The sequence below is a fragment of the Arthrobacter sp. ZGTC412 genome, from assembly GCF_002929215.1.
In the GTDB taxonomy this organism is placed as follows: Bacteria; Actinomycetota; Actinomycetes; order Actinomycetales; family Micrococcaceae; genus Arthrobacter.
In genome coordinates, this window is record NZ_PJII01000017.1 from 1 (window position 1) to 57,206 (window position 57,206).

Below are 57,206 nucleotides of genomic sequence, written 5' to 3' on the forward strand. Positions count from 1 at the left end.
GAACCCGGAAGCTAAGACCCACAGCGCCGATGGTACTGCACCCGGGAGGGTGTGGGAGAGTAGGTCACCGCCGGACACACATTACGAGTAGGGCCCTGACACCAGATGTCAGGGCCCTACCGCTTTAACCACCCACACCCCACCAGCCCGAGTCCTCCCAATCCGCACCCACCAGGGAACCCTCCACCACCTCCCGCGGCAGCACCACCGTCGCACGTCAACAATCGATGAAGCGTTGGCCCCAGAACCGCAGGAGCCGGTGGAGCATCGCCGGGGCGGGGGCGGAAGTTGATAGAGCGCCATGTGAATATCCCCACGATGGTGCCGGCTGGTGATCCCTCTGTCCCGCCCCGCGAGGCGACTCCACTAGAATTGATGCAGATGTACGGACTTCGAAGCGCTTGATTTCGGGTTGCGTAGAAAACGAAACACGGATACGAGCGGCTGCAGTGCGCCAGTGGTCGGCTCACAACAGGAGGAATCCACATGGCTGAGCACAACGGCGGCAACCGCGGAGGAAATGATCGCGGCGGGTTCCGCGGTAACAATAATTCCGGGGGTGACCCTCGCGGTTTCCGATCCCGCACCAACCGGGACAACGCAGGTCCCTCCGACCGGTCCGCCGGCAGCGGGGAGCGCAAGCCCTTCGGTGACCGTGACAAGAAGCCGTTTGGTGATCGTCCGCGTCGTGACGGGGACGGGGAACGCCGCGGTTTTGGCGGCGGCGAGCGTACCCCGTCTGGTGACCGCGACCGCAAGCCTTTTGGTGACCGTGACAAGAAGCCGTTTGGTGATCGTCCGCGTCGTGATGGCGAGGGTGACCGCCGTAGTTTCGGTGGCGGCGAGCGTAAACCTTTTGGCGACCGTGACAAGAAGCCGTTTGGTGATCGTCCGCGTCGTGACGGCGAGGGTGACCGCCGCAGCTTTGGTGGCGGTGAGCGCAAGCCGTTTGGTGACCGCGACCGCAAGCCCTACGGCGATCGCGAAAATAGGTCCTTCGGCGACCGTCCGCGTCGTGACGGCGAGGGCGACCGCCGTAGTTTCGGTGGGGGAGAGAACCGAAAGCCCTTTGGTGACCGGAGCGACCGCCCCAACCGCGGTGACCGCCAGGACCGCCAGGACCGCGCGCCCCGCAGCTTCGACCGTGGTTCCGACCGTGGTTCTGACCGCGACGCCGGACCCCGCACTTTTGGGCGGGACCGTCAGGAAGAGCGCCCGGCCCGTGTCCCCAACATGCGTGACCTCCGCAGCGCCAACCGCCCCGACCGCGAACGGTCCCCTCAGATCGACGAGGATGTCACCGGCAAAGAGCTGGACCGCGCCACACAGCACCAGATCAAGACGCTTGAGGCTGCCAGCGCCGAGTGGGTTGCCCGCCACCTGGTGATGGCCGGCCGCTTGATTGACGACGAGCCCGAACTGGCCTTCCAGCACGCCCTCGCCGCAAGCCGCCGGGGCGGCAGGCTCGCTGCTGTCCGCGAAGCCGTTGGGCTCACGGCCTATGCTGCCGGCCACTACGGCGAGGCGCTTCGGGAATTCCGGACGTATCGCCGGATCAGCGGCTCCAACGTGCATCTGCCGGTGATGGCTGACTGCGAACGCGGCCTCGGCCGTCCAGACCGGGCACTCGACGTGGTCCGGTCCGAGGAAGCCCAGGACCTCGACGCTCCGGGCAAGGCCGAGCTCGCCATCGTGGCTGCCGGCGCGCGGACCGACCTCGGCCAGCTGGACGCCGCCGTGGCCGAACTGGAGATCGCGCAGTTGGACATCAACCGTGCGTTCTCCTACAGCCCACGCCTCTTCCGCGCCTACGGTGACGCACTCGCCGCCGTCGGCCGTACCGCCGAGGCGGAGAAATGGCAGAAGCAGGCAGTAGTTGCGGAAAACGCGCTTGGCCTGGGCGTTGACGAAGAACCCGACATCATTGACCTGGGCTGGGACGAGCAGGAGGAAGCCCGCGAGGAAGCAGAACGCCGCCGGCTCCTGGACCGCGCGTCCTCCGCTTCGGCTTCCGCGGCTGCCGCTGAAACGCCCGCAAGAACTGGCGAAGCTGCGACGTCTGCCGCTGTCCCGGAAGAGACGCACGAAGGCGGATCAGGCCAAGCTGTCGACGCCAACATCGACGACCAGGAAACGGACTACTTCGTTTCCGACGACGCCGAGTCTGACGAGGACTCGGTTGAAACCGACGAACTGGACCACGACGGAGAGGAATTGCCCGATGGCAACGCTCCGGAGGACAACCAGGATCGCCGGGAAGACTAAAGCGGATGACTGAAGCGACCCTGATTTCCCGGTTCGATGCACTGCTCGCCGACCTTGACGGTGTGGTTTACGCCGGCGCTCACGCCATCCCGGCTGCAGTGGAATCACTCCAGCAGCTGGCAGGCCTCGGTGTGGGCCTCGGCTACGTGACGAACAATGCGTCGCGGAGCCCTGCCGACGTGGCAGCCCACCTCCGGAAACTTGGCGCACCCGCCGATGACAGCCAGGTGGTCAGCTCCTCCCAGGCCGCCGCGGAGATGCTCGCTTCTGAACTGCCGCCTGGCTCGAAGGTGCTGATCACCGGAAGCCCTGCGCTGGCACAGGAAATCGAACTGGTGGGCCTGGTGCCCGTGTACGGCCAGGACGAGGAACCCGTGGCGGTAGTGCAGGGCTTCAACCCGGCCATCGGCTGGAAGGAACTCGCCGAGGCGGCCTACGTGGTGTCGGCCGGAGCAGTGTGGGTGGCCACCAACACTGACATGTCCATCCCGCAGGCCCGCGGCATCGCGCCCGGCAACGGTACCCTTGTAGCCGCAGTCACCGCAGCCACCGGCCAAACGCCCCGCGTAGCCGGTAAACCGGAAGCGCCGCTCTTCCACTCCGCCGCCAAGCGGCTGGCAGCGGAGCGGCCCTTGGTAGTGGGGGACCGGCTGGACACAGACATCCTGGGTGGGAACAACGCAGGCTTCGCCACCGTGGCGGTACTGACCGGCGTCGACACCCGGCAAACCATCCTGGCTGCACGCTCCGCCGAGCGCCCCGACTACATCATCAGCTCCCTGGCTGACCTGCACCGCCCGTACCCGGCCGTCACGGAAAGCGACGGTACCTACACATGCGGCGAGGCGACGGCCCGCGTGGCCAACGGCGCCGTGGGCATCATTGGCCGCCAGGACAACCTCGATTCCTGGCGGGCGGCGTGTGCCTCGTGGTGGGCAGCCACCCCCGACGCGTCCTCGCCTCAGGCGCCGCAGCTCGTGTGGATGGATCACTAGGCTGGTTGGATGACTGAGCTGAGCCACCCTGACGAATCCGCAGCAGCCCAGCCCTCCCCGGACTGGCCGCGGACCAGCCAAGCCGAGGTAACGGACCACCTGGTGCAACAGTCCCTGGAACGCCTGGACGCTTTGCCCCGGAAACCCGTCTCAGAGCACGAGGCGGCCTACAGCGAACTCCATGATGAGCTGCGCGCCGCCCTGGACGCAGACCCGGCGGAGCATCACCGCGCCCGCATCAAAAATTCGGACGGCGCCTGATGCCGGTGCGCCTTGACCAGGCATTGGTTGCGCGCGGCCTGGCCCGGTCCCGCACGCACGCTGCCACGCTGATAGCCGAAGGAAAAGTAAGCTCGGCCGGCCAAGTGCTCGGCAAAGCATCAATGCAGGTTTCCGAGGACAAGCATCTGGTGGTCCAGCACGACGAGCAGGACACCTACGTGAGCCGCGCCGGGCATAAATTGGCCGGCGCGCTGGATGCTTTTCCCGAGGTTTCGCCGGCCGGAAAAAAGTGCCTTGACGCCGGCGCCTCCACCGGGGGCTTCACTGATGTCCTGCTTCGGCGCGGCGCCCCGCTCGTGGTGGCGGTCGACGTCGGGCACGGCCAGTTGGTGCCCCAGCTGCGGGAAGATCCCCGCGTGGAAGTCCACGAAGGACTCAATGTGCGGTACATGAAGCCCGAAGACATCGGCGGCCCGGCAGCGCTCACCGTGGCTGACCTGTCCTTTATTTCGCTGAGCCTGGTGGTGCAGCCGCTGGCGGAGTGCACCGAACCGGGCGGTGACCTGGTGCTGATGGTGAAGCCGCAGTTCGAAATCGGCAAGGACCGGCTGGGACGCACCGGCGTGGTGACTTCTGAGCGGGAGCGGCGCATGGCGGTGGAAAAAGTGGCACGGGCAGCGCAGGACGCAGGCCTGGAGCTCCGGGGCCTCGCGCAGAGCCCGCTGCCGGGACAGGACGGAAACGTCGAATACTTCCTGTGGATAAAGCGCAGGATCAGTCAAGAGTTGCCTAAGATCGAAGAGCGAGACGCAGCCACCGCTGCCTTGCTCGGACGTATCTGGCACAACCACTAGAAAGCGGAACCTGATGAGCAGGCGTGTACTGGTCCTCGCCCACACCGGCCGCGAGGAATCCTTGAAGGCCGCCTGGGAGGCCTGCGTCCAGCTGCAGGCCTCCGGGATTGTCCCGGTGATGCAGGAATCCGAGCTGGATGACATGGAACGCTTCTTCGGGCACCTCGCCCAGCCGGTGGAAGTCCTCCACGACCACGTCCAGCTCCCCGACGTTGAACTCGTGATGGTGCTCGGCGGCGACGGCACCATCCTGCGCGCGGCCGAGCTGGTCCGGGAAGTGGACGTGCCTTTGCTCGGTGTGAACCTGGGCCATGTGGGCTTCCTCGCCGAGAGCGAGCGGGCGGACCTGGCCCAAACCGTTGAATGGATCGCCAGCCGCGAATACACGGTGGAAGAGCGCATGACCATTGACGTACAGGTGTGGGTCCGGGGGCAGAAAATCTGGCACACCTGGGCGCTCAACGAGGCCGCGATTGAAAAAGCCAACCGGGAACGCATGCTGGAGGTGGTCACCGAGGTGGACGAACGTCCGCTGACGTCCTTCGGCTGCGACGGCATCGTGATGGCCACCCCTACCGGTTCCACGGCCTACGCGTTTTCCGCGGGCGGTCCCGTGGTCTGGCCGGAGGTGGAGGCGCTTGTCATTGTTCCCATCAGTGCCCACGCACTCTTCGCCAAGCCGCTGGTGGTCTCGCCCCGCTCACGCCTCGCCGTCGAAGTCCTGGGACGCACAGGCGCCCAGGGCGTCCTCTGGTGTGATGGCCGGCGCTCCGTTGACCTGCCGCCGGGTGCCAGGGTGGAGGTCACAAAGTCAGCCACTCCCGTGCGGCTGGCGCGGACCCATCAAACTCCTTTCTCGGGCCGGCTGGTACGAAAGTTTGAACTGCCCATCCACGGCTGGCGGGGGCCTGTCCCCAAGGCCGAAGCCATCCACACGGGCCCCCTTCCCGTCGTCCGGACGCCACGGCCCATGCCGCCGCTTCAGCTGCCCCACAGCGGGCATCCGGACATCGACCCCGATCCCTCAACCGCAAAGTGAACCATGCTTGAAGAACTGAGAATCCGCGATCTGGGCGTCATCACCGACGCGACACTGCCGCTGGGCCCCGGGCTGAGCGTGGTGACCGGCGAGACCGGCGCCGGCAAGACCATGGTGGTCACCGCCGTCGGCCTCCTCCTGGGAGCCCGTTCGGATGCGGGCGCCGTCCGCAGCGGCGCCAAGAGCGCAACTGCCGAGGCGGTGCTCAAGCTCGACGCCGGCCACCCCGCCCTCGCGCGTGCCCTTGAGGCCGGCGCGGAGGCGGAAGAGTTCGACGGCGGCGCTGAGCTCATCCTCGCCCGCCGGCTCGGTTCGGACGGCCGCAGCCGTGCTTTCCTGGGCGGCCGGGCCGCCCCCGTGGGGGTCCTCGCCGAGATCGGCGAAACGCTTGTTGTCGTCCACGGCCAGTCCGACCAGATCCGGCTCAAGGGCGCCGCAGCGCAGCGCGGTGCGCTGGACAAGTTCGCCGGTGAAACGCTGGCTGGCCCTCTGAGCGCCTACCAGAATCTTTACAGCCACTGGAAATCCAGCCAGGCCGAGCTGGACACGCTCCGCAGTGCCGCCCGGGACCGGCTCCGTGAAGCCGAATCGCTGGAGGCGGCACTGGCTGAGATCGACGAAGTGGACCCGCAGCCGGGGGAGGACGAACTCCTCAAAGCAGAGGCAGTAAAACTGGCTAACGTGGAGGAACTGCGGATCGCAGCCAGCACTGCCCATCAGGCCCTGATCGCAGAGGACTTCGGCGACGCAGGGGACGCCACCACCCTGGTGGACGCCGCGAAGCGGACCCTTGAGCACGTGGCTGAGCACGACACGGAACTCGGGTCCGCGGCGGCACGCCTGGCCGAGGTGGGGTTCCTGCTGAACGATATCGCCACCGAACTGGCCAGCTACCAAGCCGGGCTGGACACGGAAGGACCGGAACGGCTCGCCGAGATCGAGGACCGGCGCGCGGTCCTGGCCAAGCTGATCCGCAAGTACGCCCCCTCCATCGACGAAGTCCTTCAGTGGGCAGCAAATGCCCGGGTGCGCTTCGACGAGCTGCAGGACGATTCAACCCGCATCGAAACCCTGGACGCCGAGGTGGTCCGGGCCGAGGCGGACCTGCAGAAGCAGGCCGCGGCCATCACCAAAATCAGGACAAAAGCCGCCAAGGAGCTTTCGTCACGCGTCAGCGCTGAGCTGAAGGCACTGGCCATGGCCGATGCCACCCTGGTGATTAACCTCGAAGCCACCGGCCAGCTGGGACCGCACGGCGCGGACGAGATCAGCTTCCTGCTGCAGCCCCACTCAGGGGCTCCCGCCAGGCCGCTGGGCAAGGGGGCGTCCGGCGGTGAACTGTCCCGCGTGATGCTGGCCATCGAAGTGGTGCTTGCTGCAGTGGACCCTGTTCCTACGTTTGTGTTCGACGAAGTGGACGCCGGAGTGGGCGGACGCGCCGCCGTCGAGATCGGCCGCCGGCTGGCGATGCTGGCCCGCCACGTGCAGGTGCTGGTGGTCACGCACCTGCCGCAGGTGGCCGCCTTCGCGGACCAGCACATCACCGTCACCAAGACGTCTGTCAGGGGAGCCGACGGCAAAACAGCCACCGGATTCACCTCAAGTGATGTCCGCCTCCTTGACGGCCCCGAACGGGTGCGCGAACTGGCCCGGATGCTGGCAGGCCAGGAGGACTCGGAGTCGGCCCAGGCCCACGCGCAGGAACTGCTGGACGACGCCAAACTGCTGCCACAGCGGGCCTGACCCGGCCCGGGCAAGCAGGGCGAACGGGGCAACCCCTTGCCTGCCGGGCGCCCGGACCCGCAGACTGGATCATTTGGGGAAACAGTTCCCGGACCCGTGGAAGGCTCATTTGATGATAGGCTCGAATTCCGTGGTGCAGCGATCAAATTCCCGTATAAATTCCCGGTTCCCGGGCTCGTCCAAGACGACCAAACACATCTTCGTAACCGGTGGTGTGGCGTCCTCGCTCGGCAAGGGACTGACGGCATCAAGCCTCGGTCATCTGCTGCGGGCACGCGGCTTGTCTGTAACTATGCAGAAGCTCGATCCCTATCTGAACGTGGATCCGGGCACAATGAACCCCTTCCAGCACGGCGAAGTCTTCGTCACCGACGACGGCGCCGAGACGGACCTGGATATCGGACACTACGAGCGCTTCCTCGACGAAAACCTTGAGGGCTCGGCCAACGTGACCACCGGCCAGGTGTACTCCACCGTCATCGCCAAGGAACGCCGCGGTGAATACCTCGGAGACACCGTGCAGGTTATCCCGCACATCACCGATGAGATCAAGCGCCGCATGCGCCTGCCTGCCGAAGGCAAGAACGCCCCGGACGTCATCATCACCGAAATCGGCGGCACGGTCGGCGACATCGAATCCCAGCCGTTCCTCGAATCGGCCCGGCAGGTTCGCCAGGACATCGGCCGCACCAACGTCTTTTTCCTGCACGTCTCCCTGGTTCCGTACATCGGACCGTCCCAGGAACTGAAGACCAAACCCACCCAGCACTCCGTCGCAGCGCTGCGCTCCATCGGCATCCAGCCCGAAGCGATCGTTATCCGCTCGGACCGCGAAGTGCCGGACGCCATGCGGGAAAAGATCGGCCGGATGTGCGACGTCGACATCGACGCCGTGGTCAATGCTGCCGATGCGCCCAGCATCTACGACATCCCCAAGACCCTGCACACCCAGGGCCTTGACTCTTACATCGTGCGTGCCCTGGATCTTCCCTTCAAGGACGTGGACTGGACCAGCTGGGACAAGCTGCTTGAGGCTGTCCACAACCCCAAGCACCACGTCGAAATTGCCCTGGTGGGCAAGTACATCGACCTGCCGGACGCCTACCTGTCCGTCACCGAGGCCCTGCGCGCCGGCGGTTTCGCGAACGACACCAAGGTCAAGATCCGCTGGGTCCCCTCGGACGAGTGCGAAACCCGCGAAGGTGCCATCCAGGCGCTTGACGGGGTCAACGCCATCTGCGTCCCGGGCGGCTTCGGCATCCGCGGACTGGAGGGCAAGCTCGGTGCCCTGAAGTTTGCCCGCGAAACCAAGCTGCCGGTCCTGGGACTCTGCCTGGGCCTGCAATGCATGGTCATCGAGTACGCCCGCAACGTTGTGGGGCTGGAAGGTGCGTCCTCCAGCGAGTTCGAGCCGGATTCCAAGTACCCCGTCATCGCCACGATGGAAGAGCAACTGGAGTTCGTCGAGGGTCGCGGCGATCTGGGTGGCACCATGCGCCTGGGCCTGTATGAGGCCAAGCTCGACGCCGGCTCGGTGATCGCCGGGACGTACGGCAAGACCACTGTCAGCGAACGCCACCGCCACCGCTACGAGGTGAACAACAAGTACCGTGACCAGATCGCAGCCGAAGGGCTGGTCTTCTCCGGCACGTCCCCGGACGGCAAGCTGGTGGAGTTCGTCGAGCTTCCCGCCGACGTCCACCCGTACTACGTGGCCACCCAGGCGCACCCTGAGCTGAGCTCGCGCCCCACCCGGCCGCACCCGCTCTTCGCCGGGCTCGTCAAGGCAGCCCTGGACCACCAGGAGGGCGCCGACACGGCCGCCGGCCTGAGTGCTGTTGCCCCGGAGGCTGAGCAGTCCGGTACGGTAGCCGCTAAGTAGTTCCGCACGAAATAAGGACGGCGCGATGCCCGGTACACCTGAAACCACCCCTGCTGTGAAGGTTTCGGATGCGCCGAGCCCGCGCCGTCTTTTGTCCCAGGAGAAGGTCTACGAGGGCCGGATTTGGGACGTTGTCAGCGACAGCTTCCAGCTCCAGGAAACAGGCGAGGCCCTCACCCGGGACTACATCGAACACCCCGGCGCGGTGGCCGTCCTTCCTATGAATGACGACGGCGAGATCCTCCTTCTCAAGCAGTACCGGCACCCCGTGGGCATGGACCTTTGGGAGATTCCGGCCGGTCTGCTGGATGTGGAAGGCGAGGACTTTGTGGTAGGCGCGGCCCGCGAACTCGCGGAAGAAGCAGATCTCGCCGCCGGCACCTGGAACGTCCTGGCCGACTTCTTCAACTCACCCGGTTCGTCCAGCGAGGCCATCAGGATCTACCTGGCCCGGAACCTCACCGACGTCCCGCACCACGAACGCCATGAGCGGACGGACGAGGAAGCCGAGATCGAATTCCACTGGATCAGCCTTGATGACGCCGTGGAATCGGTATTGGCCGGCAGGCTCCACAACCCGTCCGCCGTCGTCGGTATCCTTGCCGCCGCAGCCGCCCGCGCTGAGGGGTATGCCAATCTCCGCCCCGCGGATGCGCCCTGGCCCGCGCACCCCAGCCAGCGCTGATGGCCCCTGGTCCTTCTGCTGAACTCGCTGCCGCTGGACGGGTTCAGGAAACCCCTGGCCCGGCTGGGGACGCACCGCCTGCCGCGTCCCCGCCAAGTGCCATAGCCCGGGGCATCACCGACTACCTCCAGCACATGGGCGTGGAACGCGGCGTTGCAGCCAACACGCTCGCGGCCTACCGCAGGGACCTGGCCCGGTACTCCCGCTACCTGGACGCCGCCGGCTGCGGCCGCCCCGAAGACATCACCCGCCACCACGTGACAGGTTACGTCCGGGCGCTGACGGACGGGTCCGACGGCGGGTCCGCCCTTGGAGTGCGGTCCGCTGCCAGGACGGTGGTCGCCGTCAGGGGACTGCACAAGTTTTGGGCCCTGGAAGGGTTCACACCCACAGATCCCGCCAGCGACGTTCATCCGCCCATGCCCGGGAAGCGGTTGCCGAAGGCCATCAGCGTGGACGAAGTGACCAGGATCCTGGAAGCGGCCGGAACCGACACCGCTACCGGGCTGCGCGACCGGGCGCTCCTGGAATTCCTGTACTCCACCGGTGCGCGCATCAGCGAGGCTGTGGGCCTGGACGTGGACGACATCTCCCTGCAGGAGCCGGAGACCGGGCCCGCCATCGTAAGGCTCTTCGGCAAGGGCTCCAAGGAACGGCTGGTACCGTTGGGCTCCTACGGCGCCCGGGCCCTCGATGCCTACCTGGTCCGTGGCCGCCCGCTCCTGGCCGCCAAAGGGAAAGGGACGCCGGCCTTGTTCCTGAATGCCCGCGGCGGACGTATCAGCCGCCAGAGTGCCTGGACCATCCTGAAGGCGGCCGCTGAAAAGGCCAACATCACCAAAGACGTCTCACCGCACACCCTCCGGCACTCCTTCGCCACGCATCTGCTCGAGGGCGGCGCCGACGTCCGTGTGGTCCAGGAGCTGCTGGGCCACGCTTCGGTAACCACCACTCAGGTCTACACGCTGGTCACCGCAGACACCCTGCGCGAGATCTACGCCGCAGCACACCCGCGGGCCTTGGGCTAGGGCCTCGCCGGCCGGGACCGTCGAGCCGTCAGGCCATCACGTTGAGCGTAAGCTCCACGGCCCCAAGGAACAGGGCGAGGATGGATGTGCCGAGCCCGGCCACCAGGAGCAGGCCCGGGTGGGCGAGACCGACTACAACGCGCCGCAGCTGAGGCGAGTGCCGCAGGAATTTCTTGGGCAGCCGCGAATCTTCAGGTGCCTGGCGCCAGCCGCGGAGGCGGCGCAGGAACCAAGCACAGCGCACAATGAGGGCCATCCACAGCACCGAGACCACCAGGGGTACTGCGGCCAGGAGGAGGTTGAGCCCCAACGACGTCACAGCACGCTCCGAGTCACCGGCCAGCGCCTGGACGGTGGTGGAAATCGAGGCGCTGGCGACCACGGAGACGCCCCACACCAAAAATGCGGCGGTCAGTGCAAGGAAACGGACAAAGAAGTGCGAAAGCACTGATTCTTTCTGGGGCCGAAGGTACCGCCGCGGGGTCGCGTGGAGCACCGCCACGGTGCACGCCAGCGTGGGCAGGGCCGCCATCCCCACCAACACGTACCAGGTCCAGCCCGCCAGGTCCACATACTCGTCAGCGATGATCAGCAGCGCCCACCAGCCGGTCCACGCCCAGCCTGCATGCAGCGGGTTCCTGACCAGCCACGCAGGCAGCCAGGCAGGCAGCCGGACTGCGCCGTCCGGCAAGACGCTGGCCTTAGCGGCGGGCGTGGCGTGCTCCTCTCCAGCCATGCTCATGGGCCTCACTGTAGCAATGCAGCTGCAATGGTCCAGTCATCGTTATCTCCACGCGGTGGCCGAACTAGGCTTGGCCAATGACTGCAGCCAATGTGACCCTCTGCTTCCTGCTCCGGGACAGGCCGGACGGCCCCGAGGTGCTGCTGGGGATGAAGCGCACCGGTTTCGGCAAGGGCAAAATCGTCGGGATCGGCGGCCACGTGGAACCGGGGGAGAGCGACAGCGAAGCGGTCATCCGGGAGGTTTTCGAGGAAACCGGCGTCTCCGTGCACGTGGAGGACCTCGCGGACGCGGGCGTGGTGCACTTTGTGTTCCCGGCCCGGCCTGAGTGGGACATGAAAACCAGGCTTTATACCGCCCGCACATGGAAGGGCGAGCCGGCCCCCAGCGACGAAATCCTGCCCGAGTGGTTCCCCGTGGACACGCTCCCCGTGGAGAGGATGTGGCAGGACGCCGACCACTGGCTGCCCGTGGTGCTGGAGGGCGGCAGGGTCAACGTCGTTGTGACCATGGACGCCGACAATGAATCTGTCGCCTCGTCGGAAAGCCTGCTGCCATAAGCCGTTAAATGCCGACGGCGGCCCGCGCACCAAGTGCCGCGTTCCGCCGTCGTGACTCCAGCGACAGCCTGCCTACGGCACGTGCCGCTCCTCCGGGCCCACGTATTCGCTCAGCGGCCGGATCAGCGAGTTGGCGTCCAGCTGCTCCATGATGTGCGCAGTCCACCCGGTGATGCGGCTGGCCACAAACAGGGGAGTGAAGGTGTGGGTGTCGAACCCCATCAGGTGGTAAGTGGGGCCGGCGGGATAGTCGAGGTTCGGTTTGATGCCCTTGGCTTCGTCCATCGCCGTCTCCAGCCCGCTGTACAACCCCAGCAACTCCGGCCGGCCGTAATGGGCAACCATTTTGTCCAGCGCGGCCTTCATGGTGGGCACCCGAGAGTCCCCGTGCTTGTACACCCGGTGCCCGAACCCCATGACCTTCTTTTTCGAGGCCAGCGCGTCCTCCATCCATGCCTTGGCCCGGGCCGCCGCTTCCTCCAGGGACTCCTGCGGCCGGATGCCGATCTCGTCGAACGTGTGCATCACGGCCTCGTTGGCGCCGCCATGCAGGGGTCCCTTCAAAGCTCCGATAGCGCCCGTGACGGCAGAGTGCAGGTCCGCCAGCGTGGACGTAATCACCCTGGCCGTGAAGGTTGAGGCGTTGAAGGAGTGCTCGGCATAAAGGATCATCGAGACATTAAAGGCCTCCACCACCTCCGGCACCTGTTCCTCTCCAAAGGTCATCCAGAGGAAGTTGGCGGAATAGCCCAGGTCGTCACGGGGCTCAATGACACCCTGCCCGTGGCGGCGGCGCTGGTCGTAGGCCACCACCGCCGGCATGGCCGAGAACAGGTCGGTGGCTTTGGCCATGTTGGCCTCGCGGGAGGAGTCCTCGGCCAGCGGGTGCCGGGCGCCCATCACCGAGGCAGCGGTCCGGCAAACATCCATCGGATGCGAGCTCTCCGGCAGTGCGTCAATGACCTGCTTGACCACTGGGTCCAGGGCACGGCCGGCCCGCTCACGCGCGGTGAACTCGGCCAATTGCTGCTGATCGGGCAGCTCACCGTTCCAGAGCAGGTAGGCCACTTCCTCGAAGCTGCACCTGGCGGCGAGCTCCTGCACCGGGTAGCCCCTGTACAACAGGGAATTGGTATCCGAATTAACCTTCGAGACGGACGTGTAATCCACCACGACGCCGGCAAGACCCTTTTTGATGTCCTCTTCAGCCATGCTGAAACTCCTTCGTTCCTGTCGCCTGTTGTGCCGGCCGGAGCCGGCGCGGTTTTCCCTACTCCCCGGGGACCCGGAAATTGAACACTCCGCTGTCAAAGCGGTTGTAGCCTTCGTAGTCAACAAGATCGTATAACCGTGCGCGGGTCAGCATGCTTCCTACCTGCGCCTCCTGCGTGCCCTCCGCCTTAATCGATTCCAGCGTACGCTCGGCAGCGCCCATGGCACTACGGAGAAGGGTCACCGGATAAATGACCATGTTCACGCCAACGCCCTGGAGCTGGTCCACGGTGAACAGGTCGCTCTTACCGAACTCTGTCATGTTGGCCAGGATGGGCACGTCCACGGCTTCCCGGATGGCCTGGAACTCGCTGAGGTCCTTCATCGCCTCCGGGAAGATGGCGTCCGCGCCGGCTTCCACGAGGGCCCGGGCGCGGTCCTGTGCAGCCTCCAGCCCGTCCACGGCGCGGATGTCGGTGCGGGCCATGATCAGGAAGTTGGGGTCCCGGCGGGCGTCGGCGGCGGCGCGGATCCGCTTGGTTGCCGTCTCCAGGTCCACCACGTTTTTGCCGTCGAGGTGCCCGCAGCGCTTGGGGTTGAACTGGTCCTCGATGTGCAGCCCGGCAAGGCCCGCGTTTTCGATTTCCTGGACGGTGCGTGCCACGTTCATCGGTTCGCCGAAGCCGGTGTCCGCGTCCACGATGGCGGGCAGGTCCGTCATCCGGGCGATCTGCCCGGCCCTGGTGGCAACTTCGGTGAGGGTGGTCAGGCCGATGTCCGGCAGGCCCAGATCGTTGGCCAAGACCGCACCTGAGATGTAGACGCCGGCGAAGCCCTTTTCCTCGATAAGGCGGGCCGAGAGTGGGTTGAACGCCCCCGGGAACTGGGCAATGGTCCCGGAAGCGAGGAGTTCCCGGAAGCGGAGGCGCTTCTGCTCGGGGGTGACCGTGGAATACAGCATCAGAACAGTCCCTTGGGTGCGGCACTGAGGTCGACGACGCCGGGGGCGGCCGTGATGTTCAGCTGATCGAGCTCGCCGGCGGCGAGTTCGGGGAGGCGTTCGACGACGGCGAGGAACCTTTCGATTTCTTCTTCCTCGACCAGGCCCGCGGCGAGGGTGCGGAACTTGTTGACGTACTGCTCCCGGCCGAAGGGACGGGCGCCCAGGGGGTGTGCGTCAGCGACGGCGATCTGGTCGGTGATGACGGTTCCGTCGGTAAGGGTGATTTCCACCGAGCCGCCGAAGGCCTTCTCGGAGATGTCCAGCGAGTGGTAGCGGCGGGTCCATTCCGGATCTTCCTCGGTGCTGACTTTCTGCCACAGCTCCACCGTGTCCGGCCTTGCTGCCCGGGCGGGGGAGTAGGAGTCCACGTGGTGCCAGGCGCCGTCCTGCAGGGCGACAGTGAAGATGTAGGGGATGGAGTGGTCAAGGGTTTCCCGCGAGGCGGTGGGGCTGTACTTCTGCGGATCGTTTGCCCCTGACCCGATCACGTTGTGCGTGTGGTGGCTGGTCCTGATCAGCACGGACTTCACGTTCGCCGGATCCGCAACCGCGGGGTGCTCACGGTTCAGCTTCCGGGCCAGGTCGATCCACGCCTGAGCCTGGTACTCGGCGGAGTGTTCCTTGGTGTAAGTGTCCAGGATGGCGCGCTTGGCTTCGCCGGCTTCGGGCAGGGGTACTTGGTAGGAGGCGGCCGGGCCGTCCAGCAGCCAGGCGATCACACCGTCCTCACCTTCGTAGATGGGAACGGGGGAGGTCTGTCCGCGCATCGCCCGGTCAGCCGCTTCCACGGCCATCTTTCCGGCGAACGCCGGGGCGTGGGCCTTCCACGTGGAGATCTCGCCTTTGCGCGACTGCCGAGTGGCCGTGGTGGTGTGCAGGGCCTGGCCCACGGACTGGAAGATTGTTTCGACGTCGAGCCCCAGCAGGGTGCCGATTCCCGCCGCGGCGGAAGGGCCCAGATGGGCAACGTGGTCGATCTTGTGCTTGTGCAGGCAAATCGCCTTCACCAGGTTCACCTGGATCTCATACCCCGTGGCGATCGCCCGAACCAGGTCCCGGCCGTTTGACCCTACGTGCTGGCCCACGGCGAGGATGGGCGGAATGTTGTCCCCCGGGTGGGAGTAGTCCGCAGCAAGGAACGTGTCGTGGTAGTCCAGCTCGCGCACCGCCACGCCGTTGGCCCACGCGGCCCATTCGGGAGAGACGCGCTCGCCGATCCCGAAGACTTTTGCGCCCTTTCCGCCGGAGCTGGGGCCGTGGGTCAGTGCCTGCGCCCGGGCTGCCGCGATCGGGGCCCTGTTTAGCGAGGCAACGGCCACCGAAGCGTTGTCGATGACCCGGTTGATCACCATCTCCGTGACGTCGGCGGGCACTTCCACGGGGTCGGCGGCAACCCTGGCGATTTTGTGCGCGAGCTGGTCCTCGCGGGGCAGGTTTTCCTCGCTCTTGTAGACGCGGACGTGGTGTTCCTTGACCATGGTGCTCCTTAGCGGGATGGATGGGTGGCTTTGATGTGGGACAGGCTGCGGTGCAAGTGGAGGGTGGTGGCGGCCTGCGCCAGGCGCGGGTTCCGGATGGCAACGGCCTCGGCAATGGCGGCATGTTCGGCCGCTGCCGCGGTGAGCCGGGCAGCGTCGTCGGCTGCGAGGCGGCGGATACGGACCAGGTGCACCCGGAGGCTCCGCATGGCCTGGGCAAGGTAGGCATTGGAAATGGCGGCGTCAACGGCGGAGTCCAGCCGGTCCACCAGCAGGTAATAGTCCTGCAGGGCGGGAGCGGTGCCGGTGATGAGCGACGGCGCTGCCCGGAACTCCGCCTCAAGCCCGCGGAACGTTTCCGGGTCACCCCGTTCTGCGGCCAGGGCAGCAGCCTTTCCTTCGAGCGTCTCCCGCAGTTCAAACAGTTCGTCGATGTCCTCCAGCGAAATGTCGGTAACGACGACGCCGCGGCCGCCCGCCGTCGTCAGTCCTTCTGCAGTGAGGCGCCCCAGCGCCTCCCGGAGCGGCGTGCGTGAAACGCCCAGGCGTTCGGCCTGCTCCACTTCGGCAAGCAGGGCGCCCGGCTGGAGCCTCCACTGCACGATGTCATCGCGGAGCGCGGCGTAGGCGCGGTCGCTGGCTCGCACTGGTTGTCCCTTCGCTGGCATTGCCCCAGTGTATACACGAGCGGGCCATTTTGGGAGATTACTCCAAATCTGTGGCGAAACTACGGTCCCATGTATACAACATCGTCTGGACTTGCGGCCGACGGTAGCCTGCCGGAAACCAGGGCAATGTCAGCGGACGCTCCACCGGTATTCATTCTCCGGCCGGCCCGGCGTGCCATAGCGGGCCGTCCTGGATACCGTTCCGGCGTCGGCCAAGTACTCCAGGTAGCGGCGCGCGGTGACCCGGGACATGCCCAGCGCATCCATGACCTCAGTGGCGGACACGGCGCCCTGCTGCAGCTTCATGAATTCCTGGACGGACGCCAGGGTGGACCCCGAGAGCCCCTTGGGCAGGGGCAGTTCGGACGGTGCCCGCAGGCTGGCGAACGCCTGGTCCACGTCCGTTTGGGAGGCCCCTGCCTTCCCGTAGCCGCCTTGCGGGCCCGCCAGTTGCTGCCTGAACTGCTGGTAGCTTGCCAGCTTGTCCGCGAAGGTCGCATAGGTGAAGGGCTTGATCAGGTACTGGACCACACCGATGGCAACGGCGCTGCGCACAATGGCGAGTTCGCGGACTGCCGTGATGGCGATGATGTCCGCCAGTATTCCGGCCGACCTCATCCGGCGGGCGATGTCCAGGCCGTGGAGGTCAGGCAGGTTCATGTCCAGCAGGACAAGTTCCACCGGGTTTCCCGCGGCGGTGAACTCGCTGAGCAGCCGCAGGGCGGACTGGCCGTCCGGGGCGGTGCCGGCGAGTTCGAAGCCTGGCAGCCGCCCCACGTAGGCTGCATGCGCGGCGGCTGCGATCGCCTCGTCCTCAACGACGAGGACCCGGATGTTGCTCACTGTTTGTGCTCCTTCTGTGCTGGCACCGCTGCGGGGAGGAACACTTCGAACTTTGCGCCGCGCCGTCCATTGATGGTCAGGCTACCTCCCAGGCGCTGCACTGCCTGCCGCACCAGGGCGAGCCCGATGCCCCGGCCGCCCGGACCCGCCGGCTTGGTGCTGAACCCGTGCCGCAGGATGTTCTCCGCTGCGGACTGATCAATACGGGGCCCGGAATCGTGCACGGTGATGTCCAGTCCCTCCTCATCGGACTCCACCGTGAGCTCCACCCGCCGCGGCGGCGGGCCGTCCGCGGCGGCATCCATGGCGTTGTCCAGCAGGTTACCCAGGATGGTCACCAGGTCCTGGACTGCAATTCCCGCCACACTGGCTGTGCCCAGCGCCGTTACATCCAACTGCACGCCGCGTTCGTGCGCTTCGGCCACCTTGCCCATCACCAGGGCTCCAAGAACGGGTTCGTCCACGGAGCTGACCATGTCATCCGTCAGTTGCTGGCTGAGCTCCAGGTCCTTTGTCGCGAAGGCCAGGGCCTCCTGGGTGCGGCCCAGTTCCAGCAGTGAAACCATGGTGTGCAGCCGGTTGGCGTGCTCGTGCGTCTGGGCGTGGAGGGCATCAGAGAGGGTGCGCATCGTTTCCAACTCGCTGCCGAGGGCTTCGATTTCGGTGCGGTCCCGCAGCGTAGCCACGGTGCCGTACACGGGGGTTTTGCCGCGGCTGCCGGGAGACTCCGGCCCCTTGGCCGGTCCCTGGTTGACCACCAGGATGCGGGAACCAGTGAGGATAATCTCGTCCTTGGCGCTGCGCCCCGACTCGAACAGGGTCCGCAGCCCCTCTTCAAGCGGCAGGTCCTCCAGCGACGGCGGCCGGGTGGGGTCTTTGCTGCCGGGACCGTCCAGGCCCAGCAGCTCGGCCGCCTGGTCGTTGTACATCACCACGCGGCCTTTTGTGTCGATGAGGATCAGCCCCTCCCGCACGGAATGCAGCACCGATTCGTAGTACGCGAACAGCTGGGCCAGCTGCTCCGGTCCCCAGCCGCGTGTGACGCCCCGGAGGTACCGGCCGAGCAGCCACGAGGCCAGCGAACCGCCCACCAGCAGGGCAAGGCCGATGGCCAGGAGGGCGGGCAGCCGCCCGGCGAAGGCAACATCCACCGTCCGCACGGTGACACCCACTGAGACCATGGCCTTCACCACTCCGGCGCCGTTCTTAACCGGAACGATGGTCCGCACCGATGGCCCAAGGGTTCCTGCCACGACCTCCGTGTACTCCTCACCCCGAAGAGCGGGGTCAATGGAGCCGATATAGGGCCGTCCCAGTTCCTCGTCCCGGGGATGCGTCCACCGCGTTCGGTCCGGTGCCATGATGGTGATGAAGTCGACGTCGGTGGCCGCCATGACGTCCTCGGCGTAGGGCTGCAGGATGGACGAGGGGTCCCGGGCAGCGGAAGCTTCCAGCACCAGGGGACTGGCGGCGATGGAAGCAGCTATTCCGGCCATCCGCCGGCCAGCTTCGTCATAGGTGCGGTCGCGGGCGTCCACAAAGGTGGCCGATCCAACGATGGCGATGAATGCCACCACAATAAGCAGGTTCGCCACAAAAAGCCGTCGGGCGATACTCCAGCGGTGGATCATCTGTACCTCCGACCAATATGTGCGCCACGACCAATATGAACGCAACGGTGAGCTGGATCACCACGTGCCCAATGATGGATATCACACCGGAGGACGTGTCGAGCCCAGAGACTGTGCCGCAGCGTCTATCAGATTATCCAAAGGAGACACATCATGGCTTCTCAACGAGGAGAGTCGCTTGACACCGTGAAGACGCGGCGCAAGGGCATCGACAAATCGCATTACCTCTACATCGCGGTCATTGCTGCCGTTATCCTCGGCGCAGTGGTGGGCCTGATGTTCCCCGAGGTGGGTAAATCCCTCAAGCCGCTAGGCGACGGATTCATCAAGCTCATCAAGATGATGATCGCCCCGATCATTTTCTGCACCATCGTCCTTGGCATCGGTTCCATCGCAAAAGCCGCAACGGTGGGCAAGGTTGGCGGCCTGGCGCTGGGCTACTTCGTCCTGATGTCCACGTTCGCACTCGGCATCGGCCTGGTGGTGGGCAACCTGATCCACCCGGGCGAAGGTTTGAAACTGGCGGCCTACGACCCCAATAAGAAGGCGGAAGTAGACAGCACGGTTGCCTTCCTCCTGGGCATCATTCCCGGTGATATTCCCGTTCTGCCCACTCTGTTTGCCGCGATCCTCGTTGGCTTCGCGCTGCAGAAGATGGGCCCGCAGGGCGCCCCCATCCTGAAGGCCGTCGGCCACGGCCAGGTCCTCGTGTTCCGCATCCTGATCATGATCATGTGGCTTGCCCCCGTGGGCGCCTTCGGTGCCATCGCCGCCGTCGTGGGAGCTACAGGATTCCAGGCCATTGTCAGCATGTTCACCCTGATGGCCGCCTTCTACATCACCTGCGCCCTGTTCATCATCATCATCCTGGGCGGCCTGCTTAAGGTGGTCACCGGCGTCAACATCTTCAAGCTGATGAAGTACCTGGGCCGCGAATATCTCCTCATCTTCTCCACGTCCTCCTCCGAGGCAGCACTGCCCCGCCTGATCGCCAAGATGGAACACCTCGGCGTCTCCAAGCCCGTTGTTGGCGTCACGGTACCCACCGGCTACTCCTTCAACCTTGACGGCACGGCCATCTACCTGACCATGGCATCCCTGTTCGTCGCCAATGCCATGGGGACCCCGCTGGACCTGGGCGCCCAGGTCTCACTGCTGATCTTCATGATCATCGCCTCCAAGGGCGCCGCCGGTGTCACCGGCGCCGGCCTTGCCACCCTGGCCGCCGGCCTGCAGGCCCACAAGCCTGAACTCCTCGGCGGCGTCGGCATGATCGTCGGCATCGACCGGTTCATGTCCGAGGCCCGCGCCCTCACCAACTTCACGGGCAACGCCGTGGCCACCATCCTGATCGGCACCTGGGTCAAGGAGATCGACGGCGTCCAGGTTGACCAGGTCCTCTCCGGCGAACTGCCCTTCGATGAGCAGACCATGATTGCCGGCCATGCAGAGCACGCAGTTACTGAAACCGAGGCGCGGCCGGTGCCCGTCAACGCCTAAGCCCCAACACCGGCGACTCGCCGCAAATGCCCCCGCAGCCTTCGCTGTGGGGGCCTTTGCGTGCCGGCAAAAAAGCAACCTTCTACCTCAGCTAGAGGGTCAAGGCTCAACATTCGCGGAAAGTCAAGTTGCCTCGAATACCGTGTCGGGCGCTGTAGCCTTGGGAAGAAGAAGGAGCGTTGCTGGCCAGCCAGCGGCAGGAAATCAACGTCATCGAAAGTGTGGATAGATACGTGAGCAGCGAACAGGGTTCAGCAACTCTGGAGGGCACGCAATTCGACCTGGAAGACGCGGTGATGGGACCCACAGGGCGCCCCTACCGCGAGTTCCCGGAACCCGCGCCCCTGGCCTCCCACGGTCCGGCCCGCGTCATCGCCATGGTCAACCAAAAGGGCGGCGTCGGGAAGACCACCTCCACCATTAACCTGGCGGCAGCACTGGCTGAGTACGGCCGCCGTGTGCTCCTGGTTGACTTCGATCCCCAGGGTGCCCTGTCTGCCGGCCTGGGCGTGAATCCGCATGAACTCGACCTCACCGTCTATAACGTGCTGATGGACCGCAAGGTGGACATCCGGGATGCCATCCACCAGACCGGCGTCGAAAACGTGGACCTGCTTCCCGCGAACATCGACCTCTCAGCCGCGGAAGTCCAGTTGGTCAACGAGGTGGCCCGCGAGCAGGTCCTTGACCGCGCCCTCAAAAAGGTGGAAGACGACTACGACGTCGTCCTTATCGACTGCCAGCCGTCCCTTGGCCTCCTGACCGTCAACGCGCTGACCGCTGCGCACGGCGTCATCATCCCGCTCATCTGCGAGTTCTTTGCCCTCCGCGCTGTGGCGCTGTTGGTGGAGACCATCGACAAGGTCCAGGACCGGCTCAACCCGCGCCTGCAGGTGGATGGTGTGCTGGCCACTATGTACGACGCACGGACGCTGCACAGCCGCGAGGTCATCACCCGTTTGGTGGAAGCCTTCGGTGACAAAGTCTTCGAGACCGTCATCAAGCGCTCCATCAAGTTCGCCGACGCCACCGTCGCCGCGGAACCCATCACCAGCTATGCGGGCAACCACGTGGGCGCCGACGCCTACCGCAGGTTGGCCAAAGAACTGATTTCGCGCGGCGGCGCACCCTAGCCACGCAGTGGCCGAATCCAAGCCCGGCTTCGAGGTACGGCTGGCCAACTTCACGGGTCCCTTCGACCTCCTGCTCGGACTGATTGCAAAGCACCAGCTGGACATCACCGAGGTGGCCATAGCCACGGTGACCGACGAATTCATCAAGTACATCCGGAATCTGCAGAAACTGGGCGAGGAGTGGGCCCTGGATGAGGCCAGCGAGTTCCTGGTCATCGCGGCTACGCTGCTGGACCTCAAGGCTGCCCGCCTCCTTCCTGCCGGGGAGGTCGAGAACGATGAAGACATCGCGCTGCTTGAAGCCAAGGACCTGCTCTTCGCCCGGCTGCTCCAGTACAAGGCCTTCAAACACGTGGCAGGCCTCCTGGGCGAAACCCTGCACCAGGAGGCTATGCGCTTTCCGCGGCAGGTGGCGCTGGAGGGACACTTCTCGGCCATGCTTCCCGAGCTCGCCTGGAAGCACACTCCGGAACAGTTTGCCCGCCTGGCCGAGGCCGCCCTGCAGCCCAAGGCCCCAAAGCCAACCGAGGTGGGCCTGGCGCACCTGCATGGCGGCAATGTCAGCGTGAAGGAGCAGGCAGAAGTGATGGGCCTGCGGCTACAACTTGAATCGCCGCTGACCTTCCGGGCCCTGATCGCCGATGCCGAGTCCACCCTGGTGGTGGTTGCAAGGTTCCTTGCCCTCCTTGAGCTGTTCCGGGACAAGGCCGTTACCTTCGACCAGCTCTTGCCGCTGGGGGACCTGGCAGTCCATTGGACTGCCAGGAACGGGGAATGGTCGGCGGAAAACCTGAGTGAAGAATTCGAGGAGCAGTTGTGACTGAGCAGGCAACAGAAGCCAAGACTGAGGGGGAGCCGGGCGTCGAAAGCCTCCCCGGCGGGGCCAAAGCCGCCCTCGAGGCGGTGCTCATGGTCATAGATGAGCCCGCCACGGAGGAAGAACTGGCGGCAGGACTCGAACTTTCCGTTGCCGCCGTCGCTGCCCTGCTCGCAGAACTTCAGCTGGATTATAGCGGCTATACTGTTAAAGCCCCGGATATGGATCAAGCCAGTGGAACTGGCTTTGGCTCCAGCCCCCGGGGTTTTGAATTGCGGAAGGTCGCCGGTGGTTGGCGGATCTACTCCCGTGCCGAGTTCGCCCACATCGTGGGCAGATATGTGCTGGAGGGCCAAACAGCCAGGCTTACCCAGGCCGCCCTGGAAACGCTCGCGGTCATTGCATACCGCCAGCCGGTCTCCAGGGCCAGGGTGTCCGCAATCAGGGGAGTCAATGTTGACTCCGTCGTACGGACGCTCGCCCAGCGCGGACTGATCGAGGACTCGGGAACGGATCCCGAGTCCGGCGCCATCCTCTACCGGACCACTTCATATTTTTTGGAGCGGATGGGAATCAGCTCGGTGGCTGAGCTGCCGCAGCTGTCCCCGCACCTCCCGGGGCTGGACGGCATCGCGGAGTTCTACGACACCGAAGGAATGTAGCCGAGGCACCACCCCGGCTGCACGCAAGAGTACTTACAAGCGCAGATTATTTCTGCACGGCTGGCTAGGGTTGTCCTTGGACACCTTTCCGGTCAATATATCGAAGGACGGGTCATGACACAGGCGGGACGCCAGGGTTCACCACGTAACAGTTCGGGACGTAACGGTTCGGAACGCAACGCATCACAGCGCAACACCTCCCAGGGAGGCAACTCGGGCGGCGGCTTCCGAGGCGGAGCCGCCAAGCGCGGCGGCGGATTCGGCAGCGACCGCCCGCAGCGCGCACCCAAGCCGCGCGAGGAGCGCTTCGTCGATCCGGACGAGGCTGCTGCCGGCACCCAGCCAGGTCGCGGGGCCGCGGAACCCAGATCCGCCAAGCCTTCTTCGCGGAAGCCTGCCGCCCGCAAGCCGGGCGCCAAGAAAGCACCCGGAACGCCGGGTGCCCTGAAGCCAAAACCACGTACCGGCGCCCCGGGAGCTGCAGCTTCCCGTGCCTTCGGCAGCGAACGCTTCGGCCAGAACCTCGGCCCGGTCCGCCGGCCCTCACGTAAAAAAAGCCCGCGCGGCGAGGTTCCCCAGTCGGAACTGCATGATGCCGACGGCGTCCGCCTGCAGAAGGTCATGGCCTCCGCAGGGGTAGCGTCACGCCGCGTCTGCGAGGAGATGATTGCCGAGGGCCGGGTGGAAGTGGACGGCCAGGTCGTCACCGAACTGGGTGTCCGTATCGACCCGAAAACCGCTGTCATCCACGTTGACGGACTCCGGATCCAGCTGGACGAAAACCTGATCTACATGGTGTTCAACAAGCCCAAGGGCGTTGTTTCCACCATGGAGGATCCCGAGGGCCGGCCCTGCATCAGCGACTTCCTGCGCCACCAGCAGGGCGAACGCCTGTTCCATGTGGGCCGGCTCGACGTCGCCACCGAGGGGCTGCTGCTGCTGACCAACGACGGCGAACTCGCCAACCGCCTGACGCACCCCTCCTACGAGGTGCCCAAGACGTACCTGGTACAGGTCCGGGGCCCCTTCCCGCAGGGTATCGGCGCCAAGCTCAAGGAAGGCTTGGAACTGGAGGACGGCTTCGCCTCGGTGGATTCCTTCCGGCTCGTTGACTCCACTCCGGGTCATGTGCTGATCGAGGTAGTACTGCACTCCGGCAAGAACCGCATCGTCCGCCGCCTGTTCGATGCCGTCGGTTTCCCGGTCCTGCGACTGGTCCGCGTCAAGGTGGGTCCCATCGGTCTGGGTGACCAGCGCCAGGGAAGCATCCGCAACCTCGGCAAGCAGGAAGTCGGCCATTTGCTGGCATCCGTAGGACTCTGAGGCATGTCCGCTTTCCAAAGCCAGGGCCGCGGGCACCTGGACGGTCCGGTGGTGGTCATCGGCACGGGGCTGCTGGGCACCAGCATTGGGCTGGGCCTGCGCGGCCGCGGTGTGCCGGTTTTCCTTTCTGACCCTTCCCCCACCAACCAGGCTGTTGCGGTGGATATTGGCGCAGGCCAGCCCCTGACCGGGCTTGCCGGCGCTGCACCGCAGTTGGTGGTGGCGGCTGCCCCGCCGGATGTCACGGCGGATGTTGTGGCAAAAGCGCTGGCTGACTACCCGGACTCCGTGGTGGTGGACATCGCAAGTGTCAAGGCCGAGATCCTCTCGGCGCTGCGCAGCCGCGGCGTGGACCTTTCCCGCTACGTGGGCACACACCCCATGGCCGGGCGGGAGAAGTCCGGGCCGGTCGCAGCCCGCGGGGAGCTCTTTACCTCGATGCCCTGGGTGGTGTGCCCTTCAGAGGAAACGTCCGGGGCGGCCCTCCAGACGGCCCGCTCACTGGCCACGGACCTGGGAGCGGTTGTTTCCCAGTTCACTGCAGACGAACACGATGAAGCTGTGGCCCTGGTGTCGCACCTGCCCCAGGTCATGTCCTCGCTGTTGGCCAGCCGGCTGCAGGGAACACCGCTGCATGCGTTGTCTCTTGCGGGCAACGGATTGCGGGACGTCACCCGGATAGCAGCCAGTGATCCAGCCCTCTGGGTCCAGATCCTGGGCGGCAACGCGGCGAAGGTGGTCGAGATCCTCTACGGTGTCCGGGAGGACCTCAACCGTCTGATCGGCACGCTCGAAGACCCCAATGCCCCCGGTGCCAGGCTTGATCTCGCACAGTTGATGAGCGAAGGCAACGCAGGCCAGGCCAGGATTCCCGGCAAGCACGGCGGGCCTCCCCAGGCGTATTCGTGGCTTACCGTCCTGGTGGACGATAAACCGGGCCAGATTGCCCGGCTCCTCACCGAGATTGGTGAGATCGGCGTGAACCTGGAGGACCTGCGTCTGGACCACTCGTCGGGCCAAAACGTGGGTATGGTGGAAATCTCCGTGTTGCCGAACAAGCATGACCACCTGATCGAAGCACTCAACGACCGCGGATGGCGGGTACTCCAGTAATGACACAAGAACTTCTTGACACCCTGCCCGCGCTGCGCGTCGGCAGGCCGCTGGTTGTTGCCATCGACGGCCCGTCAGGCTCCGGCAAGTCCAGCGTCAGCAAGGAAGTGGCCCGCAGGCTCCGGCTGGCCTACCTGGACACCGGCGCGATGTACCGAGCACTCACCTGGTACTGCGTCACCAAGGGCATTGACCTGGAGGATGGTGCGGCAGTGGAGCAGGCGTCCCGGGACCTGGTCCTGGACATGAGCACCGGCCCGCAGGAGGAATACGTCCGCGTGGACGGAGTTGACGTCACAGACGCCATCCGTGAGCCTGCCATCTCCTCAGCAGTCAGTGCCGTGGCCACCACCCTTGGGGCCAGGACCGAGCTCATCCGGCGCCAGCGCGAATTGATTGACAGGCACCACCGCCGGATGGTGGTGGAAGGCAGGGACATCACCACCGTCGTCGCGCCCGGGGCTGAAGTGCGGATGCTGCTTACGGCCAGCGAGGAAGCACGGCTGCGCCGGCGCGGAATCCAGCTCGGCGGCACCCAGAACGCCGAGCAGCTGGCGGCGCAGGTGACCCACCGCGACGCCAAGGACTCCACGGTGGTCAACTTCACGCAGGCCGCTTCCGGCGTCGTGACCCTGGATTCTTCTGACTTGGACTTCGACCAGACGGTTGCCGCAGCCCTCGTGATTGTGACGAAGGTCCTTAACCGTGACTGATTCAACGTTGGTCAAGCCCAAGCCGGACATCCCGTCCGGTTGGACCATGACCTGGAGCAGGCCCGTTGGCTGGATCCTGGACCACCTTGTCTACCGGACGTCCGTCAGCGGCCGCGACAATGTTCCCACTGGCGGTCCGGTGATTTTTGCAGGCAACCACATCAGCTTCCTGGACGGGCCGGTGATGTTCGGTGCGTCACCGCGCCCCATGCACATCCTGGTGAAACAGGAGATGTTTAAAGGCTTCCTGGGCGGGGTGCTCACCGCATCCGGGCAGATGCCAGTGGACCGGGCGGGCGACCGTGCGGCGCTTCAGCGCTGCAAGGACGTGCTCGACGCCGGCCGTTGCGTCGGGATTCTTCCCGAAGGCACCCGGGGGAGCGGGGCAGCCGCGGACATCAACGGCGGCGTGGCCTGGCTGGCGCTGAACTCCGGAGCTCCGGTAGTGCCGGTGGCCATCCTGGGCACCCGCAAGGGGGACGAGCACTTGGATTCGGTGCCGCGGCCGGGCAGGCGTTTCCACGTCCGCTTCGGGAATGCGCTGACGTTAACCCGCAGGGCAGGGGAAAGCGGCCGTGCTTCAATGGACAGGGCGGCACTGGAGATCCGGGCGGCATTGTCAGGGCACGTGCAGGATTCCATTCAGCTCACGGGGCAGCCCCTGCCGGATGCAGATTTTTCCAAAGACTTCACAGCAGTAGCCGGGACGCCGGCAGATGACCACTAAGGACAATGCAATGAGCGACACAACCCAAACTTCCGGCCATTCCGGCGCCGGCGACGACGAATACACCCCCACAGGCACCGATCAGGTGGCCGAGCGGCTCGCGGCGATTGACGACGACGAGGCTGAGCTTCGTGCGGCGTCCCTCCGGGCAGGCCTGGAGGACTACGACCTTGACGACGACGACGCCGCGCTGCTCAGCGGCGAATACGGCGACGAGGACTATGATGGCCCGGTCAAGCTGGACCCCGTCCTGGCCATCATCGGACGCCCCAACGTGGGCAAGTCCACCCTCGTCAACCGCATCCTTGGCCGCCGCGAAGCAGTGGTGGAAGATACCCCGGGTGTAACCCGTGACCGCGTAATGTACTCGGCCAACTGGAACGGCCGCAACTTCACCCTGGTGGACACCGGGGGCTGGGAACACGACGCCCGCGGCATCCACGCCCGCGTGGCGGAGCAGGCCGAAATGGCCGTTGAGCTCGCCGACGCAGTCCTCTTCGTTGTGGATTCCGCGGTGGGCGCCACCGCCACTGACGAAGGCGTGGTGAAGATGCTGCGCCGCAGCAAGAAGCCGGTCATCATGGTGGCCAACAAGGTTGACGACTTCGCGCAGGAGGCCGACTCCGCCACCCTTTGGGGCCTCGGCTTCGGCGAGCCCTATCCCGTGTCTGCGCTGCATGGCCGCGGCGTGGCCGACCTGCTTGACCACGTCATGGACACCCTTCCCGAGTTCTCCACCGTCGAGGGAACGGACCGATCCGGCGGTCCCCGCCGGATCGCACTGATCGGACGCCCCAACGTGGGCAAGTCCTCGCTGCTGAACAAGCTGGCCGGTACCGAGCGCGTGGTGGTGGACAACACCGCCGGCACCACCCGTGACCCCGTGGACGAATTCATTGAACTCGGCGGCCGCACCTGGCGGTTCGTGGATACGGCAGGCATCCGTCGCCGCCAGCACATGGCACAGGGCGCCGACTACTACGCCTCCCTGCGTACGCAGGCCGCGCTCGAGAAGGCGGAAGTCGCCGTCGTGCTCCTCGCCGTGGATGAGGTCCTCAGCGAGCAGGACGTCCGGATCCTGCAACTTGCCATTGAGTCGGGCCGCGCCATGGTGCTTGCCTACAATAAGTGGGACCTGCTCGATGACGAACGCCGCTCTTACCTGGAGAAGGAAATCGAACGGGACCTGGCCCACGTGGCTTGGGCTCCGCGCGTCAACATCTCCGCTTTGACCGGCTGGCACAAAGACCGCCTGGTCCCTGCCTTGGACCTGGCGCTGGAAAACTGGGACAAGCGCATTGCCACAGGACGGCTCAACGCCTTCCTCGGCGAGCTCGTGGCGGCGCATCCGCACCCCGTCCGCGGCGGGAAGCAGCCGCGCATCCTCTTCGGCACCCAGGCCTCAAGCAGGCCCCCGAAGTTCGTGCTGTTCACCACTGGATTTTTGGACCCCGGATACCGGCGCTTCATCACCCGCCGGCTGCGGGAAACCTTTGGCTTTGAGGGCACCCCCATCGAGGTCAACATGCGTGTCCGGGAAAAGCGCGGCAAGAAGCGTTAATTCCGACACACGAGGGCTTCGAAACCCGGAAAGTGTCACAGGCACCCTTCGGAATCGTGTAAGCTCTTCTAGGTGGTTCGGCCGGACTGCTGGTGGAAATCTACAGGTTAGCCTGCGGGTGAAGCACAGCGGAGAACGGCGGAACTAACGGGCTGTAGCGCAGCTTGGTAGCGCACTTGACTGGGGGTCAAGGGGTCGCAGGTTCAAATCCTGTCAGCCCGACCATGAAGGCCGGAGCCACGCGGAAACGCGTGGCTCCGGCCTTTTTCTTGTCTTCCGGTCCATCTGGCCGGGTCACTTGAGTACACGCGAACGGCCCGGCTCGGGGACTGAACGTGAGGCAGTGAGCGCCGTTTTCCGGACCCTCGTGAAATCAGTTTCCGTCCACTCGTTATGGTCGTTGGGGGACGTGGCAACCTTCATAGTGAGGTGATTCGGGGCTGGGAAGACCCAGGCTTTTGTTACGCCGCACCGCGGTCCCATGGATGGCGCCACCTACTTCAGGAACTTCGACGTCCTGCGGTCGGCAAGAATCTTCCCCTTCGTCTGGCAGGTGGGGCAGTACTGCAGCGCAGTATCGGCAAAGGAGACTTCCCGGACGGTGTCTCCGCACACGGGGCACGGCTCGCCGGTCCGGGCATGGACCCGCATGTGGCTGCGCTTGACGTCCTTCAGGTCCTTGGGCGGCTTGCCGCTGGCCTCGGCCAGTGCCGTACCCAGGACGCCGTGGATGGAATCGTAAAGGACCTGCACTGTTTCGCGGTCCAGGGATTTGGCGGTGGCGAAGGGGGAGATCCGGGCGGCGTGCAGGATCTCGTCACTGTACGCATTGCCTATGCCCGCAATCACGCTCTGCCTTCTTAGGAGACCCTTGATCTGCTGGGAACTGCCAGCGAGAATTTCGGCCAGCATGTCGGCGTCGAACGCCTCGGTGAACGGATCCGGCCCGAGCGTAGCGATGCCCGGCACGTCCTGGGGATCCCGCACCACGTAGACGGCCAGGCTCTTCTTGGTACCGGCCTCCGTAAGGTCGATGCCGCGCGGCCCGTCCGAGCCGGTGAAAGCAAAGCGCGCCGCGATGTGGCCCTTGCCCATCCGCAGTTGGGCGTCGGTGGGGGAGTCCGTGAAGCGCACCCAGCCCGCCCTTGCCAGATGGAACACCAGCGAAATTCCTCCGGTGTCGATGCTGACGAACTTGCCGAAGCGCCGCACGCCGGTCACCGTCCTGCCTTCCAAGGCGTTGTAGGGCGGATCGGCAGTCTTGAGGACAGCGAAGGAAACGATCTGCACTCTGGTCACCGAGGTTCCCTGCAGATGCTCGTCAAGAAATTCAGCCAGGCCGGCCACCTCGGGAAGTTCGGGCATTGCTTACCCTGCGGCTTCCCGGCGTCCCGGAAGGGTGGATACGCTCATGGGTCCCATCTTGTCAGAATCCCCGGCGAACGCCCCGGCAGTTGTGCCTATACTTTCAGCGGCGGCCCTTTTGGCCCCGTTGACATTGGTGTTCGACCCCCTTGAAAGGCCCCTGATGAGCAACATTCCCGAAGACCTGTCCTACACCGCCGAACATGAATGGGTTTCTGCTCCCAATGCCGACGGGGTGGTGCGGGTGGGCATCACCGACTTCGCCCAGGACGCACTGGGCGATGTCGTCTACGCCCAGATGCCGGAAGTGGGCACCAGGATTACGGCGAACGAAGTTGTTGGTGAAGTTGAATCCACCAAGAGCGTCAGTGACATCTACGCGCCGGTCACCGGAGAGGTAGTGGCCCGCAATGATTCCCTTGACACGGATTCTGCGCTGATCAACACCGATCCCTACGGAGACGGCTGGCTCATTGAAGTCAAACTCGCCGAAGCGGACGCCGTTGAGTCGTTGCTCAGTGCATCCGAGTACGAACAACAGGTAGGCTAAAAGCTAACCGGTGAATCCGGTCCGGCCAGCTGTGCAGACAATACGTCTTCGCATGTCAGCGGCCGGATCGGAGCCGGTGCAGGACCTGCGAGGCAGGCCTGGACGGCAAATGTTACTTGCAGGCGTGAGAGCTGCAGCAGAAGAGGAGGAATCCATGGCTGGCCACACAAACAACCCTGCCGATGGGGAATACGGCAATGGTGCGGCCAGGGCGTCGGAGACCACCTCGATCCATCTCACCCCGGTGCGCGATGAGCCTACGATTGCACCAAAACTCTCGTCCGACGAGCGCAGCTCCGTCGAGGCATTGCCGGCGGGCTCCGCGCTCCTGGTTGCGCACAGTGGCCCCAACGCCGGTGCCCGCTTCCTGCTCGACTCGGATGTCACCACCGCGGGCCGTCACCCCGATGCCGACATCTTCCTGGACGACGTCACGGTTTCCCGCCGGCACGTCGAATTCCGGCGCACTGCGCGGAGCTTCGAGGTGGTGGACAAGAACAGCCTCAACGGCACCTACGTGAACCACGACCGTGTGGACAGCGTGGAGCTCAAGTCCGGCAGCGAAGTCCAGATCGGCAAGTTCCGCCTCACCTTCTACCTGAGCCCTGCCAGCGCTGCAGGCCGCGCCTGATCCGGGGACCGCTGCCTGTGGCAATGGCACAACCGGAACGCCGGGGACCGCAGGTCCTGAACATCGGCGAAGTCCTCGCTCAGCTCAGCGGCGACTTCCCTGGCATGACAGCGTCAAAAATCAGGTTCCTCGAGGAAAAGGGCCTGATTAATCCCCGCCGCACTCCAGCGGGCTACCGGCAGTATTCCGACGGCGACGTGGAGCGGCTGCGCTTTGTTTTGGCTCTGCAGCGCGACCAGTACCTTCCCCTGAAGGTCATCAAGGACTACCTTGACGCCATCGACAGGGGAGAACGCCCCGAGAACCTGCCGCCCGGCGTCGTGGTGTCCCCGCGCATCGTTTCCGCTGAGCTGGCCGTGGAACTGCAGAATCGGGGGCGTAAGCTCACCGAAGAGCAGCTCCGCACGGAGTCCGGCGCCAGCGTTCCCTTGCTCCAGGCCCTTCTGAGCTTCGGCCTCATCAGCCACTCAAACGGACGGTTCGACGAGCACGCCCTCCAGGTGGCCCGGGCCTGCGTACAGCTGGAAAGCCACGGGCTCGAGCCCCGGCACCTCCGCCCCTTTCAGGCAGCTGCCGAAAGGGAATTCGGCTTGGTTGAACGCGCCGTGGCGCCGCTTGCTTCGCGCAAGGACGCCGCCTCCCAGGCACGGGCGGCGGAGGCTGCCCGCGAAATCAGTGACCTCTGCCTCGCCCTGCACCGTGCTCTGGTGCAGGACCACATCTCACGCATGGACATCTGATGATTGAAGTCGAGATCGTAGGCGTTCGGATCGAACTGCCTTCCAACCAGCCGCTGGTCCTCCTGCGGGAGATGCACGGGGAACGCCACGTGCCCATCTGGATCGGCACGCCTGAGGCCAGCGCCATCGCCCTTGCGCAGCAGGGAGTGGTTCCGCCCAGGCCCATGACGCACGACCTCCTGGTGGATGTGGTCGAGTCGTTGGGCCACTCCGTGGTCAGCGTGAACATCGTGGCCGTGGAGGACAACATTTTCTACGGCCAGCTCCAGTTCGAAAACGGCACCACTGTCAGTTCGCGTGCTTCCGATGCCCTCGCCGTCGCCCTCCGTGCCAAGTGCCGGATCTGGTGCGCCGATTCCGTAATGGACGAAGCCGGCGTCCGGATCACGGAACACGACGAGGGCGAGGACACGGAGCCCGGTCCCACCGTCGATGAAGAGCGTGAGATGCGCCGGTTCCGGGAGTTCCTGGACGACGTGGAACCCGAGGATTTCGACGGCTAAGGTCACGTTAAGGTTAAAGTCGAGGATGAAAGTTTCGACACGCCTCTTCTAAGGGCCCAACGTCTTTGACCTTGGGTCTGTGCGGGCCTAACGTCTAAGTATCGAGTTCCCATTGCTTACGGCAGCCGCGCAAGTCACACTGGAAGGTGCGCCCCGCGGAAATTACAGGCATGATCTTCATTCCTGTTGAGACTGCTGCAGTTCTTCCCGCGGAGCTTATGACAAGGAGGATCCAGGTGAGTCCCAAAGGCGAAGCAGGAGGGCTGAAACAGCCCACGGCTGGTGTTGCTGTGCCCGCAAGCGGTGCCCAGGGCCTCCTGTTCACCGAAGACCTCCCTGTCCTGGACGAAGACGCCGGATACCGGGGTCCCACCGCGTGCAAGGCAGCCGGCATAACGTACCGCCAGCTGGATTACTGGGCACGCACCGGACTTGTGGAACCTGCTGTTCGCGGCGCCGCCGGGTCGGGATCCCAGCGGCTGTACGGCTTCCGAGACATCCTCGTCCTCAAAGTCGTCAAGCGGCTGCTGGATACCGGCGTATCCCTGCAGCAGATCCGCACCGCGGTAGAACACCTGCGTGAACGCGGTGTGGAGGACCTGGCCCAGATCACACTGATGAGCGACGGCGCCAGCGTCTACGAGTGCACATCCGCGGACGAAGTCATTGACCTGGTCCAGGGCGGCCAGGGTGTCTTCGGCATCGCCGTCGGCCGCGTCTGGCGAGAGGTGGAAGGCAGCCTGGCGTCGCTTCCGAGTGAACATGCGGCTGAGCAGTCCTTTCCGGACGACGAACTGAGCAAACGGCGGGCAGCCCGCAAGATCAGCTGACGTTTCCGCCACAGCCTTTTATGAACAGCAGAGGCCGCTCTCCCCTTGGAGAGCGGCCTCTGTTGGTGATATTGCTTCCCTAGCGTGCCCGGCTGCGCAAACCGCTTCCTACCGCCATCAGGTTGGCCAGCAGGTCATCGAACAGTGCGGCGGCCGCTTTGGCGGATTCGCCGGGCCAGTGGTGCACCGGGTGGGCGGCGCCCTGGATCTGCTGCCAGTTTGCCTGCTCAGGGATTCGCGGGCTCAGGAGGAGCTCGCCGAACATGGACTCCATCTCGGCCAGCCGGTAGCTGTGCTCTGAGGACCCGGACCGCACCCGGTTGGCGACGATGCCGGCGGGTGAAAGGTTGGGCGCGAACTCCTGGCGGAAGAGCTGGATGGCCCTCATGGTCCGCTCGGTTCCCGCAACGGAGAACAGCCCCGGCTCGGCAACAAGGGCAACCTTGTCACTCGCGGACCACGCCATTCGGGTCAGGCCGTTGAGGGATGGCGGGCAGTCGATCAGGACCAGCTCGTAGTTCTCCGCGGTGGCCAGCACCGAGGACAGCCGCCGCAGGTCGCGGCGGCTGAGGTCCGGACGGTCATAGATGCCCGTGTAGGCAGAGCCGACGGCGACATCCAGGACCGCTGGACCCGAGCCGTTGGAGCGGGCCTGGGCCGTCCAGCTGCTCCCCACGACGTTCTCCGGGAGCTTGGCGCGGCGGGGGCTCTTGAGCATCCTTCCGATATCCAGCTGGTCGCCGGGGTGCACGCCCAGGGCGGTGGTCGCGTCTGCGTGGGGATCCAGGTCCACCACCAGCGTGCGGATTCCCGCGGCAAGGGCTGCAGACGCCAATCCTGTGGTGACTGAAGTCTTGCCGACTCCACCCTTGAGGCTGCTGATGCTGACTACTTGCACTGAGAGACCAAAACCTAACGCCGGATGCCGTGTTCGGAGTAATGTTTGCTTCGGCAGTGCCGAAGCCGGACGGTCCTGCCGCCCTACTCATCATATGTGGATGCGTCGGCGAATCCTGCTTTAACAGGCGTCGGCATGGCACCGACTTTGCTGCCAGGGCGGTTTCCGCCCGGCCCGGCAGAAGGGTCCGGGACATGACGGGGAAATCTGTGATGGTTGCCACAAAGATTTGTGTTTGCCCTTCCGGGTCCTAGACACTGTGACCACTCACCGATCCACCCGCGATGATGCAGGAGAAGTATGTTTTCTAAAGTTCTGGTGGCCAACCGCGGCGAAATCGCGATCAGGGCCTTCCGCGCCGGCTACGAGCTGGGCGCTAAGACCGTTGCCGTATTCCCCAATGAGGACAGGAACTCAATTCACCGCCAGAAAGCGGACGAGGCCTACCTGATCGGCGAAGAGGGCCACCCCGTCCGGGCCTACCTGGACGTTGCCGAAGTAGTGCGGGTAGCCAAGGAGTCCGGTGCGGACGCTATCTACCCCGGATACGGTTTCCTCTCGGAGAACCCCGATCTGGCGCGCGCGGCCAAGGCTGCCGGCATTACCTTTGTTGGTCCGCCGGCCGAGGTGCTGGAACTGGCAGGCAATAAGGTGGCGGCGCTGAAGGCTGCCCGCGACGCCGGCGTACCGGTCCTGAAGTCCAGCCAGCCCTCCAAAGACCTGGACGAACTTATTGCGGCTGCCGATGAGATCGGCTTCCCCATTTTTGCCAAAGCCGTAGCCGGCGGCGGTGGACGCGGCATGCGCCGGGTGGACACCCGCGAGGCACTGCCGGACGCCCTGCAGTCTGCCATGCGTGAGGCCGACGCTGCCTTCGGTGACCCCACTATGTTCCTGGAGCAGGCCGTACTGCGGCCGCGGCACATCGAAGTGCAGATCCTGGCCGACGCCGAGGGCAACGTCATGCATCTTTTCGAGCGTGACTGCTCCATCCAGCGCCGCCACCAGAAAGTCATTGAGATCGCCCCGGCCCCCAACCTGGACGAAGGCATCCGGCAGGCCCTTTACCGCGATGCCGTCAAGTTTGCCAAGGCCCTGAACTACGTCAATGCCGGAACCGTGGAGTTCCTGGTTGATACCGTGGGTGAGCGCGCCGGCCAGCACGTCTTCATCGAAATGAACCCGCGCATTCAGGTGGAGCACACGGTCACGGAGGAAGTTACCGACGTCGACCTTGTGCAGGCCCAAATGCGGATTGCCGCCGGCGAAACCCTGGCTGACCTCGGCCTTTCCCAGGACACCGTAAGGCTGCGCGGCGCTGCACTACAGAGCCGCATCACCACGGAGGACCCGGCGAACGGCTTCCGCCCCGACGTCGGAAAGATCACCGGCTACCGCTCTGCCGGCGGCGCGGGCGTACGGCTCGACGGCGGCACTGTTTACTCCGGTGCCGAGATCAGCCCCCACTTTGACTCGATGCTGGTTAAGCTCACGTGCCGTGGCCGGGATTACCCGGCCGCCGTCGCCCGTGCCCGCCGCGCCCTGGCGGAGTTCCGTATCCGAGGTGTCTCCACCAACATCTCCTTCCTCCAGGCGGTGCTCGACGACGCCGACTTCATCGCGGGCGATGTCGCCACGAACTTCATCGACGAGCGCCCCCAGCTTCTCAAGGCGCGGGTCTCCGCCGACCGCGGAACCAAGCTCCTCACCTGGCTGGCTGAAGTCACTGTCAACAAGCCGAACGGCGAGCTGACCGTGCACTCGAATCCTGCAAGCAAGCTGCCGTCCGTCAAGGACAAGCAGGCAGCGCCCGGCTCACGGCAGAGGCTCCTGGAGCTGGGACCCGAGGGCTTCGCCAAGGCCCTTCGTGAACAGAATCCAGTGGCCGTCACGGACACCACGTTCCGGGACGCCCACCAGTCCCTTCTGGCCACCCGCGTCCGTACCCGCGACCTCGTGGCGGCCGGCCCCGCGGTTACCGCCCTGATGCCGGAGCTCCTTTCGGTTGAGGCCTGGGGCGGTGCCACGTATGACGTCGCCCTGCGGTTCCTGGGCGAAGACCCTTGGGAGAGGCTGGCCGCCCTTCGCCAGGCGCTTCCGAATGTCTGTATCCAGATGCTCCTCCGCGGCCGCAACACCGTTGGCTACACGCCCTACCCTGAAGAGGTCACCGAAGCGTTCGTCAACGAGGCCGCGGCAACCGGCATTGACATCTTCCGCATCTTCGATGCTTTGAACGACGTCAGCCAGATGGCACCCGCCATCCGCGCTGTCCGGGCCACAGGCACCGCCGTCGCCGAAGTGGCCCTCTGCTACACCGGGGACATGCTGGACCCCGAAGAGAAGCTCTACACGCTGGACTACTACCTGGAGCTGGCACAGAGAATCGTGGACGCCGGAGCCCACATCCTTGCAATTAAGGACATGGCGGGCCTCCTCCGTCCAGCCGCTGCGGCCAAACTCGTCTCCGCCCTGCGGGAACGCTTCGACCTGCCGGTGCACCTGCACACCCATGACACCGCAGGCGGCCAGCTGGCCACCCTGCTGGCCGCCGTGGACGCAGGTGTGGACGCAGTGGACGTTGCCTCCGCTTCGCTGGCTGGTACTACCAGCCAGCCGTCGGCCTCAGCCCTGGTGGCGGCACTGGCACACACCCCGCGGGATACCGGCCTCAGCCTGGCCGCCGTCAGCTCGCTGGAGCCGTACTGGGAGGCGGTCCGCCGCGTCTACGCGCCGTTCGAGTCCGGACTTCCGGGCCCCACCGGGCGCGTGTACCAGCATGAGATCCCCGGCGGGCAGCTCTCGAACCTCCGGCAGCAGGCCATGGCCCTGGGACTGGGGGAGCGCTTTGAGGCGATCGAGGACATGTACACCGCCGCTGACCGCATCCTGGGCCACCTGGTCAAGGTCACCCCGTCCTCCAAGGTGGTGGGCGACCTCGCCCTGCACCTCGTGGGCCTGAACGCCGATCCGGCGGACTTCAACGAGAACCCCCAGAATTACGACATCCCGGATTCGGTTATCGGATTCCTGTCCGGCGAGCTCGGTGACCCTCCGGGAGGCTGGCCCGAGCCCTTCCGCACCAAGGCCCTCCAGGGCCGCAGCGTGAAGGTCCGCGACGTGGAGCTCAGCGCCGAAGACAGCGCCGCCTTGAAGTCCGACTCCAAGACCCGCCAGCACACGCTGAACCGGCTGCTCTTCGACGGACCCACCAAGGACTACCTGAAGAGCGTGGAGACCTACGGCAACATCTCGGTCCTGGACACCCGGGATTACCTTTACGGACTCCAGCGCGGCCAGGAACACGAGATCCAGTTGGAGAAGGGCGTGCGGTTGATCGCGTCCCTCGAAGCGGTGTCCGAGCCTGACGAAAAGGGTATGCGCACGGTTATGTGCACCCTCAACGGCCAGTCCCGGCCGGTGGTGGTCCGCGACCGTTCCGTGGTCAGCAACGTCAAGGCTGCCGAGAAGGCCGACCCCGCCCAGCCCGGCCACGTGGCAGCCCCGTTCGCCGGTGCCGTCACCGTGACCGTCAAGCCCGGCGACACCGTGAACGCGGGAGACACCGTGGCCACCATCGAAGCAATGAAGATGGAAGCGTCCATCACGACGCCGGTAGCAGGCAAGGTTTCCCGGCTCGCCATCTCCTCGGTGGAGCAGGTCCAGGGCGGCGACCTGCTGCTGGTGGTTGAGTAATAAGCCACTTGTTGAGTAATACAACGAGAGGGTCCCCCGTCAGGAGGGCCCTCTCGTTTTCTCTGCGCCTCTTACTCGGGTCAGGCGCGCGGTGACGCGTACATCTCTTCGATGACGGCCTCGAAGTCCTTCATCACCTGCGCCCGTTTTACTTTCATGGAGGGGGTCAGGTGCCCTGATGCCTCGGTGAAGTCAGCAGGGACGATCCGGAAGGACTTAATGGCTTCGGCCTGCGAGACAGAGGCGTTCGCTGCGGTAATCAGGTCCTGGACTGCTGCCTTGACTACCGAGTTGTTGGCCGCATCCTCGAGGGACGTGCCGGCCGGGAGGTTGTGGCGCTGCAGCCAGCCCGGCAGGGCCTCCTGGTCCAGGGTGACAAGGGCCCCGATGAAGGGCCTGTTGTCGCCGACCACCAGCACCTGGGAGACCAGGGCGTCGGCGCGGATCTGATCCTCAAGGAGGGCCGGGATGACGTTCTTGCCGCCGGCGGTCACGATGATTTCCTTCTTGCGGCCGGTGATCCACAGGAAGCCGTCTTCGTCGAGGCGGCCGATGTCGCCGGTGCGGAACCACCCGTCGGCGAACGTCTCCGAGGTAAGGTCCTCCCGCTTGTAGTAACCGTGCATCACGCAGACGCCCTTGGCGAGGATTTCACCGTCCTCGGCGATTCTGACGGCGTTCCCCGGCAGCGGCTTGCCGACAGATCCGATCTTGATCAGCGACGGAGTGTTGACGGAGATAGGGGCCGTGGTTTCGGTCAGGCCGTAGCCTTCCAGGACCTGCAGGCCGATGCCCTGGAAGAAGTGGCCCAGGCGTTCACCAAGCGGGCCCCCTCCGGAGACCGCGTGCGCAACTTGGCCGCCCATGGCAGCCCGCAGCTTGCTGTACACCAGCTTGTCGAAGAGGGCGTGGCGGAGCTTGAGGCCAATGCCCACCCGCCCGTTCTGGCGCGCCTTTGAGAAGGCAATTGCGGTGTCCGCCGCCTTGTGGAAGATTGCGCCCTTGCCGCCGTCCTCTGCCTTGGTCAGCGCCGAGTTGTAGACCTTTTCGAAGACGCGGGGCACGGCAAGGATGAACGTGGGCTCGTAGCTCTGCAGGTCCGCGAGCAGGTTCTTGATGTCCGGGGTATGGGCCACGGTGGTTCCGGCAGCCATGGCCAGGACGGAGATGAAGCGTGCGAAAACGTGGGCCAGCGGCAGGAACATGATGGTCTTGGCGTTCTCGTGGACGATCTCGCCGATGATCGCGAGAGCGTTGTCCGAGAGTTCAACGAAGTTTCCGTGCGTGAGTTCGCAGCCCTTGGGGCGGCCCGTGGTGCCGGAGGTGTAGATGATGGTGGCGACATCGTCCAGGTTGGCGGTCGCGCGCCGCGCCTCAAGGTCTGCGTCGCTGACCCCGCGGCCAGCTTCACGGAGGGCCTCCAGGCCCTGGCCTTCCAGCTGCCACACGTTCTGGAGCGCCGTGAGGCCCTCAGCATTCACCGCCTGGCGGATTACGTCCTCATGGTGCGCTGCCTCGCCGAAGGCTGCCACCGCCCCCGAGTCGCCGAGGTTCCATGCCACCTGGGAGGGGGAGGAGGTCTCGTAAATCGGAACCGATACTGCTCCCGCAAACCAGATGGCAAAGTCCACCAGGGCCCATTCGTAGCGCGTGCGGGACATAATGCCTACGCGGTCGCCCGCAGCCACGCCGCTTGCCATGAGTCCCTTGGCCAGGACCGAGACGTCGGCCAGGAAGTCCGTAGCTGAAATGTCACGCCAGGCACCGGCGGAGTCGAGCCGCGAAAACAGTGCCGGGTTGCTGGGCTTTGCAGCCTGCCGCAATACCAGATCAGTGATGTTGGTTTCCGGTGGGACAACAACAAGAGGCGGAACACTGAATTCGCGCACTATAGCTCCTTTGATATCCGAAGACCCGCGCAGGGTATGCCTAAAGACTAGTACGCCTATACCGGGCCGTGCAGTATCTAAAACTACTGACCAGTAACTTAGCCGTCAATGGTGGCGGGCCGGACATGCGGGGGCGCCCTCCTTTTCCGCCCGAACCGCCCGCCTAGAATGGTTGACTATGTATGCACCGCCCCCCGGCGAACAGACCGGCCCCTTGCGACGACCAACTCCCTGGCGGCGGCGCCCGACCACCGGCCGGACCAGGTTGCGTCACGGCGAAGGCTTCCGGGAACACCTGCGCCTCGGGCGCAAGGGCCTGGCCATCGGCATCGACATCGGGGGCACCAAGGTGGCGGCCGGCGTCGTAGACGCCGAAGGCAGGATCCTCAATGAGGCGCGCCGCTCCACGCCGGGTACGGACCCGCGGGCAGTTGAACAGGTCATCGTGGAACTCGTGGAGGAGCTCGGCCGGGGGCACCGGATTTGGTCGGTGGGGATCGGCGCCGCTGGGTGGATGGACCTCGACGGCGGCACGGTACTCTTTAGCCCGCATCTAGCCTGGCGGAACGAACCGCTCCGGGAAAATTTGCAGCACCTCTTGCGCCGTCCCGTCCTGCTCGCGAACGACGCCGACGCCGCTGCCTGGGCCGAATGGCGCTTTGGTGCCGGGCAGGGTGAGGACCGGATGGTGTGCATCACCCTGGGCACGGGAATCGGCGGGGCCATGGTGATGGACGGGCGGGTTGAGCGCGGCAGGTTTGGCGTAGCCGGCGAGTTCGGCCACCAGATCATCATGCCCGGCGGGCACCGGTGCGAGTGCGGCAACCGGGGGTGCTGGGAGCAGTATGCGTCCGGTAATGCCCTGGGGCGTGAAGCCCGGATCCTGGCGCGGGCAAACTCCCCGGTGGCCCAGGACCTGCTGGCAGCCGTGGGCGGCAACACCGATATCATCACGGGCGCAATCGTCACTGACCTGGCCCTGGCAGGTGACGCCGCTTCCCGTGAACTTATTGATGAAGTAGGTGAATGGCTGGGTTTGGGCTTGGCCAACCTGGCGGCCGCGCTGGATCCCGGCTTGTTCGTTATCGGCGGCGGCCTCTGTTCCGCGGGGGACCTCCTGGTGGAGCCTGCCCGCAAGGCATTTTCCCGGAACCTCACCGGCCGCGGGTTCCGGCCTGCGGCCGGCATTCAGTTGGCGGCCCTGGGTCCGAACGCCGGGCTGATCGGGGCGGCGGACCTCTCCCGGGTGAGCAGCAGGGTACGCGCCTGATGTACTGACTGAGGGCAGGCGCTAAACGCGTGCTCCGTCGTCGTTCTCGTCTTTTTCCTTCGGAAGCTGCATGATCAGGTAGACCGTCCCCAGCACAAACACGGCCACGATGCCCACCACAGCGGGCAATGGCGCCGAGCGCCAGAACATGGCCGACAGCAACAGGGCTATGGGGCCGCCCACTGCTGCCAGCCAGGCCAGCATGGTCAACGGGTCGGTTCCGGCGAGGCTCGGCGGTTCCTCGGGAATGAAGTCGCCGTCGTCCCCGTCCACGTCATAATCGCGCGGCCCGGCGGCCGCGTTGCCGTTCCCGGCAGTGCCACCTGAGGCTGAGTCCTGCCGCTCGGCGGCGGACAGCTCGGTGGGGGCAGCCCCGGCCAGTCCCAGGGGATCGAAGTCCCGGAACGTGGCGGACCTGCCAGCGGCAGCGGGGGTGCCTTCTGGCGCCTGCGGGCCGTCGGCGGTACCGGTACCCGCGGGCCCTGCAGGGGAGTCTGATTTTAGGCGGGCCACGAGATCAAGCCAAACGGCGTCGTCGTGGTTGGCTCCCTGGTCCGGCGAACCGGCGTCAGGCCTGTTCATGGGAAGCCTCCTGGCCGGACAGTGCAGCTGAAGCGGACGCAGGGCCGGCAGCGGAAACCACGCCGCGGATAAAGTCCACCGAACCCGCAAAGATTTGTTCGGCGTCGTTGTCCAGAGTGGCCACGTGGTAACTGTTTTCCAACCTGACCAGCTCCAGGGGAGCGTGCGTGAGGCCGCGGCGCAGGGCCACAATGCTGGAATCGGACACCACATGGTCAACGGTGGAACGGTAGACCTGCACGGGAGCGGTGACCCTGGGCAGGATCCTGACGGTGTCCTTGAACATCTTGTTGAGTTCGTGGGCGGCAGCTACCGGGGTACGGTTATAGGCACCCTCATCCATACCTTCCTTGAGGATGTCGTTGGCGATGGCCGGCGTGCTTTTCATGACCAGCTTCAGGATTCCGGCGAGCGGCGCGCGGGGGTCATCGATCATCAGCCCAGGGTTCACGAGCACCACTCCTGCCACCGGACGCGTGGCGGCGATGCGCAGCGCCAGCGCTCCACCCATGCTGAGGCCGGCTGAAAAGACATAGTCGCTTTCGGCGTCGAGTTCAAGGTAGGCGTCGTCAAGCGCCCCATGCCACTGCTGCCACGTGGTCCGGGCAAGCTCCTGCCAGCTGGTGCCGTGGCCCGGCAACAGGGGCATGCGGACAGCAAAACCCGCAGCGGCAAAGGCCTGAGCCCAGGTGCGCAGGCCGTGGGGGCTTCCGGTGAACCCGTGCGAGAGGACCACCCCGATCCGGGGCCCCTCACCGTTGTATGGACTGCTGTAGGGGCTGTGGTCCGGGCTGGAGGTCATGGGGTCTCCACTGAAGTGTTCTGGCGGGCGTTGGCGTAGAAAAAGGCTCCGGACCTGGCAAAGATTTCCGGCGCATCCACGTCCAGCGTAGCCACATGGCCGCTGCTGGCAAGGCTGACAACCTCCGCGAGGTGCTTGCCGAGGCGTTTTCTTAGAACCGCAAGCGAGGTGGGCGGGACTACTGCGTCCGTGCGGGACTTGAACACTTGCACGGGAGCCGTGACGAGGGGCAGGCCCCGGGTGGCGGCTCCGAACAGCTTCTTCAGTTCGTGGACGGCCGCGAGGGGAGTGCGGGAATAGTCGCCGTCTTCAGTGACAACCGCCGTGGGCTGCTCCTCCTGGATGGGGAGGGTGGTCTTCTGAAAGTACTTCAGCACGCCGATGACGCGTACCCGGCGGTCGTAAAAACTGAGGCCGGGGTTGACCACCGAGACGCCCGCCACCTGGTGCCTGGAGGCAGTCAGCAGCGCGATGGCTCCGCCCATGGACAGCCCCGCGACGAAGCACGTTTCAGTCCGCTCCGAAAGCTCAAGGTAGGCGGTTTCGAAGCTGCCGTACCAATCGCTCCAGCGTGTCCGGGCGAGCTCGCGCCAATCCGTCCCGTGCCCGGGCAGCAGCGGCACCGTAACTGCGTACCCCTGGGAAGCGAGGTGTTCCGCCCACGGCAACACGCTCAGCGGGCTGCCGGTGAAACCGTGGCAGATTGCCACTCCAATCCGGGCATTGGCACCATGGCCCGGATAGCTGAAAGCGGCAGGACGGGACGGGATGCTGCTTTCGCTCATGACACCATCGTGTCACTGTTCCGGGCAAATCTCACTAGAGTAGGGTTGCATTGAACTGCTGGCCAGGCCCGATGCGGGGCTTGGAGGCTGCCTTCCGGAGAGGTTTTGCACGTGTTTTATTGGGTGATGAAAAGGATCTTTCTGGGTCCGGTGCTGAAGCTGCTTTTCCGCCCCTGGGTGAAGGGCCTGGACAACATCCCGGCCGACGGTGCGGCGATTATCGCCTCCAACCACCTCTCGTTTTCCGACTCTATTTTTATGCCGTTGATGGTCCGCCGTCCGGTGGTATTCCTGGCCAAGTCGGAGTACTTTACCGGCACCGGGATCAAGGGGAGGCTGACGGCCATGTTCTTCCGCCTCACCAACCAGCTCCCCATGGACCGGTCCGGTGGCGCTGCCTCGGAGGCATCGCTGAGTGCCGGAATGGATGTCCTCTCGCATGGCGGGCTGCTCGGCATCTACCCGGAGGGGACGCGCAGCCAGGATTCCCGCCTCTATCGAGGCAAAGTCGGGGTGGCCAGGCTGGCGCTCAAGGCCGGTGTACCTGTTGTTCCCGTGGCAATGATCGGCACGGACAAGGTACAGCCCATCGGCAAGCGCCTGCCCAACATTCGCCGGATCGGCATGATTTTTGGGGAACCACTGGACTTCAGCAGGTACCACGACCAGGCCGAGGACCGGCTGGTCCAGAGGCAGGTCACGGACGAGATCATGTTCGAGCTGATGCGTCTCTCCGGCCAGGAATACGTGGATGAGTACGCGGCAGTGGTGAAGCTCAGGCTGGCGGGCAAGCCTGTGGACCCGGCCGCAGCCGCAGAACCCGCTGCCACACCGGCGCCGACCGACGGCAGCACCGGTGGCCCGGATGCTGAGGCAGGTGTCCCAAACGCCCGTGCCGGGCACCAGGCTGCCAACCCCGGAAAAAAGCAGGACGACGGCGGGGCTGCCGCCACCGCCTGAGCCGTGTCGGCTGAGGCGCGGCAGACATTCGAGGCCGTTGGCGGCCTGGCGGCTGTCTGTGACGCCGTGCCCGGAATGCGTGACGCCGCGGTGTTCCGGGCACCTGCGGGACCGTTAGGCTTAGAAGGTGACTGAGCTATCTGCAAAACCTGCCTTTTCGCTGTCCAGCACCGCCCAGAGCGGAGCGGCCAATTATCCCGGGCTCGATGACTGGCGGGACATGCCCATCTCCCAGCAGCCCAGCTGGCAGGACAGGGACGTGTTCGATGCCTCGGTCAAGGAACTCTCCGTCCTTCCTCCGCTGGTGTTCGCCGGCGAGGTGGACGTCCTCCGCGAGCGGCTGGCAGCTGCTGCCCAGGGCAAGGCATTCCTGCTTCAGGGCGGCGACTGCGCCGAAACCTTCGAAGCCGCCACGGCGGACAAGATCAGCGCACGCGTCAAGACCATCCTCCAGATGGCGGTGGTCCTGACCTACGGCGCCGCGATGCCCGTCATCAAGATGGGCCGTATGGCCGGCCAGTTCGCCAAGCCCCGCTCGTCCAACGATGAAACCCGCGACGGCGTCACTCTTCCGGCGTACCGCGGCGACATTGTTAACGGCTACGACTTCACGCCGGAATCGCGCGGCCACGACGCAGCACGCATGCTCCGCGCCTACCACACGTCCGCCTCGACGCTGAACCTCATCCGCGCCTTCACCCAGGGCGGTTTCGCGGACCTGCGCTCGGTGCACCAGTGGAACAAGGGCTTCACCGAAAACCCGGCCCACGCGCGCTACGAATCCCTGGCGCGGGACATTGACCGTGCCATCAAGTTCATGGATTCCTGCGGCGCGGACTTCGAGGCGCTCAAGCGCGTTGAGTTCTTCGCCAGCCACGAGGCCCTCCTCCTGGACTACGAGCGTGCACTCACCCGTATCGACTCCCGCACCGGATTCCCGTACGACACCTCCGCGCACTTCCTCTGGATCGGAGAACGGACCCGTGAGTTGGACCACGCACACGTTGACTTCCTGTCCCGGGTGCGCAACCCCATCGGCGTTAAGCTGGGCCCGTCCACCACTGGTGATGACGCCCTCCGCCTGATCGACAAGCTGGACCCGGAGCGGGAGCCCGGCCGGCTGACCTTCATCACCCGCATGGGTGCCGGCAACATCCGCGAGAAGCTGCCCGCCGTCGTCGAGAAGGTCACGGCCTCAGGCGCGCAGGTGCTCTGGGTCACCGATCCCATGCACGGGAACACCGTGACGTCCCCGAACGGGTACAAGACCCGCAACTTCGACGACGTCATTGATGAAGTGCGCGGCTTCTTCGAGGTGCACCACGCCTTGGGGACAGTCCCCGGCGGCCTGCACGTGGAAATGACCGGCGACGACGTCGCGGAGTGCCTCGGTGGCGCCGACCCGATCGACCAGGAAGCCTTCCTGGACCGTTACGAGTCTGTCTGCGACCCCCGGCTCAACCACATGCAGTCCCTCGAAATGGCCTTCCTGGTGGCAGGGGCACTCGCCAAGCACTGATGCCTGCCGGCACCCCGGCACCCGGCAGGGGCGGGGTGCGTGGTGTAGGCGGGCCTGGCCCGCCTACACCACGGTCAGTGTGATGACTGATCCTTCTGGTACTTCAGTATCCACGGGGTCCTGGTCCCGGACTGTGCCGAAGAAGCCGCCAAGGATGTTGTTTACCCGCACCTGGAAACCCAGGCCTTCGAGGGCCCGCTTCGCCTCCGCCGCCTGCTTGCCGATGTAGCTGGGCACCTCCACCATCCTGGGCCCCTTCGAGATGGTCAGGGTCACCGTGCCGCCACGGGTGAGGGTGCCGTTGGCCGGAGTCTGGCTGACAACAGCGCCCTCCGGGATGTTCCGGTCGAACACCTCTTCGCTCGCTACGTCCGCCTGCAGGCCGGCCGCCTCGATGGCGTCCTTGGCATCATCCTCTTCCTGGCCCACCACATTGGGCACCGGGATCGGCTCGGGCCCCTTCGATATCACCAGGTTGACGGGTGTCCCGTGCCGGGCAGGGGTACCGGCGGCAGGATCCTGCGACAGGACAACGCCCGCCGCTGCAGCTTCATCAAATCTCTCTGTGACCGTCCCCAAGGCCATTTCCGCGCGGTTCAGCCCGATCTTGGCTTCCTCCAGGGTGCCCCCGGTCAGTCCGGGCAGCGGGAAGAGTTGCGGGCCCTTCGAAACAAACACCGAGACAGGCTGGAACTTCCGGATCTCCGAGCCGGCCGGGGGTTCGGTGCCCACCACCAGCCCGCTCGGCACGTCGTCGTCGAAAACGTCCCTGGTAGTTGACCGGAACCCTGCCTGGCTGAGCAGTTCCTGCGCCTGCGCCACTGTTTTGTTCGCCACGGCAGGGATGGCTGCGGCCGAGCCGGGTCCCATGCCGAAAAACCAGCCGGCCCCCGTTGCCAGCAAGGCGGCGATGAGCAGGATTACCACCCACAGGACCCCTCGGCGGCGTGGGCTGCCCTCGCGCAGGTTGCGTGCCGGCGTGGCGGCAGCGCGTGCCCGGGCTTTCTCGTTCTCCTTGTCGGCTTTGCGCTGGGCCCGCTTGCTTAGGGTCGCGGGCGCCGCCGCAGCCCACCGTGCGTCATCATCCGAGCCGGGGGGAGTGAGCTTGTACCGAAGACCGGAAGCCGGAGGGTGGGCCTCCTCGCCGGGGCCCTGATCAACCTGTGGCTGCTGTGGCTGTGGCTGCTGCGGGTGGCGCGGGGGTGCCGCCGGCCGGCCAAAGGGCATAACGCTTGTCGGATTGTTCGTACGGGCTATCACCTCGGTGTGGCTCGGGTTTCCGGCGGGGTCCTGGCCGCCGGGTTCCACGGCTGCGGGCGGCTGCAGGTCCAGTTCGCGGTCGCTGAGGTTGGTCCTGATGTGGCGCAGTTCCTGGAGCAGCGCGTTCCCGTCGATGGGGCGGTTCTCCGGATCGTTGGCGGTACACCACTGCACCAGCTCGTCCACCTCGGCTGCCAGGCCAGGCACCAGGGCCGAGGGCGGGCCCACTGTCCCGTTGACGTGCTGGTATGCCACCTGGATGGGAACTTCACCCGTGAACGGCTGTTGGCCGGTCAGCATCTCGTAAAGCACGATTCCCACGGAGTACACGTCGCTGCGGGCGTCAGCAGATTTACCGAGGACCAGTTCGGGGGAGAGGTAGGCAACGGTCCCGAGCAGCGCTCCGGTGCTGGTGGAGGTGGTGACCGCGCGCGCCAGTCCGAAGTCGCCGATCTTAATCCTGCCATCTTCGGCGATCAGGACGTTTTCCGGTTTCACGTCCCGGTGGATGAAACCGGCCGCGTGTGCGGCGCCCAGGCCTTCCACCACCGGATCAATCAGCGCCAAGGCAAGCCTGGGCGGAAGCGCACCCTTGGCTTTGATGACGTCCCGCAGCGTGTGGCCTTTGATGTATTCCATGACCAGATACGCGGTGTGGGCATCGGTGCCCTGATCCAGTACTCCCACCACGTGGGGATGGGACAGCCTGGCTGCAGCTTTCGCCTCCCGGCCCAGCCTGCCGAGGAAGCTCTCATCCGCAGAGAGGTGGGGATGCAGCACCTTCAGGGCAACATCCCGTTCCAGCCGCTGGTCGGTGGCCACGTAGACGGTGGACATCCCGCCGCGCGCCAGCCTGGATTTCACGGCGTACCGGTTGTCCACCAGGGTTCCTACCAGAGGGTCTGCCACGTGTTCCTGCACCCTACGATCGTAATCCAGCAATGAAACGGGTCCGAACCCTTACCGGTCCGGACCCGTGCCGACTTCTCCTGCCAGCCCCCGCATTGCGGAAGCAGGGGCCGGTGCTAGCCGAAGTTCTTCTGGTGTGCCTTGATGGCCGCGACGTAGGACTTGGTGTCGTCGTACATGCCGTACTTGCTCACTGAGTACTGGCCCTGGTAGTAGCCGGCGATGGCCGAATCCCTGTCCTTGCTGGTGGCGAGGAGCTGGCGGATGATCGCCACGCCGGCAGTTGCATTGTCGTACGGGTCCAGGAGGTTCAGCTTCCGACCCACCAGATCCGATGCCCACTGGCCGGAACTGGGAATGACCTGCATGGTTCCGATGGCATTCGCGGGGGATACCGCGCGCTGGTCGAAGCCGGACTCCTGGTGCGCGAAGGCAAGGGCAAGCGAAGGTTGCACGCCCATCGCCCGTGCCGTGTCCGCCACGATTCGGCGCATCTGCTCGCGCGAAGGGACCGGCGAAGCGTTCAGGAGTGCCTTGTTCTTGTTCGCCGAGCTCACCACTGCTGCCGGGTAGCGGAAGCCAAGAAAGGAACTGGGGACCAGCGGCGTGACAGACGCTGCGGGCTGCGGGGCCCGCTGGCCGGCGCTGGGAAGGGCCAGCTTGTAGCCCGGGTAGATCACCGTGCCCAGGTTCATTCGGTTGGCCGAGAGGAGATCCGCAAGCTTGACACCGTGGCGCGAGGCAATGCCGGAAAGTGTGTCACCGGCCTTGATGGTGTACGAGCCGGATGCCGGGGCGGCGGCCGAGGAGTTCGCCAGGGGCGCGACAGGAGCGGGGGCAGCCGGGGCGGAAGCGGAACCGCCGCCGACTTTGATCTTCTGCCCCGGGTAAATGATGGAACGCATGTTGAGGTTGTTCCAGGAGAGGACGTTCGCCAGGCTCACCCTGTGCTTAGAGGCAATGGCCCCGAGCGTGTCGCCCGGCTTGACGGTGTAGGTGGCACCGGCAGCGGAGGGCGCGGCGGGAGCAGACCCCGAAGCGGGCGCCGCGGCGGGGGAACCGGAAAGCTTAATTTTCTGCCCGGGGTAAATGACGGTGTTCGCCCGCAGGTTGTTGAGCTTCAGGACGTTGCTGGTGTTCAGTCCGAACCTGCCTGCAACGGCACTGATTGTGTCGCCCCGGGCGATTGTGTACACGGCCGGAGCCGCCGGCCGTGCCGGCTTGAATGCTGCGGGGATGGCCGTGGAGACGGACGACGCCGGGATGACGGCTGCCGTCGCCTGTGCCGCCTGTGCTTTCATGGCGGCGGCGAGGGTGGCCGGGACGGCGCGGGCGAGCGGTTGGGCCGCGGCGGGCTGGGCGAGGGCCAAGGATGACAATACGACCGCTGGCAGCGCTGCCGTCGTGGCAGCGATCATGGGCAGACTCGGTTTGGGGGGCTGCTTGGGCGAGCGGGACATCGTCATGGAAAGAATCCTCTTCTCAACTGCGGGCGCGGGCGGGGATGCCGCTGTTATTCCGATACTACTGTTACTCGTGTTATTCGTGTTACGAATGTGATCCATGTGAATCTCTCACGAATTCGTCGCTAGCACAAGAAATTGCGCATTTCCCGCAACCAGCAATTGGCGGAGTGTCCGCGGCTCAGGGGCGCCCCGATAATGTGCCGACTAGGCGCAACGGCAGGCACCGTGGCAACCTTGATCCGTGAGTAATCTTGAAAACCTCGTGGGCGAATGGTTGCCCTTGCCGGACGTCGCCAATTTGTTGAATGTTTCCATCACCAAAGTCCATAGCCTGCTTGATGAGCATGCTTTGGCGGCTTTGCGGGTGGGAGAGCGGAACATCCGTTCGGTCCCGGCTGAATTCATTCAGGACGGCCAGGTGGTGGACAGCCTCAAAGGCACCATAGTTGTACTCGCTGACGCAGGCTACTCAGACGAGGACCTCATCATCTGGCTTTTCACGCCTGACGAATCACTGCGCGGACGTCCTATCGACGCCCTGCGCGAGGGCCGCAAAACAGAGATCAGGCGCAGGGCGCAGACTCTGGCCTGGTAGCTGTCGAACTGAAGCCGACCGATTCAGGAGGCGCGGCTGACGGTGGCTTCAGCCAACCTCCGCAACGCGGTTTTTGGCAGTTCGTCCAGGGGAAGTGCTTCGAGGGCATCGAATGCTGCCGCGCCGAATTCGTTGATGAGGACTTCGGTGGCCTGCAAAGCTCCCGATTCTTCGATAATCCGGCGGATTTCAAGAATGTCCCCATCGGCAAGGCCGGGGCTGCCCAGCCTGGCGTCGATGAAGGCGGATTCGGCCTCGGACGCCTGGTCCAGGGCCAGCGCCACCAGTACGGTCCGCTTGCCTTCGCGGAGGTCGTCCCCGGCAGGCTTGCCCGTAGTGAGCGGATCCCCGAAGACCCCCAGCACGTCGTCACGAAGCTGGAAGGCCTCGCCAAGGGGCAATGCGAAGGCCGAGTAGCCGCGGAGCAGTTCGTTCGAAGCGCCGGCGAGTGCTCCGCCCAGCGCCAGCGGGTGCTCCGTTGAATACTTGGCTGACTTGAACCTGATGATCGACTGCGCCCTGCTGACGGCGCCTGCCCGGTCCCGTACAGGACCGGCCACTTCCTCCAGGATGTCCAGGTACTGCCCGGCCATCACCTCTGCGCGCATAAGGTTGAAGATCAGCCGTGCCCGGCTGCCCGCAGCAGCCCGCTCGCCGATATCCGTGAAGGCTTCTTCGCTGAACGAGAGGCAGAGGTCCCCGGCGAGGATTGCGGCGGCCTGCCCGAACCGCTCGCTGTCCAGTGCCCAGCCGCGGGTGCCATGCAGCTGGCTGAAGCGGCGGTGGACGCTGGGTCCGCCACGCCGGGTGTCCGAGCGGTCGATGATGTCATCGTGGATCAACGCGGCAGCCTGGAACAATTCCAACGCCGCTCCGGCTGTCACTACCTGCTGCGCGGACGGGTCACCGCCGGCGCCACGCCATCCCCAATAGCACATGAGCGCACGGAGGCGCTTTCCGCCGGTCACCAGATTGGAGATGGAACCCATGATGGGTTCGATGTCCGGAGAGATGGCGGACATGATGGACTGCCTGGACGTGAGGAAGTCAGTCAGTTCGCCGGCCACTGCCGCAACGAAGGCGGCCTGTTCATTCCTTAGCTGCTCAGCCGCCGTCACTTGGCTGACTCAGCTGCCACGTTGGCGCCGATGGTAAAGGTGACGACGCCGGGCGCTTCCACGGCGGAAAGATTGACCGTCTCGTTGTCTCCCCGGACGAAGTCCTTCGATGCGACCTTCCCCACGGCCTCACCGGGGACTGCCTTGAACCCGCGCGCCTCCAGTTTCTTGGTGTAGAAATCCAGGACGGCCGCAGGGGGCGAGGTAATGGTGGCAACCAAGGCAGCGGTGGCCGGCGTCGACGCCTTATCGAAGCTGCTGGAGACCACGCTCGCACCCGGCATGAGCGGCAGGAGCTGCTTGGGGAAACCTTCGACGAAGGCACCTACCGTTGCGGAGGTGTTGGGCGAGGCGGAGGGACTGGCCGAGGCCGTCATGGTGGACTGGACAGTTTCCGCCGCAGAGGCGGAGACGGTGGGATCCGGTGTTCCTGAGGGCGTTGGGGTGCAGGCAGCGAGGGCCAGTGCTGCCCCGGCAGCGCAAGCGGCCAGGGCTGCTGGCTTAAGGTTTCCAATGACCGTCACAGGGACATTCCTCCTGGTGTAGATGCCGGATTCAGCCTCCAGTTTAGTCAGTACAAAGCGATAGGATTGCAGCCGTGGCACCTGTTGGGACGAACGAGCCGGCCGGAGCAGGCCTCCGGCGCCGCAGGCGCAACTGCATCATGCACGTGGACATGGACGCCTTCTTCGTTACCGTGGAACTCCGCACGAGGCCCGAACTCAGGGGCAGGCCCGTCATCGTTGGCTATCCGGCAGAGCGCTCGGTGGTCCTGTCGGCGTCGTACGAAGCCAGGGCGTTCGGCGTCAAGTCGGCCATGCCCATGGCGGTGGCTATGCGCATGTGCCCCCAGGCAGTAATCATCGAGCCGCGGCACAAGGTGTACTACGAGGTATCCGCCCAGCTGATGGCAATCTTCGAATCTGTCACGGAACTGGTGGAGCCGCTCAGCGTTGATGAAGCATTCCTGGATGTGAGTGGCGCTATACGCCGGCTGGGCCCGCCGCGGGCCATCGGTGAGCTGATCCGGAGCAGGGTAGCCACGGAACTGGGCATCACCGCGTCCGTGGGGATTGCTGAAACAAAGTTTGTGGCAAAAATTGCCTCCACCCGCTGCAAACCTGACGGCCTGCTCCTGATTACGCCGGATGAAACCGTTCCCTACCTCCACAGCCTGCCCGTCGGGGCCCTCTGGGGCGTGGGCGCGAAAACCACCGATGTCCTGGCGAGGATGGGCATTAAAACGGTAGCGGACCTGGCCGCCACACCGGCCTCCTCCCTCAAGAAGATGCTCGGCGCCACAGGAGTCCACGTACACCAGCTCGCGTGGGGAATAGACCCGCGTCCCGTGACACCAGTCCGTCTTGAGAAGAGCATCGGGGCTGAAGAAACCTTCGCCGTGGATACCGCCGACGACGCCCTCCTCCACCGGGAGCTGCTACGGCTTTCGCATCGCACCGCAGAGCGGCTGCGGAGTTCGGGCATGGTGTCCCGGACCATCGCCCTGAAGCTGCGGTTCGCGGATTTCTCAACCATCACGCGCAGCCGGACCGTCCAAACGCCTGTGGACAGTGCGCAGCTCATCTATGCAGTGGCGTTACAGCTCCTGGACTCCGTGGACAGGCCGATGACCGTCCGGCTGGTAGGTGTGCGTGCGGAGCAGCTCGAAGAAACCGCGCGCACCTCGCTTCAGCTGAGCATCGACCGGAGGGATGACAACTGGCGCGCCGCAGAGCAGGCTGTGGACCAGGTAGCCCGCAAATTTGGCGGTAAGTCGGTTCTCCCTGCCCGGCTCCTGGAACCAGGGAGCGGGGCCGGATAAACCCGGCAGATAAGCGGCGAGGAGAGCGCCGGGAAAGTCATTGCCGTCTTTCAGAACGGCCGTGAACAAACTATCCTTATAGATACGAAGTTTTTGAGTGACTGGACTTACTACCGGGCTCTCTTGGACATGCTTCCGCTCCGGATTCGTATGCCGGCGTTGCCGTTTATCGCCACAGCAGGCGGGTACGGGAACCACCAGGGCATACCAGACGTTATCCGAGCAGAAGTACTGGCTGGGACCAGCCCGGACGTTGGCCTACAAAGGAGGTCGTGATGCCGCTGTCGGAGCACGAACAGAAGCTGCTGGAGCAGCTGGAGAAGCAGCTTCACGAGGATGATCCAAAGTTCGCGAATTCCATGGGGTCGGACCCCGGGCGTTCGTGGTCGACGAGGCACGTCGTGATCGGCGTCCTTGGTGCGCTGGCCGGCATCTTCCTCTTACTGGTGGGCGTCACCCTCCAGAATATCTTCGTAGGTGTCCTGGGCTTCATTGTGATGGGCGGCGGCGTCTACTTCGCCACGATGCGGAGCAGTTCGTCGGCAGCGAAGGGAACCAAGCCCGGTACGGGCAAAGCCGGCAAGCAGCGGAGCTCCTTCATGAGCAGCCTCGAGGAACGCTGGGATGAGAGGCGCAGGGGCGAGCCCTAGCCTTTCCGGCGTCCGCTGATCCGGACGCCCACGGCACACCACTTTGCTCCCCCTGAATCGGGGAGTGCGCCCAAAAGACCTGCTTCGGCGGGTCTTTTCGCGTTTAACCCGCCTCCAGCACCCGGTAGCACCGACCCTTCGATCCCTGGGGCGGCGCTTCGCCCCTCCGCGGGGCCTATGCGGAGCGAAAGTCCTCCACTTCCCACCAGCAGCGCATTTCCGCGTCTTTTAGGGCCCGTTTTCCCAAAAATCGCGCCGTTCCTCGCGCCGTTCACGTTGACTGTGGTGGAAAGTGGAGTAATGTGGAGGACATAAGAGGGTGGTTGCAACATAGGGGATGTGCAGTTCCTGACATCGGACAGGCGGTGGGCCAGTGTTTCTGGGCACGCATTCGCCACGTCTGGATGAAAAGGGGCGGATCATTCTCCCCGCTAAGTTCCGGGAGGAACTTGCCAGCGGACTGGTCCTCACAAGGGGCCAGGAACGTTGCATCTACGTCTTCAGCGAGAAGGAATTTGCCCGGGTTCACGAGCAAATGCGGGAGGCCCCAATCTCCTCAAAACAGGCGCGGGACTACATCCGCGTTTTTCTCTCTGGGGCCTCTGACGAGGTACCTGACAAGCAGGGGCGCGTGACTATTCCGCCGGCGCTCCGGGAGTACGCAGGGCTCGGGAGGGAACTGGCCGTCATCGGCGCCGGGACCCGCGCCGAGATCTGGGACGCCCAGGCTTGGAATGAGTACCTCGCGGAGAAGGAGACCGCCTTCTCTGAAACCGATGATCCCATTCCGGGCATTCTCTGACCGGAACAGGACAGCGGGCATTTTTCTTGGCTGAGATCTCCAGCCGGCCCGTCGGCTGGCCAACCTGGCTCACTTCCCCGGAGCCAGGCGGGCAGGACGATAGGCGCGGATGGGGATCTGGGCCAAGAACCATTCCAGGTGACAGCGACGGCGAGAGAGGACGAGGCATGAATGATCAACCGAAGCCCACGTCTGAACGCCATGTGCCGGTCCTGCGGGACCGGTGCATCAATTTGTTGACGCCCGGATTCGAAGCTGCCAGGAGCCGCGGCGAAACCCCGGTGGCCATCGATGCCACGCTTGGGATGGGCGGCCACTCCGAAACAATGCTGCAGCGGTTTCCGGACCTCCACCTGATCGGCATCGATCGGGATGAAGAAGCCCTTGCTCTGGCAGGCGAGCGGCTGGCGCCCTTTGAGGCGCGGACAGATCTGGTCCACGCCGTCTATGACGAAATCGAAGAAGTCATCGCTGACCTGGGCGTGCCCGAAGTCCACGGAATTCTCATGGACCTGGGCGTTTCCTCGCTCCAGTTGGATGAGCGCGAACGGGGCTTCGCGTATTCCTTCGACGCGCCGCTGGACATGCGGATGGACACCAGCCGCGGGCAGACTGCCGCCGACGTCGTCAACAACTACAGCGAAGAGGAACTCGTCCGGATCATCCGGAAGTGGGGCGAGGAGAAGTTCGCCGGACGCATCGCGAACAGGATCGTCGCCTCCCGGGCCATCAAGCCCTTCAGCACCACGGGCGAGCTGGTGGAGCAGATCCGGGCCGTCGTTCCGGCGGGAGCGGCCAAGTCGGGCGGCCACCCCGCCAAGAGGACATTCCAGGCCCTGCGGATCGAGGTCAATGAGGAGCTCGACGTACTGGAACGCGCCGTTCCGGCAGCCGTGAAGGCCACAGCACTGGGCGGCCGCATTGTGGTCATGTCCTATCACTCGCTGGAGGACAAGATCGTCAAGGCAGTTTTCCAGGCCCGTTCCAAATCCTCCGCCCCACTCGGCTTTCCGGTTGAGCTGGAAGAGCATAAACCCGAACTGAAGACCCTGACCAAAGGCACCGAGGTGCCAACCGCCGTCGAAATCGCCGAAAATCCCCGCGCTGCCTCAGCAAGGCTTCGTGCTGTGGAACGTATCCGAACCAGGAGAGCTCAATGAGCACCGCTGCCGTGAAGAACTTTCCCGTCGTTTCCGGTTCGGCGGCCAAGCAGCTTCCTGCGGGTTCGCCGGCCGGGCCGCGCCGGAGCCGCACTCCGCTGTCCGTAGTCCGGACCCTTCCCCGCAAGCGCCGCGCCCCCTTCGTGGTGCTGTGCTTTGCCATGCTTGCCGTGGCCCTGATCGCCGTTCTCGTCCTGAACATCTCGGTTTCCACGGCGCAGTACCAGTTGGTGGAACTCCGTGCCAGGCAGAGCACGCTGACGAAACAGAACCAGGACCTCACCCAGCAGGTCCAGAACTTTGAAGCACCCCAAAACCTCGCGGCACAGGCGACGAAGCTGGGGATGGTGCCTTCCACCGTTAAGGGCCAGATTGACCTGTCCACCCTTTCCGTTACAGGCAAGGCAACCCCGGCTGCCAAGGACGGCGCAGCCGGAGCCGTCATTCCGGCGCCTGCTGTCGCCGGCCAGCTCACCGTGGTTCCGCCACCGAGCAAACGGGATCCGCTGGAAGCCCGCAAACCCGTCGAGGAGGCCCCGGCAGCAGCCCCCGCGGCCGCAAAGACCAAACCGGCCCCTGACGCAACAACAACCCGTACCCCGCCGTCATCCGCTCCGGCTGTACCGCCCGTGGAGCTCCACGGCGGATCGGTACCCGCACCAGAGCAGAAGGTCCCCGGACAGTAAGAGGCAGGTCGGACAGGCAACAAGGTCGAGCAGCAAGGAATATCACGGTGGCGCAGAGGACCGGCAGAGCAACAAGCGGCAAGGTACCCAACGCCAAAAAGCGCCTCCGCCTTGGCCTTGGCATGATGCTGACGCTCCTGCTGGTGGTGGGCGGCAAACTCTTCCTGGTCCAGGGGCTGGACGTTGGAGGAATGGCAGAAGCCGCGCTAAACAGCCGGATGAAGCGGACCGTCCTGCCCGCCGAGAGGGGCAGCATCCTTGACTCCCGCGGAACGGTGCTGGCCAACAGCGTGATCCGCTACAACGTGGTGGTGGACCAGCGGGTGAACACTAAAACCGAAACCTTTAAGCGGCTGGAGACGGTGGATGGCAAAGAGAAGCTGGTGGACGTCAGCCGGGACCAGGGCCTCACAGAGCTGGCCGCCGCCCTCGGCATGGAGAAGGACGCCCTCCGGGAGGCCGTAACGGGCCAACAGCCTTACTACATTGTGGCCAAGGACGTGAAGCCGGACATTGAGGACCGCATCTCCAAGCTCCAGATCCCAGGCATCGTTACTGAGGGCGTCAGCAAGCGGGTCTATCCCAATGGTTCCGTGGCCGGCGGGATCGTCGGGTTCCTTGCCGACGGCACTACCGGCCAGGCCGGCATAGAGCAGACCCAGGACGGACTGCTGAAGGGAGCGGACGGCGAACGCCTTTTCGAAATCGGCGCAGACGGTCTGCGCATCCCCGTAGGCGTGGATGAGCTGACATCGCCTCAGGACGGCAAAGACGTCAAGCTCACCCTCAACTCGGACCTGCAGTATTTTGCCCAGCAGGCTATCCAGAGCCAGTCGGACAAACTCGGCGCCGAGTGGGGTGTCATCATTGTGATGGACGCCAAGACCGGCGATCTGGTGGCCATGGCCGACACCGACTCTCCCGATCCCAACGACCCCGGCCAGGTGGCCCCCGAGGACCGCGGCGTCCGCGCGGTCACGGCGGCATACGAGCCCGGCTCGGTTCAAAAAATGATGACCGCAGCGGCCCTCATCGAAGAGGGCAAGGCCAGGCCCCTCGATTCGTTCACCCTCGGCCCCACCTACACGGTGGACGGGCAGACCTTCAGCGACTCATTTGCCCACGGAACCGAGGAGCGGACCCTGGCGGGCATCCTGGGCTATTCGATGAACACCGGGACCGTCATGGCTGGCCAGCGGCTCAGCAAGGAGCAACGGTACGAGTGGCTCAAGAGATTCGGCATCGGCGAGGCGCCGGATATCGGGCTGCCGGCAACGGCGTCCGGGATCCTCACGCCCTGGCAGCAGTGGGACGGGCGC

General features: G+C 65.1%; 52 protein-coding genes, 1 tRNA gene, 1 rRNA gene and 1 pseudogene (1 of these 55 running past the window's edge). 37 read left to right on the forward strand and 18 right to left on the reverse strand.

What is annotated here, in order from left to right:
* Positions 1-76: ribosomal RNA gene (gene rrf / locus CXQ88_RS22855) — 5S ribosomal RNA — on the forward strand; the annotation flags it as partial.
* A gap of 290 nt (positions 77-366) precedes the next feature.
* Here rrf and CXQ88_RS22425 read toward each other — a convergent pair.
* Entirely contained in the window at positions 367-1,434 is a 1,068-nt protein-coding gene (locus CXQ88_RS22425) for a hypothetical protein (RefSeq protein WP_258061948.1), read from the reverse strand.
* On the opposite strand from CXQ88_RS22425, the gene CXQ88_RS22430 reads away from it, so the two are divergent.
* The 9 genes from CXQ88_RS22430 to xerD all read left to right on the forward strand — a co-directional run bounded on the left by CXQ88_RS22430 (position 1,399) and on the right by xerD (position 10,713).
* On the forward strand, positions 1,399-2,265 hold the full coding sequence (locus CXQ88_RS22430; protein WP_258061949.1) for a hypothetical protein: 867 nt from the start codon (positions 1,399-1,401) through the stop codon (positions 2,263-2,265). The genes CXQ88_RS22425 and CXQ88_RS22430 overlap by 36 nt on opposite strands.
* Positions 2,266-2,270: 5 nt before the next feature.
* Complete coding sequence (locus CXQ88_RS16655) at positions 2,271-3,260, forward strand: HAD-IIA family hydrolase (protein ID WP_104045258.1); 990 nt, start codon at positions 2,271-2,273, stop codon at positions 3,258-3,260.
* A 9-nt stretch (positions 3,261-3,269) separates the two neighbouring features.
* On the forward strand, positions 3,270-3,521 hold the full coding sequence (locus tag CXQ88_RS16660) for a hypothetical protein (RefSeq protein WP_104045259.1): 252 nt from the start codon (positions 3,270-3,272) through the stop codon (positions 3,519-3,521).
* On the forward strand, positions 3,521-4,336 hold the full coding sequence (locus CXQ88_RS16665; RefSeq protein ID WP_104045260.1) for a TlyA family RNA methyltransferase: 816 nt from the start codon (positions 3,521-3,523) through the stop codon (positions 4,334-4,336). Before CXQ88_RS16660 ends, CXQ88_RS16665 begins: the two co-directional genes overlap by 1 nt.
* 13 nt (positions 4,337-4,349) lie before the next feature.
* The gene (locus CXQ88_RS16670) at positions 4,350-5,375 is read left to right on the forward strand and encodes an NAD kinase (protein WP_104045261.1); all 1,026 of its coding nucleotides are present in this window, start codon (positions 4,350-4,352) and stop codon (positions 5,373-5,375) included.
* Between the two features lie 3 nt (positions 5,376-5,378).
* Positions 5,379-7,118 carry a DNA repair protein RecN gene (gene recN / locus CXQ88_RS16675; protein ID WP_104045262.1) on the forward strand — a complete coding sequence of 580 codons (1,740 nt, stop codon included), beginning with the start codon at positions 5,379-5,381 and terminating at the stop codon, positions 7,116-7,118.
* Positions 7,119-7,230: 112 nt separating this feature from the next.
* Positions 7,231-9,000: a CTP synthase gene (locus CXQ88_RS16680; protein ID WP_104045263.1), complete on the forward strand. Its 1,770-nt coding sequence runs from the start codon at positions 7,231-7,233 to the stop codon at positions 8,998-9,000.
* 25 nt (positions 9,001-9,025) lie between these two features.
* Positions 9,026-9,685 (forward strand): NUDIX domain-containing protein, encoded by a 660-nt coding sequence (locus tag CXQ88_RS16685; protein ID WP_104045264.1) that lies wholly within the window; start codon positions 9,026-9,028, stop codon positions 9,683-9,685.
* Positions 9,685-10,713, forward strand: coding sequence for a site-specific tyrosine recombinase XerD (gene xerD, locus CXQ88_RS16690; protein ID WP_181037576.1), 1,029 nt, complete (start codon positions 9,685-9,687; stop codon positions 10,711-10,713). Before CXQ88_RS16685 ends, xerD begins: the two co-directional genes overlap by 1 nt.
* Positions 10,714-10,741: 28 nt before the next feature.
* On the opposite strand, the gene CXQ88_RS16695 is transcribed toward xerD, so the two are convergent.
* Entirely contained in the window at positions 10,742-11,455 is a 714-nt protein-coding gene (locus CXQ88_RS16695; RefSeq protein ID WP_258061951.1) for a hypothetical protein, read from the reverse strand.
* 77 nt (positions 11,456-11,532) lie between these two features.
* Here CXQ88_RS16695 and CXQ88_RS16700 point away from each other — a divergent pair, with 77 nt between their 5' ends.
* A complete protein-coding gene (locus CXQ88_RS16700; protein WP_104045265.1) occupies positions 11,533-12,015 on the forward strand; it encodes an 8-oxo-dGTP diphosphatase in 483 nt (160 codons plus the stop codon).
* Between the two features lie 72 nt (positions 12,016-12,087).
* Here the strand turns inward: CXQ88_RS16700 and CXQ88_RS16705 are convergent, their stop codons facing one another.
* The 6 genes and pseudogenes from CXQ88_RS16705 to CXQ88_RS16730 all read right to left on the reverse strand — a co-directional run bounded on the left by CXQ88_RS16705 (position 12,088) and on the right by CXQ88_RS16730 (position 18,850).
* A complete protein-coding gene (locus CXQ88_RS16705) occupies positions 12,088-13,227 on the reverse strand; it encodes a bifunctional 2-methylcitrate synthase/citrate synthase (protein WP_104045266.1) in 1,140 nt (379 codons plus the stop codon).
* Positions 13,228-13,285: 58 nt separating this feature from the next.
* A complete protein-coding gene (gene prpB / locus CXQ88_RS16710) occupies positions 13,286-14,188 on the reverse strand; it encodes a methylisocitrate lyase (protein WP_104045267.1) in 903 nt (300 codons plus the stop codon).
* On the reverse strand, positions 14,188-15,708 hold the full coding sequence (locus CXQ88_RS16715; RefSeq protein WP_104045268.1) for an MmgE/PrpD family protein: 1,521 nt from the start codon (positions 15,706-15,708) through the stop codon (positions 14,188-14,190). Before CXQ88_RS16715 ends, prpB begins: the two co-directional genes overlap by 1 nt.
* Positions 15,704-16,355: pseudogene (locus tag CXQ88_RS16720) on the reverse strand (GntR family transcriptional regulator); the annotation flags it as partial. The gene CXQ88_RS16715 and the pseudogene CXQ88_RS16720, both read right to left, overlap by 5 nt.
* A gap of 150 nt (positions 16,356-16,505) precedes the next feature.
* A complete protein-coding gene (locus CXQ88_RS16725) occupies positions 16,506-17,219 on the reverse strand; it encodes a response regulator (protein WP_104045270.1) in 714 nt (237 codons plus the stop codon).
* Positions 17,216-18,850 (reverse strand): sensor histidine kinase, encoded by a 1,635-nt coding sequence (locus CXQ88_RS16730; RefSeq protein ID WP_104045271.1) that lies wholly within the window; start codon positions 18,848-18,850, stop codon positions 17,216-17,218. The genes CXQ88_RS16725 and CXQ88_RS16730 overlap by 4 nt, the downstream gene beginning before the upstream one ends.
* 153 nt (positions 18,851-19,003) lie before the next feature.
* On the opposite strand from CXQ88_RS16730, the gene CXQ88_RS16735 reads away from it, so the two are divergent.
* The 10 genes from CXQ88_RS16735 (at position 19,004) to CXQ88_RS16780 (ending at position 28,624) form a co-directional block, all read left to right on the forward strand.
* Positions 19,004-20,350 carry a cation:dicarboxylate symporter family transporter gene (locus tag CXQ88_RS16735; protein WP_104045272.1) on the forward strand — a complete coding sequence of 449 codons (1,347 nt, stop codon included), beginning with the start codon at positions 19,004-19,006 and terminating at the stop codon, positions 20,348-20,350.
* 233 nt (positions 20,351-20,583) lie between these two features.
* Positions 20,584-21,483 carry a ParA family protein gene (locus CXQ88_RS16740; protein WP_104045332.1) on the forward strand — a complete coding sequence of 300 codons (900 nt, stop codon included), beginning with the start codon at positions 20,584-20,586 and terminating at the stop codon, positions 21,481-21,483.
* 7 nt (positions 21,484-21,490) lie between these two features.
* Positions 21,491-22,303: a segregation and condensation protein A gene (locus CXQ88_RS16745; RefSeq protein WP_104045273.1), complete on the forward strand. Its 813-nt coding sequence runs from the start codon at positions 21,491-21,493 to the stop codon at positions 22,301-22,303.
* The gene (gene scpB / locus CXQ88_RS16750) at positions 22,300-22,962 is read left to right on the forward strand and encodes an SMC-Scp complex subunit ScpB (protein ID WP_104045274.1); all 663 of its coding nucleotides are present in this window, start codon (positions 22,300-22,302) and stop codon (positions 22,960-22,962) included. Before CXQ88_RS16745 ends, scpB begins: the two co-directional genes overlap by 4 nt.
* 114 nt (positions 22,963-23,076) lie before the next feature.
* Positions 23,077-24,285 (forward strand): pseudouridine synthase, encoded by a 1,209-nt coding sequence (locus CXQ88_RS16755; protein WP_104045275.1) that lies wholly within the window; start codon positions 23,077-23,079, stop codon positions 24,283-24,285.
* Between the two features lie 3 nt (positions 24,286-24,288).
* Positions 24,289-25,398, forward strand: coding sequence for a prephenate dehydrogenase (locus CXQ88_RS16760; protein ID WP_104045276.1), 1,110 nt, complete (start codon positions 24,289-24,291; stop codon positions 25,396-25,398).
* Positions 25,398-26,111, forward strand: coding sequence for a (d)CMP kinase (gene cmk, locus CXQ88_RS16765; RefSeq protein WP_104045277.1), 714 nt, complete (start codon positions 25,398-25,400; stop codon positions 26,109-26,111). Before CXQ88_RS16760 ends, cmk begins: the two co-directional genes overlap by 1 nt.
* A 46-nt stretch (positions 26,112-26,157) precedes the next feature.
* Positions 26,158-26,838, forward strand: a complete 681-nt coding sequence (locus CXQ88_RS16770; RefSeq protein ID WP_104045333.1) for a lysophospholipid acyltransferase family protein — start codon at positions 26,158-26,160, stop codon at positions 26,836-26,838.
* 10 nt (positions 26,839-26,848) lie between these two features.
* Positions 26,849-28,399 (forward strand): ribosome biogenesis GTPase Der, encoded by a 1,551-nt coding sequence (gene der / locus CXQ88_RS16775; protein ID WP_104045278.1) that lies wholly within the window; start codon positions 26,849-26,851, stop codon positions 28,397-28,399.
* Positions 28,400-28,547: 148 nt separating this feature from the next.
* Positions 28,548-28,624: transfer RNA gene (locus CXQ88_RS16780), tRNA-Pro, on the forward strand.
* 270 nt (positions 28,625-28,894) lie between these two features.
* On the opposite strand, the gene CXQ88_RS16785 is transcribed toward CXQ88_RS16780, so the two are convergent.
* Positions 28,895-29,764, reverse strand: coding sequence for an Fpg/Nei family DNA glycosylase (locus tag CXQ88_RS16785; protein ID WP_104045279.1), 870 nt, complete (start codon positions 29,762-29,764; stop codon positions 28,895-28,897).
* 163 nt (positions 29,765-29,927) lie between these two features.
* Here CXQ88_RS16785 and gcvH point away from each other — a divergent pair, with 163 nt between their 5' ends.
* From gcvH to CXQ88_RS16810, 5 genes are all read left to right on the forward strand, one after another.
* Positions 29,928-30,314 carry a glycine cleavage system protein GcvH gene (gcvH, locus tag CXQ88_RS16790; RefSeq protein WP_104045280.1) on the forward strand — a complete coding sequence of 129 codons (387 nt, stop codon included), beginning with the start codon at positions 29,928-29,930 and terminating at the stop codon, positions 30,312-30,314.
* A gap of 154 nt (positions 30,315-30,468) precedes the next feature.
* Positions 30,469-30,945, forward strand: coding sequence for an FHA domain-containing protein (locus tag CXQ88_RS16795; RefSeq protein WP_104045281.1), 477 nt, complete (start codon positions 30,469-30,471; stop codon positions 30,943-30,945).
* A gap of 23 nt (positions 30,946-30,968) precedes the next feature.
* Positions 30,969-31,685: a transcriptional regulator FtsR gene (gene ftsR / locus CXQ88_RS16800; RefSeq protein ID WP_104045282.1), complete on the forward strand. Its 717-nt coding sequence runs from the start codon at positions 30,969-30,971 to the stop codon at positions 31,683-31,685.
* Positions 31,685-32,188, forward strand: a complete 504-nt coding sequence (locus tag CXQ88_RS16805; RefSeq protein ID WP_104045283.1) for a bifunctional nuclease family protein — start codon at positions 31,685-31,687, stop codon at positions 32,186-32,188. Before ftsR ends, CXQ88_RS16805 begins: the two co-directional genes overlap by 1 nt.
* Before the next feature lie 236 nt (positions 32,189-32,424).
* On the forward strand, positions 32,425-33,018 hold the full coding sequence (locus CXQ88_RS16810; RefSeq protein WP_009358601.1) for a MerR family transcriptional regulator: 594 nt from the start codon (positions 32,425-32,427) through the stop codon (positions 33,016-33,018).
* 79 nt (positions 33,019-33,097) lie between these two features.
* Here the strand turns inward: CXQ88_RS16810 and CXQ88_RS16815 are convergent, their stop codons facing one another.
* Positions 33,098-33,916 (reverse strand): ParA family protein, encoded by an 819-nt coding sequence (locus CXQ88_RS16815; RefSeq protein WP_104045284.1) that lies wholly within the window; start codon positions 33,914-33,916, stop codon positions 33,098-33,100.
* Positions 33,917-34,216: 300 nt separating this feature from the next.
* Here CXQ88_RS16815 and CXQ88_RS16820 point away from each other — a divergent pair, with 300 nt between their 5' ends.
* Complete coding sequence (locus CXQ88_RS16820; protein WP_104045285.1) at positions 34,217-37,612, forward strand: pyruvate carboxylase; 3,396 nt, start codon at positions 34,217-34,219, stop codon at positions 37,610-37,612.
* 80 nt (positions 37,613-37,692) lie between these two features.
* Here CXQ88_RS16820 and CXQ88_RS16825 read toward each other — a convergent pair whose 3' ends face one another.
* On the reverse strand, positions 37,693-39,501 hold the full coding sequence (locus CXQ88_RS16825) for an AMP-dependent synthetase/ligase (RefSeq protein ID WP_104045286.1): 1,809 nt from the start codon (positions 39,499-39,501) through the stop codon (positions 37,693-37,695).
* Positions 39,502-39,679: 178 nt separating this feature from the next.
* Between CXQ88_RS16825 and CXQ88_RS16830 the strand changes: the two genes are divergently transcribed.
* Entirely contained in the window at positions 39,680-40,771 is a 1,092-nt protein-coding gene (locus CXQ88_RS16830) for an ROK family glucokinase (RefSeq protein ID WP_181037577.1), read from the forward strand.
* Between the two features lie 21 nt (positions 40,772-40,792).
* Here the strand turns inward: CXQ88_RS16830 and CXQ88_RS16835 are convergent, their stop codons facing one another.
* The 3 genes from CXQ88_RS16835 to CXQ88_RS16845 are packed head-to-tail and all read right to left on the reverse strand — an operon-like array spanning position 40,793 to position 42,940.
* On the reverse strand, positions 40,793-41,353 hold the full coding sequence (locus tag CXQ88_RS16835; RefSeq protein WP_104045288.1) for a hypothetical protein: 561 nt from the start codon (positions 41,351-41,353) through the stop codon (positions 40,793-40,795).
* The gene (locus CXQ88_RS16840) at positions 41,340-42,155 is read right to left on the reverse strand and encodes an alpha/beta hydrolase (RefSeq protein ID WP_104045289.1); all 816 of its coding nucleotides are present in this window, start codon (positions 42,153-42,155) and stop codon (positions 41,340-41,342) included. Before CXQ88_RS16840 ends, CXQ88_RS16835 begins: the two co-directional genes overlap by 14 nt.
* Positions 42,152-42,940, reverse strand: coding sequence for an alpha/beta hydrolase (locus tag CXQ88_RS16845; protein ID WP_104045290.1), 789 nt, complete (start codon positions 42,938-42,940; stop codon positions 42,152-42,154). Before CXQ88_RS16845 ends, CXQ88_RS16840 begins: the two co-directional genes overlap by 4 nt.
* 111 nt (positions 42,941-43,051) lie before the next feature.
* On the opposite strand from CXQ88_RS16845, the gene CXQ88_RS16850 reads away from it, so the two are divergent.
* Both CXQ88_RS16850 and CXQ88_RS16855 read left to right on the forward strand, forming a co-directional pair.
* Positions 43,052-43,900: a lysophospholipid acyltransferase family protein gene (locus CXQ88_RS16850; RefSeq protein WP_258061952.1), complete on the forward strand. Its 849-nt coding sequence runs from the start codon at positions 43,052-43,054 to the stop codon at positions 43,898-43,900.
* 127 nt (positions 43,901-44,027) lie between these two features.
* The gene (locus CXQ88_RS16855; protein ID WP_104045291.1) at positions 44,028-45,419 is read left to right on the forward strand and encodes a class II 3-deoxy-7-phosphoheptulonate synthase; all 1,392 of its coding nucleotides are present in this window, start codon (positions 44,028-44,030) and stop codon (positions 45,417-45,419) included.
* 63 nt (positions 45,420-45,482) lie between these two features.
* On the opposite strand, the gene pknB is transcribed toward CXQ88_RS16855, so the two are convergent.
* Positions 45,483-47,600: a Stk1 family PASTA domain-containing Ser/Thr kinase gene (gene pknB / locus CXQ88_RS16860; protein ID WP_104045292.1), complete on the reverse strand. Its 2,118-nt coding sequence runs from the start codon at positions 47,598-47,600 to the stop codon at positions 45,483-45,485.
* A gap of 104 nt (positions 47,601-47,704) precedes the next feature.
* Entirely contained in the window at positions 47,705-49,054 is a 1,350-nt protein-coding gene (locus CXQ88_RS16865) for a lytic transglycosylase domain-containing protein (protein ID WP_104045293.1), read from the reverse strand.
* Positions 49,055-49,295: 241 nt separating this feature from the next.
* Here CXQ88_RS16865 and CXQ88_RS16870 point away from each other — a divergent pair, with 241 nt between their 5' ends.
* Positions 49,296-49,649: an Rv2175c family DNA-binding protein gene (locus tag CXQ88_RS16870; RefSeq protein ID WP_181037578.1), complete on the forward strand. Its 354-nt coding sequence runs from the start codon at positions 49,296-49,298 to the stop codon at positions 49,647-49,649.
* Positions 49,650-49,672: 23 nt separating this feature from the next.
* Here CXQ88_RS16870 and CXQ88_RS16875 read toward each other — a convergent pair whose 3' ends face one another.
* Positions 49,673-50,767, reverse strand: coding sequence for a polyprenyl synthetase family protein (locus tag CXQ88_RS16875; protein ID WP_104045295.1), 1,095 nt, complete (start codon positions 50,765-50,767; stop codon positions 49,673-49,675).
* A complete protein-coding gene (locus CXQ88_RS16880; RefSeq protein WP_104045296.1) occupies positions 50,764-51,291 on the reverse strand; it encodes a hypothetical protein in 528 nt (175 codons plus the stop codon). The genes CXQ88_RS16875 and CXQ88_RS16880 overlap by 4 nt, the downstream gene beginning before the upstream one ends.
* Before the next feature lie 140 nt (positions 51,292-51,431).
* Between CXQ88_RS16880 and dinB the strand changes: the two genes are divergently transcribed.
* The 6 genes from dinB to CXQ88_RS16910 form a co-directional block, all read left to right on the forward strand.
* Entirely contained in the window at positions 51,432-52,589 is a 1,158-nt protein-coding gene (gene dinB / locus CXQ88_RS16885; protein WP_104045334.1) for a DNA polymerase IV, read from the forward strand.
* Between the two features lie 275 nt (positions 52,590-52,864).
* Positions 52,865-53,239 (forward strand): DUF3040 domain-containing protein, encoded by a 375-nt coding sequence (locus CXQ88_RS16890; RefSeq protein ID WP_104045297.1) that lies wholly within the window; start codon positions 52,865-52,867, stop codon positions 53,237-53,239.
* Positions 53,240-53,612: 373 nt separating this feature from the next.
* Positions 53,613-54,041, forward strand: coding sequence for a division/cell wall cluster transcriptional repressor MraZ (mraZ, locus tag CXQ88_RS16895; RefSeq protein ID WP_018763545.1), 429 nt, complete (start codon positions 53,613-53,615; stop codon positions 54,039-54,041).
* A gap of 167 nt (positions 54,042-54,208) precedes the next feature.
* Positions 54,209-55,201, forward strand: coding sequence for a 16S rRNA (cytosine(1402)-N(4))-methyltransferase RsmH (gene rsmH / locus CXQ88_RS16900; protein WP_104045298.1), 993 nt, complete (start codon positions 54,209-54,211; stop codon positions 55,199-55,201).
* Positions 55,198-55,887 (forward strand): hypothetical protein, encoded by a 690-nt coding sequence (locus tag CXQ88_RS16905; protein WP_104045299.1) that lies wholly within the window; start codon positions 55,198-55,200, stop codon positions 55,885-55,887. The genes rsmH and CXQ88_RS16905 overlap by 4 nt, the downstream gene beginning before the upstream one ends.
* 47 nt (positions 55,888-55,934) lie before the next feature.
* Positions 55,935-57,206, forward strand: partial view of a peptidoglycan D,D-transpeptidase FtsI family protein gene (locus CXQ88_RS16910; protein ID WP_104045300.1) — the 5' portion only. It continues 531 nt past the right edge of the window; the window shows 1,272 of its 1,803 coding nt (coding positions 1-1,272); its start codon is at positions 55,935-55,937; the stop codon falls past the right edge of the window.

Coding starts and splice junctions, on each gene's coding strand:
- CXQ88_RS16655 (WP_104045258.1), top strand. CDS start 2,271: ATGACTGAAGCGACCCTGATTTCCCGGTTCGATGCACTGCTCGCCGAC.
- CXQ88_RS16660 (WP_104045259.1), top strand. CDS start 3,270: ATGACTGAGCTGAGCCACCCTGACGAATCCGCAGCAGCCCAGCCCTCC.
- CXQ88_RS16665 (WP_104045260.1), top strand. CDS start 3,521: ATGCCGGTGCGCCTTGACCAGGCATTGGTTGCGCGCGGCCTGGCCCGG.
- CXQ88_RS16670 (WP_104045261.1), top strand. CDS start 4,350: ATGAGCAGGCGTGTACTGGTCCTCGCCCACACCGGCCGCGAGGAATCC.
- recN (WP_104045262.1), top strand. CDS start 5,379: ATGCTTGAAGAACTGAGAATCCGCGATCTGGGCGTCATCACCGACGCG.
- CXQ88_RS16680 (WP_104045263.1), top strand. CDS start 7,231: ATGATAGGCTCGAATTCCGTGGTGCAGCGATCAAATTCCCGTATAAAT.
- CXQ88_RS16685 (WP_104045264.1), top strand. CDS start 9,026: ATGCCCGGTACACCTGAAACCACCCCTGCTGTGAAGGTTTCGGATGCG.
- xerD (WP_181037576.1), top strand. CDS start 9,685: ATGGCCCCTGGTCCTTCTGCTGAACTCGCTGCCGCTGGACGGGTTCAG.
- CXQ88_RS16695 (WP_258061951.1), bottom strand. CDS start 11,455: ATGAGCATGGCTGGAGAGGAGCACGCCACGCCCGCCGCTAAGGCCAGC.
- CXQ88_RS16700 (WP_104045265.1), top strand. CDS start 11,533: ATGACTGCAGCCAATGTGACCCTCTGCTTCCTGCTCCGGGACAGGCCG.
- CXQ88_RS16705 (WP_104045266.1), bottom strand. CDS start 13,227: ATGGCTGAAGAGGACATCAAAAAGGGTCTTGCCGGCGTCGTGGTGGAT.
- prpB (WP_104045267.1), bottom strand. CDS start 14,188: ATGCTGTATTCCACGGTCACCCCCGAGCAGAAGCGCCTCCGCTTCCGG.
- CXQ88_RS16715 (WP_104045268.1), bottom strand. CDS start 15,708: ATGGTCAAGGAACACCACGTCCGCGTCTACAAGAGCGAGGAAAACCTG.
- CXQ88_RS16730 (WP_104045271.1), bottom strand. CDS start 18,850: ATGATCCACCGCTGGAGTATCGCCCGACGGCTTTTTGTGGCGAACCTG.
- CXQ88_RS16735 (WP_104045272.1), top strand. CDS start 19,004: ATGGCTTCTCAACGAGGAGAGTCGCTTGACACCGTGAAGACGCGGCGC.
- CXQ88_RS16755 (WP_104045275.1), top strand. CDS start 23,077: ATGACACAGGCGGGACGCCAGGGTTCACCACGTAACAGTTCGGGACGT.
- CXQ88_RS16760 (WP_104045276.1), top strand. CDS start 24,289: ATGTCCGCTTTCCAAAGCCAGGGCCGCGGGCACCTGGACGGTCCGGTG.
- cmk (WP_104045277.1), top strand. CDS start 25,398: ATGACACAAGAACTTCTTGACACCCTGCCCGCGCTGCGCGTCGGCAGG.
- CXQ88_RS16770 (WP_104045333.1), top strand. CDS start 26,158: ATGACCTGGAGCAGGCCCGTTGGCTGGATCCTGGACCACCTTGTCTAC.
- der (WP_104045278.1), top strand. CDS start 26,849: ATGAGCGACACAACCCAAACTTCCGGCCATTCCGGCGCCGGCGACGAC.
- CXQ88_RS16785 (WP_104045279.1), bottom strand. CDS start 29,764: ATGCCCGAACTTCCCGAGGTGGCCGGCCTGGCTGAATTTCTTGACGAG.
- gcvH (WP_104045280.1), top strand. CDS start 29,928: ATGAGCAACATTCCCGAAGACCTGTCCTACACCGCCGAACATGAATGG.
- CXQ88_RS16795 (WP_104045281.1), top strand. CDS start 30,469: ATGGCTGGCCACACAAACAACCCTGCCGATGGGGAATACGGCAATGGT.
- ftsR (WP_104045282.1), top strand. CDS start 30,969: ATGGCACAACCGGAACGCCGGGGACCGCAGGTCCTGAACATCGGCGAA.
- CXQ88_RS16805 (WP_104045283.1), top strand. CDS start 31,685: ATGATTGAAGTCGAGATCGTAGGCGTTCGGATCGAACTGCCTTCCAAC.
- CXQ88_RS16820 (WP_104045285.1), top strand. CDS start 34,217: ATGTTTTCTAAAGTTCTGGTGGCCAACCGCGGCGAAATCGCGATCAGG.
- CXQ88_RS16830 (WP_181037577.1), top strand. CDS start 39,680: ATGTATGCACCGCCCCCCGGCGAACAGACCGGCCCCTTGCGACGACCA.
- CXQ88_RS16835 (WP_104045288.1), bottom strand. CDS start 41,353: ATGAACAGGCCTGACGCCGGTTCGCCGGACCAGGGAGCCAACCACGAC.
- CXQ88_RS16840 (WP_104045289.1), bottom strand. CDS start 42,155: ATGACCTCCAGCCCGGACCACAGCCCCTACAGCAGTCCATACAACGGT.
- CXQ88_RS16845 (WP_104045290.1), bottom strand. CDS start 42,940: ATGAGCGAAAGCAGCATCCCGTCCCGTCCTGCCGCTTTCAGCTATCCG.
- CXQ88_RS16865 (WP_104045293.1), bottom strand. CDS start 49,054: ATGACGATGTCCCGCTCGCCCAAGCAGCCCCCCAAACCGAGTCTGCCC.
- dinB (WP_104045334.1), top strand. CDS start 51,432: ATGCACGTGGACATGGACGCCTTCTTCGTTACCGTGGAACTCCGCACG.
- CXQ88_RS16890 (WP_104045297.1), top strand. CDS start 52,865: ATGCCGCTGTCGGAGCACGAACAGAAGCTGCTGGAGCAGCTGGAGAAG.
- rsmH (WP_104045298.1), top strand. CDS start 54,209: ATGAATGATCAACCGAAGCCCACGTCTGAACGCCATGTGCCGGTCCTG.
- CXQ88_RS16905 (WP_104045299.1), top strand. CDS start 55,198: ATGAGCACCGCTGCCGTGAAGAACTTTCCCGTCGTTTCCGGTTCGGCG.